Raw genomic sequence first — 46,217 nt, 5'->3', positions numbered from 1 at the left:
GCAGCTGGATGTCAAAAACAGATAGCTAAACAGATTCGCCATCAAGGAGGCCATTACTTACTCGCACTGAAAGGTAATCAAGGGAATCTACATGCAGAAGCCAAAAACTTTTTTGTTCAAGCTATAAAGGTAAAACCTGAAGAAGCTAGCTGTGATTATTATTTGATTGAAGAAAAGAGTAGAGATCGTTTTGAAAAGCGAGAAGTTTGGTGTACCCATGGATTAGATTGGCTGCCTCAAAGAAAAGAATGGGTGGACCTAAATGCTCTGGTCTGCATGAGAAGCACTAGGCGCATTAAAGATAAAACATCGGTAGAGGCTAGATACTATATTGCTAGTGAAAAAGCTAATGCTGAAAAGCATGGGCTAGGCATACGTTCGCACTGGCCTATAGAGAATAAGGTTCATTGGCAATTAGATGTTTCTTATGGGGAAGATAAAAGCAAAGTCCGTAAAGACCATGGTGCCCAAAATCTATCAGTTTTGAAAAGATGTACAATGAATCTACTAAAAGCTGATACAAAAACAAAGGCAGGAATTAAGGGCAAGAGAGCAAAAGCCGGGTGGAATCGAGACTACATGATGGAAATGCTAAATGGTAAATAAAATCTTCATGCAATTTCCCTGATTTTTAACAAAGGCTCTTCTACTACAAGGGGTAAATTTTTGTGGAATCTCGTTAGTAATCATTAATGACCACGAATGCTTAGTTTAGTGGTACATTAAAATTTAAGTAACATAAGCATTTAAAGGAAGAGATCAATTGTTTGGCCCTCGTTTATAGTTTGTATAGGCTTTCCTGGTGAAGCTTTGACTCAAAGCTTTATCACCACTGCCTTTCTAGTCTTTTGAGTAATATGCTTTAGTAAAAATCTTGCTAGCTTACTCCGTCCGCTCTCATTGTCATTATGAAAGTCCATGTGACTTATTTAATGTCCTATAAGCAGCTTGAGCATCGTCTAGCATAAGCAGTAAACGTGCGGCAAAAACATCTGTGACTTTAGATATTCTTCGTTCTAAACCTTTAGTTATTTGTTGATAATGTTCTTCAATTAATTTTAAATCATTAGCACTTTCAAGGGGAATATCTAATATTTTGCATGCATTTTGGCGATCAGTAGGATCTAATCGATGAGGACGATGAGATAAAGCTGAAGGACAAGAGTATTGTTTATTTCTTATGTTTATTTTGCAGACGTCCCACCGATTAATTGAATCTAATCTATTATTCCTATTTCTTACATCATAGGCTCTATAGGCCGTCAAAACAAGGTCAGGAATCAATAATAAAAATCCTAAACTCAATAGCTCTACACATCCGCGACCTATGTGATTATACTTATTTGGCAACTCATCTTTTAGGGTTTTCGCGGCCATTGAAATACGCGACAGACCAATTAGGGTGCCGATTAAAGGAATATACCCTAATGCTTTTATAATGTTGGCAATTTTCCATGCATCTTTAGCTGCATTGTTAATTGATTCATCCTCGACTTTTTGATAATCGGGATCATTAAAGCTAGAGATTTCTTTTAATTCTGCTATCTGTACATTTAGCTGTGACATTTTTCTTTGTTGTAAATCAGATGTTCTCTGCTTAACTTTTTTAATCATTTCTTTATAACAATCTTCGGCATTGCAAGCAAAAGTTTCAAATCCAAAAGCGGGCATGCTTGTAAAGTACATAAATTAACTCCTTTATAAGGGCTAATGGTTTATTCATATAAGTTTCAATTATTATATTTTAAAAGATTAAAATACAGTATTTATTCAACTTAATTATCTTTTCCTTACAGATAAATGAATTAATAAAACTATTCTCAGAAGCTTTTGCTTTTAAAGAGGGAGAAAAAATGAAATTCGATTTTCTTGATATTTATACTGGCTATTTTATCAACCAAAACCAGCAAGCGATAGCTACACGAGTATCCAATCCTTTAGACAGCTAAGATCCTCACCACTTTTCCTAATGACAATCTAAGGGGGGATCGAAAGCACTGGCAATAGGTTAAAAGGCAAGAGGATCATCTATACCAAAACAAGGGAGATGTAGATTATTGATGATACGAGAGAAGAAAAGCCCTGTACGGATAAAAACAGAATCGCCTGCTGGCATTTTTTCATAGCGAAGGAAAGTCAAGTAAAAAAGATTAATCTTTTTCTAAGCATTATTAACAAGGGCGATTATACTTTTCCTAACCGTCTAAAGTGATTAAGAAATCATACACTTTTGCGAGGTGAAAACGCAGATCTTCAAAAACAAGGACGATTCTATAGGGATTCTCCCTATTGCACGGACTAATGACTTAAAATCATGAGCCTGAACGAATCTATGAAAACTCTCACAAACGGCGGAAGACAGAAGAAGATTACCAAGGGATAAAGCAAAATACTAACCTTAAAAAGTCTCCCCTTAAAATTTTTTGCTCTCAAAGAAACCATATTTTAGCCTCTCTTCTCGCTAGTTGCGAATTTGAATTTTTAACTCCCTCTCAATCACTTTGTTTCAAGATACAGTTAATCCTTAAAGCCAACCAGATGGCTTATCAAGAACCGTAAACTTTACAAAGAAACTTTATATCTGCGTACGATGAGTTAAGATAATACCCAATAGAACAAGCTTAAGGAGTAGACTGAATTGAACCTAAGAGTTTGCCCCAATTGGTTTCAATGCAACTGCTTCGAAATGGTATCATGTAGATGGATAACCTTGGAGGGAAAGTCTCCAACCAAACTTCCTTAAGAAAACCTTAGAATTGTTAGCTTTATTTAATGTATCCAAAATTTAAATCAAAAAATTTTATAAGGGGTTTTTGTGCTTTCTCTTGTAAAAAGCAAGAAAGTAGCCTTAACACTTACAAGGAAAAAGTTTTTTTGGAATTTAAGCGATTAGACAACTACCTGCCCATAAGGTTATCGCTTGTGATCCAGAGCTTTTTAACTTAAGCCATCGTAGAATTTCCCTCTTCCTTTTCTAATCCATTGATTTTCAAAAAATCTTCCTTCCAATGATAGTGGTTTAACACTTGAGTAGTATCACGCCCTAGAAGCATATAAGCAACATAAATAGCCTCTATAGAGGCTAATCCACGTGCTGGATCTATGCAATCTTCTTGACGCCGAGGATAGGCGGTGCGAAAATGAGGAGGCAGACTCCTTTTTGGTAGATCGGCATGCCTTTCCACAAATTTTAGCATTTTTTCTGCATAGCGCCAGGTGCTATCTAAAATAAATAGGCCCTGCCCTGCATCTTCTAAAGATAAAACCGGAGCCTCCAACGCCAACATGGTATACCCTACGAGAGAAGGTAAAATGCTTTTAGGATAGGTATAAAAATGGAAATCTTCAACTCCTTCTAGACCCCTTAAGCTGCATTTTTTAAGGTTTTCTTTATGATGCCGTAAAACTACGGTAGGAGGAAAGGATTGCATGATATAAATTAATTAGTTAATATGCATTAAAAAAAAGTATAGTAACATGAGTTTAAATTCATTTTCAAGAGGGAAAAATATATATGAGGCCAGTGTTAACCTATATGTGCAGTATGATGGTGGGAGTTACCTTTTTTATGACTCCTGCTCAAGGTATCTCCACTGATTCCCTCCAGTGGATGACCAATTATGAGGAAGCAGAAAACCTTTCCCGAGCAACATTTAAGCCCATTATTTTATTTTTTACTGGCTCAGACTGGTGTACTTGGTGTTCCAAGCTTGAGCAAGAAAGCTTAGATACGCCCGAATTTGCGCAAGCAGTAGGTGATAAATTTATTTTTATGAGACTAGATTTTCCAGTAAATTCTACCCTTCCCACTCCCTTAGCTGTCCAAAACAAACAACTCCAAAAAAAATATAATATACGTAGTTTTCCTACTTTAATCATTTTAGATGGCCAGCAACAAAAGCAGATCGGCATCACTGGCTATCGCGCAGGAGGCGGAAAGATGTATGCCGCCCACCTTTCAAAAATTGTCGCGGACTATTCTGACTATCAAAAAAAGGTAGAGGCTATAAACAAACACAAGTATTCTAGCGCTGAACTTAAAAAACTTTATGAAGTAGCCCAAAATTTTGGATATGAGAGCGATATTAACCAAATTATTAAAGTAGGGGTTAATTCGGAAGATAGCCATTTTTTCATGATTGAACGCTATCGCAAAATGACTCAAGAGGGCCTGTCTGGGCTCGCTGAAGCTAAGGCATTAAAGAAAGAGCTACAGTTAATGGATCCTAACAATGAGAAGATGACTCATTATCATCTAGCACTTATTGATTTTGAAGGCTATACCGAGGCGGGTGATAAGCGCTCAGCTGATCTAGCCGTAGCTTCTCTTGTCAATTATATCCAGAAGTTTGGCCCTAAGGATAAAGAACATCTTTGGCGTCTTCAGATGATTATTTCGCAAATTTATTTTGATAGAAATAATCTTACAGAGGCCCTAAATTTTGCTGAAAGTTCTTTTACGTCTGCCCCTCCTACGGCGAAAATCGAGATCTCAACTGCTATTAAGAATATTAAATCTCAAATGGCTACTGAAACGGCAATAGTTAAGCATTAATGAGCAATAAAAGTTTAGATTAAGTTAAAATCGAAGAAGCGATTTAGAATATTAAATATCTTTAAATCATTTTTTATATCCCTACCCTCTAATAAACCAGCTCTTTAAATAAAGAGGTAACTTTTAAACAATGGATTAGAGGGACTTAGTTTTTTAAAACTTATTGACACTCATCTCCCAGTAAAATTGTAGGCTAGTCAGTTATCTGCAGCCTTTTTTTAAGAATATTTGTTTACACCCCGGACAGGATAAACCTAAGGACTTGCTATTTTACCCACCCCACTCCGTGACTCTTAAGAGCTCTTTGGGAATCTCATAAAGAAAACGCGAAGGCTTACAAGAGACTTTTTTGCCCATTTTATGTCGAGAGCAAGCCATACTAATCACTAAATTTTGCATCGCACGTGTCATCGCTACATACATTAAACGCCGCTCTTCCTCTACTCCTGTTTCTTTTAAGCTTTTCTCATGAGGAATAATATGATCCTCTATTCCTACTAAGAAACATACAGGAAATTCCAATCCTTTAGCACTATGGAAAGTCATTAAATTGACTTTATCTTCTCCTGTTTGCTGCTGACGAGCCATACGTTCCCAATCATTTTCTAAGCAAACTGTGCTTAAAAAATCATATAACCGTGGTTGCTTATGAAGTTTTTCTTTTACCTTACATGCATAATCTCTTAACGTCTCCACAAACTCCAGGCAATTTTCCCACTTAAATTCCCGCATCTGCGAACTTTTAACCTCTTCCTCAATAGCTTTACGGTAATCAATTTTTTCAATTAGCCATTGAAGAGTTTCTGCTAAAGGCATTTTTTCAAAGCGCTCTTGAGCTTCTTCAATAAGAGCTACAAACTCTCGGATAGCTTTCAAAGTTTTTGCAGGTAAGGAACTCTTAATCTCTTCCTCTTTAAGCTGGTCATCACCTACCATTTTTAAAACTTCCCAAAGAGAAATATTCTGCTGGCGATTATAGGCCGTAAGAGCATCTAAAGAAATTCCACCTATCCCCCGTCGTGGTTGATTAATAATACGTAGTAAAGCTTCCTGATCTCTATGATTGACTATTACACGTAAATAAGCGCATAAATCTTTGACTTCACGCCTTTCATAAAATTCTATGCCCCCGTAAATTTGATAAGGTATCCCCTTCATCCATTGCCCATTCTCTGTCCACGTATATTTTAATAAAGCCGTTTCAAAAGCACGAGAAAGAGCATTGGAACGGTATAAAATGGCAAAATCATTCCAACGTAAGCCTTTTTTTTCCCTCATTTTGACCATTCTATACACCACAGCTTCAGCCTCATCACTCTCTTGAGGCGCATAAAAAATCTCAATGGGCTCACCCTCTCCCTTGGTGCTCCATAAAGCTTTAGGATAACGAGACTGATTTTTGCTGATCACCGCATTAGCGGCTTTAAGAATTGTATTGGTCGAGCGATAATTTTGTTCTAGCTTAATCACCACTGCTTGCTCAAAATCTAAAATGTTGCGTACTTCCGCTCCTCGCCAGCCGTAAATAGACTGATCATCATCACCTACTACACACAAATTATTATACTTTGCGGAAAGCAATTTTGCTAAGCGATACTGAATAGGGTTGGTATCTTGATACTCATCGATCATAATATAACGATACTGTTCTTGATAGCGATTAAGGACGTCGGGATACTTTTCTAAAAGCTGCACCGTAAGCACCAATAAATCATCAAAATCCACAGCATTATAGGCACGCATACTTTCTTGCAAGCGACGATAAAGAGTGCTTGAAAATTGATCATGCCAGGCAGAGCCTGTATTTTGAATCTGCTCTGCGCAAAGCCCTTTATTTTTAGCCTGCGTGATCACTGCTAACGTAGCGGCTAATGAAGGCAGATCTTTTTCTCTTTCTAGCAGATCACGTGCAATAGTAGAAATGAGACGCTGAACATCACTCTCACGATAAATAGTGAACTCTTTGGTATAACCCAAACGTACGATCTCTTCTCTTAGTATCTGGATGCAAAAACTATGAAATGTACATAAGGTAACTAGCTTGGCTATCCTATGGGGGACGAGTGCGGCCATTCGATGATACATCTCGGACGCAGCTTTGTTGGTAAAAGTGAGGCCAAGAATATGGCGAGGATGAACGTCTAGGTTATTGATTAGATGGCACATACGCATTGTAAGAACGCGCGTTTTGCCCGTACCAGCTCCAGCCAAGATTAAGACACGGCCTGCAATGGTATCCACAGCTTGCTTCTGCTGAGTATTAAGTCCCTCGCTCATGATGATTGGTACTTAAGAGCTTCATTAAATCGGTATAAATGTCTAAAGACGTGGCCTGTTTAGCATTAACGCGCGGCTTTACATTAAGGTCTTGCCCTAATGGAAGGCTTGACTGGCAATAGCGGAAAGCCTCTCGCGTAATCCTTTTAAACCGATTACGATCATGAGCTTTACCATAGCGTTTGGTGACTGTAATCCCTAATCGGGTCATTTGTAGAGGATTAGGTACGATTTCTACGATAACCCATCGCCCGATTAAACGTTTACTGCTGTGAGTAAACTTCTGAAATTGATAGCGCTTGCGTAATCTAAAAAGCTTGGAAAAGCTGTATTTCACGCCCTTGTTAAAGCCTTACGACCTCGGCGACGGCGGGAATTGATGATTTTACGTCCATCCGCAGTTTTCATTCTCTTCCGAAAGCCATGCTCAGATTTACGACGACGTTTACTAGGTTGGTATGTGCGCTTCACATTAACTTCCTTGATTAAAATTTTCGACAATTAAATAAACATGAACAGCAGGATACAAAACAGGTAAAATAAATGCAAGAAAAGAAGTAGAGAAAACTGATGATAAAGCAACTAAAAAATGGAAGAGAAAAACAACTATATTTTTAATTTAAAGCTTCCTTATCTACTGTCTATAAAGAGGTCCTAGCCATAAGCCCCTTAGCGCTCAAAGCCTCTTGAGAGCTCTTCTCTTTACCTTTACAAGAAAAGGATTGAAAGGAAATTAAGGTTTAGGATATAAGAATCGCTTAACTTACAAATTATTGTAACACGCAGGAACAGATATGAAAGTAAAAGCATCCGTTAAAGCCGATCCATCGAAGGGTGATATCCTCGTACGTCGCCAAGGACGTCTTTATGTGATTAACAAGAAAGACCCGAATCGTAAACAGCGGCAGAAAGGCCCTGCTCGTAAAAAATAGGAAGATTATAATCATATGGCAAAAAGGTCCTCAATAGAAAAAGCAAAACGTCGTGAAAAAGTTGTTAAGCTGAAATGGGAAAAAAGACAAGCTCTTAAAAAAACAGCCGCTGACATCAATATTTCAGAAGAAGAACGTCATGAAGCTCGTGTAGCGCTTAACAAAATGCCACGTGACTCATCCCCTACTCGTCTACGTAATCGCTGCCTTTTAACAGGACGTGCAAGAGGATTTATTAGACAGTTTAAACTCTCCCGCCTTACCTTTAGAGAAATGGCTTTGCATGGATTAATTCCTGGCGTTACTAAGTCTAGCTGGTAAGAGCAAAAAATTATAAGAGGTAAGTTTAGGGTTGAAAGAACAACACGCATGGTTCTACAAAGCCTTAAGCTTACTATTTTTCTTTTTAGTTTGACCTCAATCGTTAGCCAATCTTTAAAGTGCGTAATCCTTTAGCTCCTAATCCTTTTATAAATTTTAGGAAGCTCATTGATACGCTGCCAATCAGCCATCCCTTCTGACCATACATAAGTTAAGGAGGTTATTTTGTTATCTAGCCACAGTGTGTATAACTCTCTAAAATAAATAGGACCTTGCTGGCGGTGTGCCTGGTCCAGATAAAACCATTCTTTATTCTCCTCCGAAACTTCCCCTCTATCTTCCGCTAAAGTTTCATATTTAGGAATCGCATTCTCTTCTATTTTATTTTTTGGCCCTGTTTGATCATTTTCAAAAGGTTTTAAAACAAAAAGTAAAATAAGAGAGAAAATTCCTAAAAGTATACCTAGCATGAACCATATTAATGGATCCCGTCCCCTTTGTTTAGCCACATAAGCAGAAAAGGCAGCCAGAAAAAAAAGTAAAAAAAAACTAACCATCATACGATTCTCTTCACACCCTGCTATCTTTTAAGTATAAATTTCGATTTAATAGGGCAGCATCAACTATTTCAGTTAGCTTTTTATTATATTCTTATTTATGATGCTGTCAACTATTATAGGGAGAATCTAGCATGGGGGAAAAGAAAATGCCTATTGATGTGAAAAAAGTTGATACCAAAGAATTTGAGCTACCTGAAACGCTGTTTATTCGTGACGTTGACAACAAAGTCTTTCAAGGAATTGTCCTTGAATGCCTGAATCGCATTGAAGGCGTCACTTTGGTAGAGAGCACTTTCATCGACAGTATCTTTGGACGTAATACTACCGAAGGAGCGCGTGGCATCATAGCAGAGCAAGATAACAAGAATCACTCGGTAGGTATAAAAATTGAGGTGAACGTTTTTTACGGAATTTCTATCCCTGAAAAAGCGGAAGAAATACAAACGCTTGTTTCTGAGGAAATTACCCATCTTACCGGTTTACATGTCTCCTATATCCACGTGGTCTTTAAAAATGTGGTAACTGCCGATTCTAAGAAATCTCTTTCTCCCGCCACAACCCCTGTAAACTTGGTTAGCACCCAAGAAGACTATAGCGATGAGTTCTAAATTATGAACCAATTTTTTTATCCCTTGCTTACCTTTGCTATCTCTCTATTTTTTATAGTGCTTGGCTTACTAAGTATTTTGGTGCAAGCCTCCCGACATGTTCGTTCAGAATTTGTAGCCTTTATTGAGAGAGATCAGCTTTTTCTTTCACTATTTGGGATAGGATGTTTGGCGATCGGAGTTGCTATCATTTTTTACTTACGGACTAATTTAAAAAAAAGTTATTTAAAAATTAATTCCAAAGATAATCATGCTTATTTTTTAGACGAGAACATCTTCCAAGAATATATGCATGATTATTGGAAACAGCTCTTTCCTAAAGAAGAGGTTCCGAGCTCCATTCTTATTAAAAAAAATAAAGTAGTCATCACTGCCGATCTTCCTTATATTCCTTCTGCTAAACAAAAAGCATTGATGGCACGCATAAATGATGACGTGAAAGAGATGTTAGTTCGTTTGCTGGGCTATCAGCAGGAATATGTCCTTTCTTTAAGCTTTCAAAAAGAGATCCCCTAGTAATTTTCTAATACCTCTTAAAAATCTATGCGAGCTCAATTTCCTCTTTTTAATTCCCATCTAGAACTTGCCCACCTCTATTGGGAAAAATTAGTTCAAAAAGGCGACCTTGTTATTGATGCTACATGCGGGAATGGCCAAGATACGTTAATATTGGCACAATTGTGCGCGGACCCTAAAGGAGGATTAATCTATGCCTTAGACATTTTGCCAAGAGCAATAGAGCTTACTAGGAAGTATTTGCATGAAAAATTATCCTCCATTCATTTCCAACAAGTGCGCTTTATTTTAGGATGTCATTCTACCTTTCCTGAGGAGATTCTCTCTGAAAGTGTTAAATTGATTACTTATAATCTAGGATATTTACCAGGAGGTGGTGATAAAACGCTAACCACTACCGCAAAAACTACTATAGAAAGTATAAAAAAAGCTATGCTGCTGCTTCAACCGGGTGGAGCTATAAGCATTACACTTTATCCAGGCCATCCTGAAGGGCAATGTGAGGAGCAGAGTGTGCTATCTCTCGTGGAAAAACTAAGCCCCTTAGAGTGGAGCTGCAGTCATCATCAATGGATCAATCGACATAAAAAAAGCCCCCATTTACTCTTTATCCAAAAGCGTCTAGCTATATAGCTTCTCCTTTAACTTAAAACATCGATAAGCCAAAACCTGCTTACTTTTAAAACAGCTATTAACCTAGACGCCATGAGCCATCTATCTGATAAAAAAGCTTTTCCTGGGATTTTAAGATTTTTTAGGTAGGAAATGGTCAGCTGGGCCAAGAACAAGAAGAAAGGCGTTAAGGCTAATAGGCAAGCGTTGAGTAATAGAAAAAAACCATCTAAGATAGTTTAAAGCATACTTTTAACCCTCGAGGAAAATTTATGCCTAGGCTCTTATTTCAACAAGAAAAAGTATTTCTATCTGCATCTTACTTTGTAAATAGCCTAAAATTTTATATTGCGAATTTTTTCTCCGCCTGGTTAAATAAGAGGTCAGTCATTCAGAATGAGCGGAAAGTAGGCAAATATATAGCAACACTTTCCAGGGTTAAAAAAACTTTCTTATTTTCTAGACAAGATGAAAATGTTTAACTTTATCTCTCGTATTATACGACGATTTCGTTATCCCGTCTCCTTACCAGAAGATATTGCCCATGCTTTAGGGGTAGAGTTTTCGTATGGCTTGACTTTCGAGGAGTTTGTGACTCAACTGCAATGCCCTCAGTTAAGATCCACTCGCTTAAAAAAATATATGCCCCGCCAACAAGCTGAGGAGGCATTCAAATCCGCTCTTCGTATCGATCGTTTCTCTCAAAAAAGCTTATTTTCCTATTACTTTAATGAAGGCTGGATGGAGTTTATTTTACAATTTGATGAGCAGGGATGCTTACGCCGAGTTTACCTTCAACACAAGTATATTCCAGAAGAAATGGGGTTAGAAATTCTTCTCAGCACACAAAACTAAATTTTTCATTTTACTCATAAAATTACTTCTTCCTAGAGGGAGGAGCCCAGCCAAAGAAGCTACTGCGCTCCTTAAAAGATATCTAAGGTGATCGCTTAGAAAAGGGTGTGCAACAATTTTTCTGTAGAAGGTGAGCTCTTTTTCTTTTAACTTATTTTTAAGGTGTTTTTGCCCCTTTTTAGATTGTTTGCATCAATTTTAATGAGCCCCCCTTCATTGGAGTGAGGGGGCACGATTAAAATTTTATTCAGTACCTTAAAAGGTTGATTGGCAAAGCTTCCTCTTAAGGCTGGCTATCTATGTGTATATTTTGCATTCTATCAACCATGCCAAACAGCTCTTTATCGCTTTCTACCGAGCTTGTAAATGTGATTATCCCTATGGATAGGGTAATTTCAATTTAATCCTCATTTTGTTTTACGTCTATCCTTCCTAATTCCCTTCTTTTTTTTAATGAAAAAATTCATGTCTTTAGGCGAGGGTAAATTTTGTTAAGACTTGCTAGCTAGCAAGCTTGCTGTCTTGATTTTGTGGAGTAGAAGATTCAACTTGCAGCTGATCGTTAATATCAGTAACCCCTTGGATCGCACGTACTCTCCTCTCGACCTGTTGTCTATCATCTTCTGTTTCTACCGTACCAGACAAAATGGCAATACCTTTATAAAAGCGTATATTCACCAAAGGGTAATTTTTCTTTAAACGGTTATTTTTTAATGTTTCTTCGATCTTGTAATAGATTACGCTATTAGAGGCCTTATTTTGATAGCTATTGATCTGCTTACTTTTTATCTCTCTTTGGTTAGGATTTCCCTCTCGAGTAAAGCCCTGCTGTACACTGCTTTCCCAATCATTCTTCTTTTTATTCTCTCTCCTTGAGCTATTTTGCAAACTAAAATATTGGCTCCCCGGCGAAGTTTGAAGAGGGTAACCCGATGGAGCAGAAGCAGGATCCTCAAAATAAGAATTAGGAACAGGGCAATATTCCCCTCTGCATTGCCCGTAAGCCGAGCTCATTCCTGCAAGGATGACCACAGCACATGTATGAGAAAAAATAGAGAGAGAAATCTTCATAGCATCTCCTTAAAAATAGATAAATTATTGTTTTTGCTGATCCCTCTAGCCAATGTAGTGAGAGAGCTGCGAAGCCGGGCATTAAAAAATGAGGCAGAAAGGCGCCTATGTTAAAAATCTCTTTTTTTCTTGCTTTGCCTAGCTATTTAGGCTGCTAGTTCACCCTTTAATTCGTCCTTATTTTAAAGCAAGGTGGTGGGTAAAATGCACCTACGAATGTGAATCGAATAAACTTAAGCCACAGCGCCCATCTAGGGATAAAAGAGGCGTTATTTTGCAATATACCTAATCTAAAAAAATTGTAAATTATATTTTTTAATAATTCTTCACAAAAGCTTAGACTGATACTCTATTCGTCTCTTATTCAAATACTTATAGGATAGGGATAGGACAATCTAAAGGAAAATTGAAAAAGAGGAAGGAAAAAAGCTAAAGTTAACTTTTATAAGCTTTTTAATAGCATCCATCTTTTGAAATAGTTAAGGAGAGATTGACTTATTTTTTCTTTGAACGGGAAATTCCATTTTTTTAGAAATAATCAAAAGAAAATAAGCTATTGATTAATAATAGCTTATATTTATTGTCGGCGCTTTTTACTTGTGACTACATGCGCATGATTCTTTGGCAAAACTTTTGGTAACTCTATCTTTAAAGCCTCAAACATTTGTCTATTTTGGTGACGTGGTTCTGGAATTTGCTGAAAACCAGCCTAATTAATTTCTTGGCGCCTACAATTTTTAATAAAAAAACCTGAGCTTTTAATAATAAACTAATTATTTAAACTTATAAAAAAATGGAACTTCCGCTAAAAGTTTTTTTATTTCATTTTAGCTCACCCCAATTAAAAAATCACTTACGGCTATTTTACAATAGAAAACGCTGCCTTATTCTTTCTGCAATATCTTTCAAAGGATTTTCCGCTAATTCAAGCTGGATAAGCTGAGACAGCTGCCCGATTTCTGCAGGCAGCCTGGTGAGCTGGTTTTCTTTTAAGTCAAGCTCTTGCAGCTTAGACAGCTGCCCGATTTCTGCAGGAAGACGGGTGAGCTGGTTTTCTCTCAAGTCAAGCTCTTGCAGCTTAGATAACTGGCATATTTCTGGGGGTAAATAAGTCAAGCCCGCTTTAGATAAACCTAGCACAGTTGAGTCTTTCCAATTTTCTTCAATCCAATCTCTAAGTAGCTCTCCTTTTTTCTCTAGAGGCAAGTGCTTAATTTCTTCTCGGCTCAAGTATTCTTCCCCACCAGGAAGTTTTTTCCAAACTAAAAGGCGATTAATATTCAGCAGATAAGAGGAGTAGTTAGCTAAAGTAAAATATTTTTTTTCTTCAATCTTCCATTTAAATTCTAGAGGAGAAAGAGAACTAGCTAAAGTAAAGATTTGCCTAAAAATTGCATTTACTTTTGCTGTTTCCGAGAGGCTACTTTCTAGCTTATATATCCTATCTAAAATAAAAGCCTGCTTGTTAATATCTCCTTGGGAAACATGTACTTTACCTATTTGTTTATAAAGAGAAGACATTACTTCAGAAGCCAGCAGATGATGCCATCTTTTACAGGCGCTAAATAAGGAAGGAACTGCGCAAGCCTCTATGATAGGGAGTAGCAATTCATTGGGCAAGCTTTCAATAGAGGCTGAAGAGATAGAATGCATTTTATTTCCTTGAGTAGGGATAACTTTTCAGCATTATTATTTCTAAAGGCAATATAAAAAAATTAAAAAAGCAAGTCTAATTAGCTCGCCCCAAATTAAAAAGAACTTACGGCCATTCTACAATTGAAAACGCTGCCTTATTTTTTCTGGAATATCTTTCAAAGGATTTCCCGCTAATTCAAGCTGGATAAGCTGAGACAGCTGCCCGATTTCTGCAGGCAAACAGGTGAGCTGGTTCTGGTTTAAGTAAAGCCACCGCAGCTCAGACAGCTGTCCGATTCCTGTAGGCAAAGCGGTGAGCTGGTTTTGATTTAGTTCAAGTGTTTGCAGCCGAGACAGCTGCCCGATTTCTGCAGGAAGGCTGGTGAGCTGGTTTTGGTTTAAGTTAAGCTGTAGCAGCTGAGATAGCTGCCCGATTTCTACAGGCAGGCTGGTGAGCTGGTTCTGGTTTAAGTAAAGCCACCGCAGCTTAGACAGCTGCCCGATTTCTCCAGGCAGGCTGATGAGCTGGTTTTGATTTAAGTAAAGCACTTGCAGCTCAGACAGCTTCCCGATTTCTACAGGCAGAGCGGTGAGCTGGTTTCGATTTAAGTCAAGTCCTTGCAGCTGAGGCAATTGCCCGATTTCTGCAGGAAGGCTGGCAAGCTGGTTTTGATTTAAGTAAAGCCATCGCAGCTGAGACAGCTGCCCGATTTCTGCAGGAAGGGTGGTAAGCTGGTTTTGATTTAAGTAAAGCCAGCGCAGCTGAGATAGCTGCCCTATCTCTGCAGGCAGAGCGGTGAGCTGGTTTTGATTTAAGTAAAGCCTTTGCAGCTGAGACAGCTGTCCGATTTCTGCAGGCAGGCTGGTGAGCTGGTTTTGGCTTAAATCAAGCTCTTGCAGCTTAGACAGCTGTCCGATTTCTGCAGGCAGGGTGGTGAGCTGGTTTTGGCTTAAATCAAGCGTTTGCAGCTGAGACAATTGACCTATTTCTGCAGGCAGACTGGTGAGGTGGTTTTGATTTAAGTAAAGCACTTGCAGCTCAGACAGCTTCCCGATTTCTACAGGCAGACTGGTGAGCTGGTTTTGATTTAATTCAAGCCTTTGCAGCTCAGATAGCTTTTCGATTTCTACAGGCAGACTGGTGAGCTGGTTTTGATTTAATTCAAGCCTTTGCAGCTGAGACAGTTGCCCGATTTCTCCAGGCAGATTGGTGAGCCGGTTTTGATTTAAGCAAAGCCACAGCAGCTGAGAAAGTTGCCCGATTTCTGCAGGAAGGCGGGTGAGCTGGTTTTGTTTTAAGTTAAGCACTTGAAGCTGAGACAACTGGCATATTTCTGGGGGTAAATAAGTCAAGCCTGCGTTAGATAAATTTAGCGAAGTTAAGTCTTTACAATTTCCTTCAATCCAATCTCTAAGAAGATCTCCTTTTTTTTCTAGAGGCAAGAGCTTAATTTCTTCTCGGCTCAAGTATTCTTCTCCACCAGGAAGTTTTTTCCAAACTAAAAGGCGATTAATATTCAGCAGATAAGAAGAGTAATTAGCTAAAGTAAAATATTTTTTTTCTTCAGTCTTCCATTTAAATTCTACAGGAGAAAAAGAACTAGCTAAAGTAAAGATTTGCCTAAAAATTGCATTTACCTTTGCTGTTTCAGAAAGTCTACTTTCTAGCTTATAAATCCTATCTAAAATAAAAGCCTGCTCCTCAACATTTCCTTGGAAAACATGTATTTTACCTATTTGTTTACAAAGAGAAGGCATCACTTCAGAAGCCAGCAGATGATGCCATCTTTTACAGACGCCAAATAAGGAAGGAACTGCGCAAGCCTCTAAGATAGGGAGTAGCAATTCATTGGGCAAGCTTTCAATAGATGTCGATGAGATAGAATGCATCTTATTTCCTTGGTTAGTGATAACTAATCAGCATCTTATTTATTAAAGGCAATATAAAAAAATTAAAAAAGCAAGTCAAACCAATTTGTATCTTTATCAATGAAAAACAATTCGCAGATAATCTACCACGCTTTTATTTCAGATAGATCCAAGAAAAGGGTGGAGACCTTTCAAGCATTTAATAGCAGCCACAGTTTTTGGAGAGTAAGTGAAGCGGCAATCTTGGTTTGGCTAAAAGAATGAGATTGATTCTTTGCCTTATTTGAGAAAATAGCTCTTTTTTGGTGCAATTTTTTAATTCGTTTATCAAATGATGGAATACAATGCGCCTAGCTTCTTCCTGTCAAGAAAGGTTGTTCTCCCCCTAGCAATCTGCAGAAAAAGAGAGAAACTTCTTGTCATTATAAATGTGTAGGTTAGTTTAAGCTTACTTAAGTTGCGGGAAGGAAAGGAGATTACTTGTTTAAAGATAAGATGACTAAAAGTTTTTATTTCATTTTAGCTCACCCCAATTTAAAGATCACTTACGGCTATTCTAAATAGAAAACGCTGCCATATTCTGTCTGCAATATCTTCCAAAGGATTTTCTGCTAGTTCAAGCTTGGTAAGCCGAGACAGTTGCCCGATTTCTCCAGGCAGATTGGTGAGCCGGTTTTGATTTAAGTAAAGCCACCGCAGCTGAGAAAGTTGCCCGATTTCTACAGGCAGGCTGGTGAGCTGATTTTGATTCAAGTAAAGCTCTTCCAGCCGAGACAACCGTCCTATTTTTGCAGGCAGAGCGGTAAGCTGGTTTTGGTTTAATTCAAGCCATTGCAGCTCAGGCAGCTGTCCGATTTCTGCAGGCAGACTGGTGAGCTGATTTTGATTTAATTCAAGCCCTTGCAGCTGAGACAGTTGTCCGATTTCTGTAGGCAGAGCGACGAGCTGGTTTTGGCTTGAATTAAGCCTTTGCAGCTGAGACAGCTGTCCGATTTCTGCAGGCAGACTGGTGAGCTGGTTTTGATATAAGTCAAGGGTTTGCAGCTGAGACAATTGCCCGATTTCTGCAGGCAGACTGGTCAGCTGGTTTTGATTTAATTCAAGCCTTTGCAGCTGAGACAGCTGTCCGATTTCTGCAGGCAGTGCGGTAAGCTGGTTTTGATTTAATTCAAGCCTTTGCAGCTGAGACAGCTGCCCGATTTCAGCAGGCAGTGCGGTAAGCTGGTTTTCTCTTAAGCCAAGCTCTTGCAGTTCAGACAGCTGCCCGATTTCTGCAGGCAGGGCGGTGAGCTGGTTTTGATATAAGTCAAGGGTTTGCAGCTGAGATAACTGGCATATTTCTGGGGGTAAATAAGTCAAACCTACTTCAGATAAATCTAAATCTGTGAAGTTTTTACAATTTTCTTCAATCCAATCTCTAAGAAGCTCCCCTTGTTTTTCTAAAGGTAAATACTTGATTTTTTCTTGGCTTAAGTATTCCGCTCCCCCAGGAAGGTTTTTCCAAAGTAAAAGCCGATTAATATTTAAGAGATAAGAAGAGTAATTAGCCAGAGTAAAACACCTTTTTTCCTGGGTTTTCCATTTAAATTCTAGCTCCGCAGGAGCAAGGGCTTTAGCTAGAGTAAAGGCCTCCTTGAAGATTGCCTTAGCTTTTTCTCCTTCAGAAAGCCTATCATCCAGCTTATAAATCCTATCTAAAATAAAAGCCTGCTTGTTAATGTCCCCTTGGGAAACATGTACTTTACCTATTTGTTTATAAAGAGAAGGCATTACTTCAGAATCTAGCAGATGTTGCCATCTTTTAAAGACGCTAAATAAGGAAGGAGCTGCGCAAGCCTCTAAGATAGGGAGTAGCAATTCATTGGGCAAGCTCTCAATAGAGGCTGAAGAGATAGGATGCATTTTATTTCCTTGGGCAATGATAACTGCTTAGTATTTTTGTTTTTTAAAGACAATATAAAGAATTAAAAAAGCAAGTCAAACGAATTCGTATCCTTATCAATGAGTAACAACTCACAGGCAATCTACCACGCTTTTATTTCAGATAGATTTAAGGAAAGGGGGGGACTTCCAAGCATTCAGGAGCAGCCACAGGTTTTGGAGAGTAAGTGACGCGGCAATTTTGGTTTGGCTAAAAGAATGAGATTGATTCTTTGCCTTATTTGATAAAATGGCTCTTTTTGGGGCAATTTATTAATTGGTCTATCGAATGATGAAATACAATAGGCCTAGCTTCTTCCTGTCAAGAAAGGTTGTTCTCTTAGCCTAGCAATCTGCAGAAAAAGAGAGAAACTTCTTGCCATTATACCGGAAGTTCCATTTTTTTAGATACCACCAGTAGTAAACAATTTATTGATTGTTAACAGTTTATATTTGTTGCCGGCGCTTTTTCCTAGTGACTACATGCGCATGATTTTTTGGCAAAACTTTTGGTAACTCTATCTTTAAAGCCTCAAGCATTTGTCTATTTTGGGGACGTGGTTCTGAAATTTGCTGAAAGCCAGTCTAAGTAATTTTTTGGCGACTACAATTAAAAAAAACCTAAGCTTTTAATAATAAACAAATTACTCACTTTACCCTTATAAAAAAATGAAACTTCCGTTTAAACTTTTATTCATCCAAGCGAATGATCCTCTTGCCCAATGGCAGATGTGCCTAAAGGTTAAAATTCTCCGTAAGCTTTAAAAATAATTTCTTCAAATGACTTTACATATCCTTTAACATCAGCAAATTGCTCATATTGCTTTTTTGCATGATAAGACCACTCCTTATAAGTGGCTGGATTGGTTAACAAATGGCAAGCAAGCTGAATATATTCTTCTTTCTTTCCTGTATGCACAGCGCGATCGATTCCCATGAAAATCCCCCCATAGCGAGCTTGCTGAGGACCATTAACATCAAACATGGTGACGACAGGACAACCCGAAGCCATTGCATCTAAAATAGCCAAACAACTTCCCACCGGAAACTCATTTAAATATAGATGCATAGAGCGTGCATATTGACTGGGATTAGCCAAAGGCCCTAAATAATAGAAACGATTATCTACTCCATACTCCTTGAATATTTTTTTTATCCTTCCTAAATTGCTAATAGCTCCTATAGGGGCATAGACAGCCTGAGGGACTTTTTGAAGAATTTCAGCTATGGCATAACATAGCTCAGCTGTCAATCTTGTATCTAATTTAGTAGATATAGTAGTCATGACCAGGCAGTCTTCAGGTAATCCTAAAGATTTTTTTTCATAGGGCTGAGGGAGCCAGTTTTTTCGGACATCCAAAGCAAAAGGCAAAGCTACAACTTGCGTATGAATTTTCTTGTATAAGTCTTGGTAAATTTCTACAGCTGTATCTGTGCTAACAATAGCTAGGTCAAAGCCGGGATAAGTAGGCTGGCTACCATGCTCTAATAAAACCCTTAAAGGCACATCTACCATCTGTGTCGCCAGCGTATTAACCGTATCAGGACCATGGAAAACTGCTACATCTATTTTAGCCTCTTTGAGCAAAGAGCTTAAATGATGAGCTCTATGCAAATAAGTCGCCGGATTCTCATGGATAAGAGTAGAAACCCCTAAGGTTTGGAATTGACAAATTAGTGCTCGCCCTCTTTGCAAAGAAGAGGAAGAGGTATAAAAATTGTGAGGATATTCTAAAAGATTTTCAGCTAATATTTCTGTGCTTATTACTAGGAGTTCCATCTTTGAAGAATCATGATGAAGTACTAAATTCTGTAGTAAGCGTGTAGGAGCATGGCCTCCATAGGCAATTTGAGGAACAATATGAGCTACTTTTATTTTATCTTTTGCTAGGCGGGCTCTTACCGCTCTTTTTTTAGCTAGATCAGAGAGCAAAATTTGCATTTTATCCTGAACTTCAGGCCCCAGGGATTGGCTAGAAGAAGGCAAGCCCTTGTGAGTATCATGCCACCTGAGCTGTCCCTCTCGCATATGTAAAGCAGGTAGGCGACTAAAGCCCAAGCGGTCTTGTTGAATAGAGAACAATAGGCGCTTGGCAATTTCATACAGCCCATTACCTAGCGGGGTATCCACGTTAAATTCTGAGTAAGGTTGTAAAAAACAAGCTTGTAAAGCCTGCATCAACGCGGGAGCATACACCCGTAAATGAGAGGTAGGAATAAAAAAAATGGGGTAAAATTCTTTGCCCAAGAAATCTTTAAAATTTTGAGAGCTTATTTGCGCATGAGGGTAAAATTCTAAAATATAAATAAGATGATGAGCTTCCCCCGCCGCTTGTACAAAAGCTGGAAACTGCAGCATTTGAAAAAAAATAGCAAGGGAAGTAAAGGCAAAAACCGCGGGGCGTTCCTTAAATTTTTCCAAAAAACCTGTAAAATCTTCCTTTAATGGCTCAAAGAAAATCACAGCAATTCTATCTAAAGGCACATCTTCCAAAGAGGGGGGAAATAAAGAATATTGTAAAGGATACCAAGGATGAGCCTCCCCATATTGGCAATTAAGACTTGAAAGATAAGAAGACTTACGTTGGAGAAGGTTTTGCCATCCAGCGGCCATACGTAAATGAAATTCAAATAGAGTTTTAAAATTGTTGGGGACTAACCCTAAAATCTCTTTGATAGCTTCAGGGGATAAAGGTATCTTTCCTTGTTCAGCTTGAAAAATTTTTTCAAGGAAAGGAGGAGCATTTTTACCCAGGCTAGAATGTTCTTTTTCCTGGCAAGCAAACGAGAGAAGAAACAATAAGAAACTTTCTTCCACTTTTAAATCATTAATTTCTTTCTCATATAGGTGAGGATGGCTTTTCCGCAAATTATCTATAAGCAGTAATTGATATCTAGCTTCTAGGCTTTTACCAAAAACTGCTGCATCTACAAAATTGATTACCTGCTTTACCCATTCGTTGGCAGGTTGAAGGGTATCATAGCTAGGCTCTGGAGAGTAGATAATCTGGCTGACAGCAGCTACTAGGTCTCCCCGGCTATAAAATTCAAAAAATTTTTTTAGATATTCCTGCATTTTATACACACCATCGCTTGTTAGAAAAAATTTTTATATAACATGTAAAGGGCTTTATTAAAAAACTTAAATAGTAAATTAGCTTTTTGAAGAGGAGCTTTACTTGGAAGAACTAATGAAGCGATAATAACGTTCGGGCGAGAGGATACGTAAGGGTGAAAGAGCCATTTGACAAAAAGATTGCCTTGCAACAGAGCGCTTAGGGGTAGCAAATAAGACAAACATTACAGCGCTTAAGATGACTAAAGGATAAAATAAAAGGGCCATCACCCCTATCACAGTATCGCGCTGTTTGTTAATTTTTTTATCAGCATCATACCACATTAATAAAGCTTTTCTAGATAAAAATCGCACTTTTTGTTTGGGCACATTTTTAATGACTTCTCTTGGCTGATTAGAAAAGAAAGTTTCGATAAAAACTTCCTCCATCTTCCCCCATTGAGAAGGAAGCAAATTTTTTAAAGCCTTGAGCAAATCTTTAGGTCGCAAGGTTTTCATACTTAAAAAACTTTGGATTTGAAGAGAGGTAAGCTTCTTAAAAGTCTCTACCGCCATTCCTTGAGCCTCTCCTATTACCAAAGGACTTACGCTTCTTAAAGCCTCAAGGTTTAGATAAGGAAGGAAAAGTAAAAGATGCTGAGGAGCCACCCGCTGTACTTGGCCTCCATCTAATGCATTAATAATTTCTTGATCTAAAGTATATTCAGGCTGTAATAAAGCAATTTGCTTGGCTAAAAGATAGGGATAAAATTTTTTATCTAGGCGCAATAATGTCTGGCGACAAAAAATTTTCTTAACTTGCTCGACTGAAAGTTCTGCCAAACCTTCTTTAGACAGATGGCAAATTTGCTCTCCATCTATTAAAGTTTGGATTAAATGACGATGAGAGATCGATAATTTAGCGATCTGGGATAAATCAAGATAGGAGGCCAGCGAGGCATCAAGTAATTCTAGTTGGTCAATGTTTAAATAGGGCAAGGGACAGGGTTGATTAATTTGTAACACTTGCTCATTAGAAAAATAAGATGCTAACCGAGGATCCACTTCATTCACCCAAGCAGGATTCATCGCTTGAATAAACGCTTTGGCCTCAGGGAAAATTTTTTCTTCCAATAAATATTTTTTATAATCCTCAATTTTTAACAAATGCCAAGCATGAGGAGGCAATAAATGAAACTGCGAGGCATTCAAGAGATAATATTTAGCAGGCGCAACTTGTTGCAACTGTTCTAGCTGAGTTAAATGGGCTAGGCACTCATCAGGGATCAATTTTATACATTCTGGCAGAAGAGCTGGGGCCATACAGGGACGGACGGTTTTAGCAAAACCTTCTAAGCCTAAAAGATCAATTTTTAATATTTGATAAGATCTTTGTCGTTCTTTACTTAAGTTGACTAGCTCCTCGGGATTAATGCGCCCCAAATGCTCCTTAGGCAAGTAATTTAGTGCCTTTCCTTTTAACCAATAAACTTTCTCTGCGGGCACTTGGGCAATTTGCTCAGGCAGACTCAGATGACGCAAACGGTAATTAGGAACTAGCTTTACCTGTTCAGAGGTGACATGCTCAAACTCTTCGGCAGGCAAATAATCAAAAAAGCCAGCACGCTTAAGCATCCCCACTTGCTTACTAGAAAAGAAACGAGCAAAGTGCCAGGGTACTTGATTTAGCGCCTCTTGGTTTAAATGATCAATTTCTTGATTCAACCATTTTGTTTCCTCAGCTTTATTGTTAAAATGAAAAACTGGCACCTCTACAGGTTTTTGAGCTAAAATAGGATCTATAGCAAGTATTTGATTTTGAATGAGATCCCTTGCTGTTTTTAGGCTTAAGAAACGATACTTTAGCTCATAATTTTCCTTTTTTAACTCATTTTCTACTAAGCTGGGATAAGCACGCAAGTAACAAGCATTTCCATTAAAAAAATGGGCCCACCAAAGAGCCCGTTTTGTAATAGCTAGGCATTCTTGGGGAAGTATACTTTCTTCATTTAATAAGTGTCCTTCTAAGTTCAGTAACCAGCAATCCTTAAGCCGGTAATGCTTGATTTGCTGCCGCCAAAAAGCCGCTTCTTCAAGATCAATAAACAGGGGAAGAAAGTGGGTGCCTTTTTGAATTAAAAGAAGATGGGCGGCCTTTTTCTGGGCTTTATGAAAAACTGGAAGGTCTATCTCATGAGAGCGAGCCAAATTTTCTGTCAAAAAAAGATCGGAGGGAAAAATTTGGTAATAAGAAGCTTCATAGGGAATACGTTTAAGCAATTTGCGGAAAGTCGTTAAATGAGGAAACTTGTAATCTAAGCAGCTTTCAGGGTACTCCTTCAATTTTAACCAGGGAAGTGACTCAGCAACGGGTGCATCTACACGGACCGCATACTTTTGCACTTCCCTTAACGATTCTTTTTGAATTTCCACATTAACTTCTAGTTGAATTTCCTTTTGCTTTTGGACAAAAACTTGTGTCTCCCTATTAGATGAAGAACCTTTAAGAACATGCCAGGTTAAAGTATTTTCGGCCCATTTGACAATTTTTTCCGCTTTTTCTTCAATCTGTAGTAATTCTAGGGCCTCAAAATAAGGAAAACCCACTTTTTTGAAACGGCTATGGGTAGTATTAAAATACTCTTGAACAACTTTATAGGCAGGCATCCTTTCTTTTAAATCTAGAAAAAGATTAGCAGGGTCTTCTTTGAAAGAACTGTAGAAAAGCCACTCCATCGCTTGGAAAAGTTCAAGGCTTTCTAGCTCAAGTGTAGAATTCATCAATTCCTGCATGATTTTTTGAATAACAGCTGCGCAATAGATTTCTCGCACTTGCTGAAGAGCTGATTGCAATAATTGGCTTTTTTTTCCCTCACTTTGATTACGCAAGGCACAAGTAAAAAGTCTTTCTATTTCATAAAGAGCATGATGAGGAAAATTTTTAACGTTTTTAGTTAAAACTTCTCCTGCCATTTTATGGAAAATAATGTCTACATTTTGAGCATGAAAGAAATTACGAGCACGTAGAGTTCCTTGCAAAATAGTGCGCAATGTAGTGGATAAGGGATCAAAAGTCATCGCCACAAGAGCATTGGCTTTAAAAGGTATATCAGAGCCTATCGCTCTTAGCTCATCAAAATAGATGAAGACCCTTTCTAAAAGCACGCCTTGCTTTTCAAACTCTTCCCGGCGGGTCATTGCTAGCGCAATAGGTTCCTTAAGTTCTCTTTTTAAGAGAAAAAAATTTTCTTGCGCCCCCCTTTTGCATAAAAATACTACGCCGTCTATCTCCTCTTTTAAAGGTTGGAAATTCAAAATCTCTTCTGCTACTGCTTGGTTAGAATAGCGTTTTAGCATCCCGCTCGCATCAATTAAGGCTCTAAGACGGCTAGCAGCATCAGGCGTCCGTTTTATTAAAATAGCATTTAATATTTCATGAGGGGTTGCTTTGTCAATTTCTGAAAGAAAACTTTTTTGGCTAGCGATATCCTGGGTAAGCTTGACTAAAATACGCCCCTCGATCCCTTGCTCAAGAATACAGCTGTCTGCTATTTCTTTAGGAAAGGAATCTTTATTCCCTAATGTACCTGAGCAACCGATAAACTGCGCTCCCATGTGACTAAGCGCAGCGGGCCCACAACTTAATAAAGAGCTATGATAGCGCAAAAATTGGTCAGAAAACTCGGCATAAAAATCTATACATCGCTGGGGGCTTGCATTTATTTCTTGAAGAGTTGCTTGTAGTTGTTCTGATGACCATTCCTGATGCAATGCTAATCCAATGAGAGCTTTAAAGTGTTGAGCTTCAGCAGATTCTTCGGGTGCACAGTGGTAGATTTCAGAATAATACAGCGAAGCTTCCCGCATTTGATCCCGGTATTTCATTAGGCGCGCTATATCCACGCCCGCATTAATAGCTCCCTGGAAATAACAACAAGCGGTCACATAGATATTAGCAAATTCCGTATGGTTAGGAGCATCTACTCCTAAGTAAGGAATAATTTTGCCCTCCTCTGTAAAGCCATATCTTTGTTTAAACCCTTTAGCAAGAGCGAGCGGTAAAATTTCACTACACAATTCTTTTATTAAAGCAACTGCTCCTAAGGCCCGTTGAATGGAGCGTTGCGGCTGCCTTTTTAAAGCTTCTAAGCTTCGCAAGAATTCAAGATGGCGCTTAGCCTGTTTGCGCTCCTTTTTTTCTCTAATTTCTAACCTGTCTAAAAATTCAAGATCATCGTTAGCATTAATCCCTTTTAGCAGACGCGTATCTATTTTCTCCAAAATGTAATCTTGCAAGGATACTTTGAAAGAAGCGTGGCTCGTGGGAGAAATTAAAGGAAAAAGAGATGGGTATTCACTTATAAGCACTTTTACGAGCCTAGGAAAGACCTGCTCTTGTAGTGTTTGCCTGTCCACGCAGGCTTGATTATCTTCTAAAAGATTCAATAAAGGGGCAATTTTTGAATCGGTTGAAAGAACAACATAGATGGATTTAATGACCTCTAGGCTATCTTTTGAAATAGTAACTTCTAGTCCAGCGGGAAAATTAATCTCTTCCAAGCTGTTTAATATGGAATCTACCTCATCGACTAAAAAAAGACAGTGAGCTTTTATAAAATAAAGGATATGAGCGAGCTCTACAGCCCGTTTTAAAGTTAAAGGATCGCAGTTGCCAGGCTCTTTAAATGCTTTAACTTGATCGATCAATTCCTGTCGAAGAATAAGCAAAAAATTTGCTTTCATTAATATTAAATAATTTTTGTCTTTGGCATGTTGGAGCTGAGCTTTAAGGTAGTAAAGAATTTTAATAGAAGCTAAATCTTCACGATTAAAATCTAGATCTATCACATCTTGATGCAACCGCTTAAATTGAGTATTCATTAGATTGGACTTAAGAGAAGGATATTGGGAAGGGTGGGCTAAAAAAAGAGGCACGCGTGCGTTTTTTGAGGCTAACTTAGCAAGCTTTGCTAAGATCACACTAGTTTTTCCTCCTCCCATCATCATTTGAAAAACTGCGGCAGGACCATACTCTCCTAGATTTTCTGTAAAAATTTTTTCTATCAAGAGATGCAATAGTTGAGCTTGATCTTTACGCATGCGAAAACCTGAAATATGCTCAAAAAGCAAGGTTTCCAAATAGCTTTGATTATCTTGGGAATAGCTTTCAAAAGGATTTAAGAGCTCTCCAATTGCTTGCCATGCCTCCTGAGCAGCAGGTTCATCCTTCCAAGTTAGAGGATGATGGCTTTGAATATGAATGATAGAAAATAGATGATTTTTAACCGTTGCTATAATTTTATTGCTAATTTGCCATTCTAAATATTCCTGTATACATCTTTGTAAAGCTACTAGATCTTCTTCTAAAAAATAAGGATTGCGTTGTTGCAAAAAGGCTAGCTTTTGAGAGGATGTAGGAAAAAAAATGGTTTTAAGCCCATCTTCTAGCTCCATTTGAATTTTATCTTCATTAACCTCTTTTAATTTTGCGAAGATTAAAGCGTTTATTTCAGTAGGCCTTCGATTTAAAATTCGCACAATATTGTTTATCATCCCTACATCATTGCTTTCATGAGCATAAGTCGTAAGGATTTTATCAAGCTGTAAAATTGTTGGGAAATCAGGAAGTAGGTAGTGGTGAGCGTTGTTTTGAAGCTCGATCCCTTCGTACCATTCATGTCGATAAAAATCTAAATCATTTTTAAAAAAATCTTCTTCATTACCCTCTATTTTAAAAGGACAGGATTCTTTAGCAGGCAAAGAGGAATAAATAGTATAGTTATCAAAATCCTCTTTGATTGCTTGAATGATTTGAAAAGGAGAAATGCTTTTATACTTTGCAATTATCTGGCACACCTTGTAGGTAAAATCTAGGTCTTGAAAGATTGTTCCCCTCTTTATTTCCTCTTTTTTTTCTCCCTGACTAGATTGTTTTTGGATAAGAGTGGCTTCTAGTTGAAACGTGGGTAGAGTAGCTAGCAATTGCTCAAACCAGCTCTGCAGGTGCAAAGAATTTTCCGCATATTTCTTTGAGTTTAAAGAGGGCAAAAGAGGGGCTCGATCTTCTTTTTGTAAGGCTACTTTAAGAGAAATTTTGATAAAGTGAGGAATTTTTAAAGTCTCTAGCGTATAGACTAATTCCCACTTTTCTAATGGAGCAGTATAAAGGGAGGAAAGCTTAAGATAATGATAGGCAAAAGCTTTTACAGGATAAGGTTGGCCCGGTAATAAGACCATTTCTACAGGTCTTTCTATTCCTTCTATGAGCTCTAAGGTGATATCCATCGGAGCTTCCCCACCGCTTAAGACAGGATTTCTCCAACGAGCCAACAGGGACTTTTCCAAAATTTCGGCTGGCTTTTCAGTCATCACTATTTTGTGCCCTGTTCTTAGCTCCTGTTTACGATTTTCTAATAAAGCTTTGTTCTCTTGGCATGAATAAATCTTTAAATGCTCTTTGTCCTCAGCTATCCAAAGCTCTATTTCTAAACTTAACCTAAAGGCTGGGGGGACAGAAGAGAGATGGCTTAAATAATGCTCGTATACTTCACCCAGCGAGGTTAAAGGATTATTAAGAGGATCCCCTCTACCTTTTAGATCGATTCCTTGATCAATTAAAATCTTATAAGCGATTAATTTTACTGCCGCTGCGGTAGCTGAGTGATCACACGCATCTACTTGACTATCAATAAGCCATTTTAAGATCAATCTTTCCTGCTGGTCTAAGCGATGGTGAGGTCTAATAGAATGCAAAAATTTAAAAGCTTGATAATAATCTTTACCGAGAAGGGATAGATAGGCGGCAAATAAATTTTCTTTGGGGGTCTCAGGACAAAAGCCATATAAGTTCACTTTAATTTCTATTCCTTCCACGGCAAGCAATTGAGAAGGAGCCTCTATGCCCCCTTTTTCTACCATAGGATAGACAATAGAGGAATGCCTATCGGCAACATGGCGTTGGAAGGGTAAGATTAGAGAAGTTTCTTCGTCTGCACGCAGCAGGTCCCCATTCTTTCTCTTTATTTCGATCCCGTAAATCTTAAGAGAAGTGGATGTAAGTTTTATCCCATTTTCTCTATGAAAAACTGAAGGTGCATAAAAACAAGCCCCTAATTTACGATCAAGGCCTCCTTTTTCATAAAAGTCGGTGTCCTGGCGTTCAAAGACAAGGGGTCTTCCGTGCGGCATAAGTATATGGGGGAAAATCAAGCGGTCTCGATAGTCGAAGAGGATCCCATGAATATAACGAGCAGCGTAAGTATAATAATGCATGCCAAACGCTCCCGTGCACTTCTCTAGATTAGATAAAGATTCTTCCTCATTCTCTACTAGTTCAAGCCTCATGCCTTTTTCCGCGCCCTCTTGAAAGACAACAGCCCCTTGGTCATTTCTTAATAACCAAAGCTTATCTGGTTGAGCCTGATAATATCCTCTAGCGACTAAGTTTTCACAATTGATCCACCAAATGCTGTCTTGGCAAAGGGATATAGGTAAATGCAAGCACTTAGCCACTTGAGGAGGTGGCAGATAAAGATGCCATTGCCCTTCGAGCAAACGTTGTAAAGAAAGAGGGAAGCTTTCCTTGCTGCTTAGCCGATAAGTTCCGGTCAAAGGATCTGAAAGAATAATATAGGGATGGGATTTATCTACTTGCCAGACCCGCACACGATCAGAAAATAGACGTCTAAAATCTACAGATTTAAGAATAGCGGCAGGAATAGGTAGGTATTGACCTTTACGCGAAGATAAGCTGAGAAAATCAACATTCTTATTTTTTTGGATTTCTTGGATGAAGGCCGGCTGAGTCTTACTTAGTTCATTATAGTGGCGCCACATATGGTAACGCATATTATACCACCAAGCCCGTGTCATGGCATCCATGGCAATTCGTTCCTGCTCTAATTGCTTGTGTAGTTGGGGGCCTTGATCTAAATACTCCTTCCAAGCTTGCAAGGACAAGTTTTCTTTTTTCTCTAATTCTATCAGCTTTAGTAAAAGCATTCTTATATCTGCAGATTGCTGCTCAGGCATTTTGGTTTTCTGCAGACATGCTTTTAATCCTATTATCCATTGATCATGGAACGTTTTTAAGGTATAATTTATGCTTTCGCAACCAAGAGATAAAGATAGATCAGCTAAACGGATGGTAAGATTTAAAAGACATTTGCTCTCTTCGCTAAGGATACCCTTATTTAAATTCTTGGCAAAAATGGCGGTACAGCCTAAAAAATCTTTAAGAACAGTATTTAAAACTTGAGGGTAAAGCTTAAATTCCTCTAGTAAAGGAAATTTTTCTACTCCCTCTTTATCTATCACAATTTTAAAAAGATACCTTTCTAAAAAAAATCTAAAGCGATCAATTTTAAAATTTGAAATTTGGTACTTTAATTTGCTTAATAATTCCACAATCGTCAAGGTAGGTTCAGCAGCAGCTTCTTCAAATGTAAGGCTAAGATTGCTCATCTCTTCCTCTATAGCTACAAAACGCTTTAAAGTTTTATTTTGGTTTTCTCTCCACTTTTCTTTGGAAAATAAGTTTCTTTGATTAGCATCTAGTCTTATTCTTTTCTCCCTACCCTCCAAGTAAAAATCAAAGCGCTTTTGATGATTTTTAGCATAGGTGAGGTTAAAGCCTAAGCCTTGATGGAAAGTAACTATATTTTCGTGGCCTACATGATATCTAGATCTTTGATCGCTTAGAAGGTGAACATGCATAGCTATATTTACAAGTTTAGACAAAGCGTTAATCCAAGAATCGGCAAGATCTAGCTTATAGGGCAAATGGTTTTGAATCTTTACATTTACTAATTCGGCTAATAAGAGTTGCCTTGGAGTAACGGCTTGCAGGATATCTAAGTGGGCTCTTCTTTTTAGATGGTAATAATGCTGGTTAATCTCATTTTTGATCGCAGGATAAGCCTGTAAAATTTCTTCAGCAAAACAACCGTCAGCTGTATCGTCAAAGCTTTCCTTGCCTTTTTCAGGAAATAAAAAAACAGGCTTTATACCTTGGACATGCCACCCTTTGATAAAACTCAGTGTATCTAATCTATCCCTCCAGCAAGAATAGGACTCGCACTGAAAATAAGGGCTGGTAGTTAAAGCTAGATATCCCTTAAAAGCCGGTTTAAATTGATTCAGTACCTTTTGATCATCCAGCTTTTCACAAAGAACATAAGCAATGGCTAATAAGCGCACCCCACTATTTTGCAGAGAAGATAAAAAACGCCCCTGTTGGTGAAAGGCATGCTTAGCAAGTATTTCTGCAAAAAAAGATAATAGAGGTAAAGCCTTCCTACATTCCTGAATGGATAATCTCATCCACTCACTTTCAAGATGGGGTAAGGATAAATTCATCACTGCTGAAGTTACATAAGGGATAACCCACTCATAATCATAAGACTCAAAAAATTTTATTTTACCCTCAATATCTACCAGTCTATCAATGGCTCCTTTAGCTACATGCCCATCTATATTTATAGATAACTCCTTTGCCGAAGGTGGGTCTAGAGGAGAATGCAAGGTAGATTCCATAGAACTAAGATACTGTAGGCATTGTTGTGTACTTTTTTTGATAAGAAAAGGTTGATTGACTGCCAGCTTGCAGGACTTAAATCTATCCTCAGCGGGGATAAACTCGCGCAGCAATTGTTCGGATTCTTCCTTTAATTTTTCCACAGTGCCCACAGCAGCTTCATACAATCCATATAGATAGCGTAAAGAAAAACTATCTTTAAACTTTAATAGGTGGCGAGCCGAGGTAATTAAAGCCTTACTAAGGAGCCCTAATCTAGCATTTAAATTTTCGCTCCTACAAGCAAAGATAGATTTTCTAATCGCTAATACCAACACTAAACGGGAGATCACCATAAAGGCTTTATAGAGCTCTAAGGAGAACAGCGGTGACGGGCTTTGAGCTTCTATCCATCGATGAATGAATGCTGTCATTGCTTTTAGCTTATGCGCATGTGCTGAGTTGATTAGACGACTCTTAAACTGAGGATCAATCAAATAGGCATGCAAAGGCTCAAAAGCTACTAGGCAAGCATGCTCGTCAACATTGAGAGCTTGTGAAGTTTTCCATAAGATATCTGCATGAATAGCCACAGGCTGTTGAAAGTTAGGTCCTAACAAATCATCGCTAGGAACAGCGGCGTAATATCTTAAGGGATAAGCTTTTTCATAGCCGAAAGCATATTCTCCGAAGAACTTTCTACTATTTTTCTCTACGGTAAAAAGCTCTATATCGAATGTATCGTCTGCATTTTTGCGATAAAGAACTACATTTTCTAAACTTTGCCCCCAGGTGGTTTGATAAGTTAAAGGAAGTATAAAAATTTCATTTTCTTTTAAATGAAAAAGACGAGAAGTAATTTCCGAAGGGGTAAGGGTTAAATTGTCTAGCAACTTTTGAAAAGCATATAATAAATGTTCACAAATTTCTGGATCTAAAGCAGGCGCCAATTGGGGTAAAGCAGTTGCCAGAGCTATCCATATTTTTAATAGACTGTGAGGATCAATTTTGTTGGGGTTTTCTTCTGTTAATAAGGCTTCGGCTACTTCTTCAAAATTAGCTATTTTACTAATTTGCTCTGCCAGTTGATCATAAGCCTCATCTAAAAGCGGAGCTCTAGGATGAGTTTGAAGAGAAAGGCTAGAAATTTCGTTATCAAAAATTTTCTGTTCTTTTAAAAAGCTTTTAAGCACATGCGTAGCATTCATTCGTCAGTAAATACTCTCCCTCATTTTGCATTAAGCATAAAAGTTAAAATAGTTTATAAAAAATTATTAACTCTAACTTGATGTTTGTTAGGCCTCGCTATATACGATCTTATGAATAGCACTAATATAAACTTCTAATTGGTCAAAATAGGGACTAAAATCTAAATAAAAATCAATATCACAAACGCTAAGGTGGCGATTTTTAAAAAATTCGCTTCTCTTCAGCTGTCTCACAAAGTTAAAAAATTTTAGATCGTAAAATTTTGCATTTATCAAAGGTTCGATATCTACAAGCTTGTATATAAAATCTCTAAAAATTGCTTGCTCACTATAAAATGATAGTCGCTTAAATGCATGGAGAGTAGGAGCTGCCTTTAATAGCTTTTTAGCTTGATGATTTTTGGCTTTTTGCTTATCAATTTCATGTAGGCAAGCATTCTTAGCAGCTCTCATTATATTCTTATCCTCTAACAGCTTTTTTAAGGCCTCCAAGGTTTCTTTAGTTTTAGCAAAGAAAAACAACCTAATGAAAGTATATCCTACCTCGTTGGAATGAATGGCTGCCTCTAGCTCTTCTGTATACCCTTTTTCTACCAAGATATCTTTTAGAAATATACCGAGAGTATAGTAAACCTCGTAGGTGGGCCCTTGTAGATCTGCAGCTAGGTTCCTCTCTAACTGATCTTGGATAAAGACAAAGTCTTGAAACATCTGCCAAATGCTGCTTTTCAGTTCTCTATCAACCTCTATTTTTTCGTGCATAGAGGCTAAACATTCGCTATAAATTTTTGCTTTAGCCTTATATAAATCTTGGAACTGCGGGGAATAATACTCCCCTAAAGCCAGCATTTCCTGAGCAAAATTAAATAAATCAACTTTTCCATGAATCGAAATTAGCCATTCCACGGGAGAAAAAAGCTCCGTGTAAGATTGTTGGAATTCTTCAAATTTTTTATGGTAAATTGTTCTTTGCTCAGATGAAGTGTTTTTAACATGCTCAATAGCTCTTTGAAAAGCAGCCATTAAATGAGCATCTTCTAAGAAAGGGGAAAGAAGCCGAATAAATTGGCAACAATCCTGCTGCTCTGCATATAAATTTAAAAACTTTTCTAGAGCAATAGCTATCTCTTTGCTCTCTTCATACAGATGATCTAAAAAACAGGCTCGCTTACGTTTAATTAATTCCTCAACCCCTTGCTGAAGATGTTTATACTCCTTCGCCTGGTCTATTAAACTTTTATAAATTTTTTCCAAAGGAATAACTTGATTATTCGCTATATCACTAGCAGAAGATTTACTTTCTAAAGGAACTGCTCTAAATTCGAGGGCTGGAGCAAGGTCAAATAAAGGCTGTTGGACTAAAGAAGGATTGTCATTAACTTCTAAGCTACTTTTTTTACAATAATGAATAAATTTTCTTTTTTTTAGATTAGCAAAATCAACCTGCGCTTCTTGGTTACATTTATAGCAAAAAAGATACCCGCCTAGGGTACAGATAATTTTTATAGCTATTTGGGCAGCAATTTTTATAAACTGCCAGCGGGTCATGTCACTTTCATACTTAAAATAGCGGTCATCTTCCGATGCTATTAAAGTCCCCTCATCATTGCCTAGAGCTGAATCAGGATGATAGTACACCGTTAAAGACATCTCTCACCTAAACTTAAGCAGATCGGGGAAAGGAGCTTAACAGCGCATTTGTTTATCATTATAAAGCCCCCTCAAGCACTGAAATTAATTTAGCAAATTGTATGTTCTTTCCTTGAGTACTCAATAGATTGACCTTTACAGGATTAGCCTTATAGATAGCAAGAAGAAAACTACACGCTTTAAGATGTAAAAGCTTGCCACTCCTTAAGATCGAGGGCTAATCATCATGCCCCTTACCAATAGCTTTTTTAAGCAAACGTTTTTTTAAAAGGCAAACTGCCCGTCGCTTTATTCTCTTTTTTCCCATTAACTTATAAAAATTGCAGGTAGCAAAGCGAGCAAAGTCTAACAAAAAAAGTATAGGGTTTTAGAGGGCATATTTCTTTCCTCATAAGCTTTAAGCCTGGCATGTTCTATGCTTACGCTAGTAAGTATTTCCTACTAGTTGTAAGGGATTTTCCGCACTAAAATTTATTATCCTATAAGTAAAAGCTGCAGCCTTTCTTTACCTTTAATAAAAAGCCAAAAACAAAGTAAAAATGCTTTTTCTTTAGCTTAACAAGTTGATCTTTTTCATCAATCAGGGGCATTTCCGGTAGCTGTTTTCTTTAAATAAATTTGAGGTGTATAACATTGAGGCGAATAGAGGCACCAATCATCTTCCTCTAAGCTATCATTAATGGGGTTGGATTTTAAAGCGTCTAACTTCCTCAGAATTTCAGGGATTTTCTCCCTGGCAGCACGCCTTCCCGCTTCATAAATCTGGTCTCTTAAATGATCACTAAAAGTACCAATATCGCAAGTTTTAGGACGGATAATTACATCCGCATGATGGCAGCAGGTCTCATTTTGCCACATAAAGGCTATCTCTGCGCTACGGGTGGCTACTTCAAAAAGATTGGTGGGAAAAGTACGGGGCAAAAGTTCACAAAGATCTACCGCGATGATAAGCTCAGCTCCTATATCAAACGCCACCTCTACCGGAACTGGATTGACCACACCCCCGTCCACTAGTATACGTCCTAGGTGTTCCTGGGGTATAAATATAAAAGGAATCGAGCAAGAGGCTTGGACGGCTTTTTCAACATCTCCCGAACCTATGGGAATCAATTCTCCAGAATTTAAGTCACTAGCCACTATTACTAAAGGGATTTTCAGCTCTTCAAAGGTTTCTGATTTTAAATATTTATTTAAAACTTTACTTAACGACCGACCCTGACAAAGACCATAACGGCATTGCCATAGGTCGAAATCTAACAAAGAAGCTGCCTTTAAGTTCCAAACGGCTTCTTTAATATATTTAGCACAAGGATTATCCGCATATAAAGCACCTACGATACTGCCTGCACTACATCCGACTATTAGATCCACCGATATTCCTGCAGCTTCAAGTTCTTCAATAACCCCTACATGGGCCATACCACGTACGCCCCCACTTCCTAGAACTAATGCAACACGAATTTTTTTAGGGACATAAAATGAAGGGAGAGAAGGAGGATTTACAGTCGGAACGAGACGATGAGAGTAACGGCACCCGCTCAAAGAAAAGAGTAAGAAAAAGAATATCAAAGCAGTAAAGAATCTAAAAAAATTCAGACTCCAGCATTTTTTTTCAAGCGGAACAAGTGTTTTAATAGGAAATTTCATTATTTCTCATCTGCAGGGTTTACATGGCTCTTTTTTGCCTTAGCACTGCGTATAAATAGTAAAAGAAAAATTTTATAGTCAACAAAAAAAATCTTTTATCAAAAAAAGATTTTTTACTCATTCATCCTTCCTGGAAAAGCAGTGAAATGTTTAGTCGGCCACTCAAGCTTGCCTAGATGTACCAAAGGTGTTATTACATTTAAGAGCTTAAGTGGGTGGATCATTCCCGAAATTTAAGAATTTAAAAAAACAAGGCTTTTAGCTTAAGCGAGCAGTTAATTCCTTGCTAGATCTTTTTAATACTCATTGGATAAAAAGAAATTTATATGAAAGATAGCCTTTTACTATTCAATAAGCTTAAAGATATAGGGAAGAAGAAATAAAAAAATCCAAGTTAAATAAATTTTCTTTGCGTTCTAAGGCGTAAAGAATTTAGCTTTTACCTATTTTCTAAAGGCAAAAACATAGGCTACCTGGCTCTTATTGAAAACATTCAGAAACAATGTGAAAGCCGTACAACGGATCATTAAGTACCAGGAGCGGCGATAGAATTTATCAACCGATGCTGGAGACTATGTTGAAGAGTAAAAATAGCAAAGATGCAAACATTTATGATCTACACAGCTGCTTTAAAGGGTAAATTTATTATCAGATTCTTTCATCTTTTCTAACAATATAAAGTAAAATATCTCCTTGCTGTAAAATAGTAGGAGAAAGAGGATTTAAAATATGCTTCCCATTTCTTTCTAAACCTACAATAAGTCCTTTTATATGCTGCTTAACTGTAGAACTTGAGATAGGCAAATGAAGAAGACTGGGGTTTGCATCGACATACATCTTTTGAATTTCCATAGCTGGCGACTCCTCCAACTCCGCAAACTCTTCGATATGTTGCATCGATAAATTGAATCGGTTAATTTCCTCATTTTCTCCCAAAATGACTAATTCATCCTCTGGTAAAATTCGCTCTTGAGCATTAGGTAACCAAATCGTCTTTAGGCGCCTTTGGATGGCCACCACATTAATTCCAAACGATGGACGCAAGCGACATTCCTCTAAACTTTGGCCAATAAAAGGAAAATGCTCTTTAGCTTTGATTTTTACCAAGGTACTATCCCACGGAGCTAAGCCTTGTAAGAGAGTCTCATCTAGCTCATGTTTGCAAGTCAAATTATTAATCAGGCTATTTTCCAACCATGTGTAACACCTCTTAAGAGGTTGAAAAAACAGGGTAAAGTAAATAGAGAGCACAATGCCTAGCGGAACAGTTATCCAGGGAAAGGAAAGGTATAGACAAGACAACATACCCAATTCAACGCCAGTAATGCCCCAGAGCAATATCTGTAACAAGCAGGCTTTTTTGTTGGCTTTTGAAGAGGGATAGGTAAATAACATTGCCCAAATAAAAGGAGAGGCTAGTATGTAGAGCATCAACCAAAAGATAAACTGAAAAGGCCATTGTTGATCTACTACAGGAAGAAAGCGAGGAATAATCACTTGGGCACTTATTGTCGCTAAGATAGCCACAATAATAGCATTGACAGTGAAGCGTACGATCTTTTTTTCCTCCATCCCCTTGGGCCCTAAGTGGCCCCTTACAATAGGAATAATCCAAGCATGATATTTTTTCAATAGCATGGCCCCCTTCTGAGGCACAGAGTTTTCAACACGATAGCTAATCTGCAGGCCAAGCTTTATCAAATAAGGGGTAGCAAAAGTGGTAATCGCTGAAATAGCGACCACGATAGGATACAAAGATCCATCGGTAGCTACCAATGAACTTCCTAATCCAACAATGATAAATGAAAACTCTCCTATTTGAGCCATACTAAAGCCGATTCTTATTGAATCCGAAATCCTTTGCCCTGCTAATAGCGCTCCTAAGCCGCTAGTTAAAAGCTTGCCAGCGATAGTTATTAAAGAGAGGATGAGAATAGAAGGCCAATATTTCATAATCAATAGCGGATCAATTAACATTCCTACCGATACAAAAAATACTGCAGCAAATATATCACGGATGGGTAAGGTCAATTTTTCAATTTTATTGGCTAAAGGTGTTTCGGCTAAAATAGAGCCCATAATAAAGGCCCCTAATGCGGCCGAATAGTTAAAGTAAACGGCTGCAGAGCTAAGGAAAAGACATAATCCTACAGAGATAATGGTCAAAGTCTCGGCAGTAATATAATTTTGTATTTTCCGCATAATATAGGGCAAAGCAAGATAGCCTACAAGAAACCAACTGGTAATTACCTGCAAAAGCTTTAAGGAGGTTGATACTATCTGAGTGGATAGAACTTCAACAGGAGCCCCTAAGGTTGAAACATATACTAGCAATAAGATAGCTAGCAAATCCTCCATTAGAAGCACCCCAACCATTAGCTCAGCAAATGAAAACCTTTTTAGATTAAATTCTTCTAGAGCTTTGACAATGATTGTAGTGGAAGAAATCGATAAAGCAGCGCCTAACAAAAGGCATTCATAGGGAGACCAACCAAGCATTTTGCCTGCAAAAAAACCGAGGATAAACATTAAGACTACTTCAAATAAGCCTATAATAACCGCCGATAGCCCGAGTCGTCTTAATTTACCGAAAGTAAATTCTAATCCTAGTGAAAACATCAAAAAGATGATGCCAAGTTCAGCGAGTAATTTAATTTCAAACTCATCGTCGATTAAGGAAAAGGGAGGAGTGTAAGGACCGATAATAATACCTGCTATCAGATAACCTAGGACAGTAGGCTGCTTAATCTTTTGAAAAAGTACAGTCATTATGCCCGCTATGCATAATACTACTGCTAGATCTTCTATAAGAGGTGTTTGATGCATAGTCACCTAATTTGATAATCTATTGGCCATTCTACCTATTTCATAAGAGTAATCAAATGAAAAATATTATTTCTTTTTCATGCATCGATAAATCTTTTCTATTCACCCATTGTATATTTTGCTTTCCTAGATAAGTGAGGTTAGAGTTGGTTGTTGCTAAGCTTTTCAATCTTTTAATTCTTAAAAAATTAGAGAAGATAAAATCAAAAAAATGGAGCAAAGTATTAGCTTAAAGCTTAATAAAGCTTAAAGAAAAGGATAAAAAAATTTAAAAAGGCTGACATACAAAGATCTTATAAAAAAGCCAAAGGAGAAAGATATTAAGACTTCTTGAACTATTTCTACGTAAGATTAACTTATTCCTATATGAAAGATAACTCTCTTTTCTATGACGATTAAATAAGCCATGAGGAGGGTGAAATCTGTTAACGGTATATTTAAAGGGTCATGGCAACTTATAAGAAATTAATTAAACAAGCAACACGGGCCGGAAAAATTTCACCTTCTCGTGATGAAATTTATCCATAAAAACACTCTCTTTTTAAAACGAGCTTAAAAAACTTTATCCTAACCGTTAACTTTATTTTTTTACTTTCTTACCCCTGTTCTGTGTGCTTTTAAGCAGCTAACATTTTTATTTATGAATGATCTTAAAAATTGTGCTTATAAAACAATTACCTTAGCGAAGAGAAAAAAAGCATACTAAGCGATTAGCTTATTAAGAGCTAATTCACTGTAAATTGAGGTTCTTAAAGCTTGCTCTTCATCAGTAGGCGGCTATATAAGATTCCCGCTAGAAGTCCACCTATTATAGGCCCTATCCAGTAGACATATTGATAAGCCCATTCGCCTGATATCAGAGCTGGGCCAAAAGCTCTAGCAGGATTCATGGCAGCACCTGTTATTCCTCCTCCCATCAATATGCCACATAAGATAAAACCCCCGATCGCAAGCCCACTCATGCCTTTAGAATCCCCTCGTGTGTCTACAACCGTTCCATACACCACTAGCACAAGTAGAAAAGTCAATATAGCTTCAGTAAAAATTCCTACGAAACTAGATAAGCTAGTCTCTATAACAGGAGTTCCTAACTTAGCCATAGAAATAGTAGTGGCAGGAAATACCCACTGTAAAGCAAAAGCTCCTACAATAGCGCCTAAAAGTTGAGCGACTATTTCAGCAAAGGTAAGAATTGTACTTTGCTGGCCACTAGCCCACACTGCCACACTCACTGCGGGATTGAACTTTCCTCCCGAAATGTGTGCCAATGCTGATATCATGACTGCAATAGCAAGGCCATGAGCAACAGCGATTCCTAACAACCCCACTCCCCCATGGGTCATCTCATTTAAGCAAATGGATCCAGCACCAATAAAGATGAGAGTAAACGTGCCGATAAACTCTGCTAACAACCAAGCTATATTCATATCCCCCTCCGCTTTCAACTATTAGTAAGAAAAAAACCGCTACATTTTGCTAATCAACAAGTAAAATTTATAAGCTTTTTATCCACGAGCACTTATATACATAATAAAATCAGCAAATAATCTCAAGGCTTTTGGAAAAGAAAATATTTGAGGAATGTTTTTTATAAAAAATTATTCACAAAATAAGTGAGAGAAAAAAGGATCTGCCGCCCTTACCAGCAGGAAAAAGAGATTTCTTTAGCCTTTTTCTTGCAGCCTCTCTCGTTTATCTCCTTAAGAAAGATCATAGCTTTATTGTTGAATGATGAGGTGGGATAAGCTACGTTAATTGAATATCTAGCTTATCTATCTCAAAAGTTTCCCCTATCAGCCCTAGGTCAAAAACCATTTCTTGCAAGGCTTCATGGTTTTCATAAACTTTTTGAGGGCAAGAAAAATGGAGATGAATTTCAGAGAAAAAAATCTCAAACTCGGTATGCATAAGTTGATGCGGATAAGGGAATTTAAAAGAATAAAGCTGAGTCAGTATAGCCTCATTCTCAACAATCCCATCCCTTCTTAGATATTTAAATTCGCATGCTTGCTGGTTAAAAACCACATAAATTTGATTTTTTTCTTCCTTGGTGGAGAGCCGAGGAGTTTTAAGAGATAGTTTTTGCTGACGGAATTTGCTTCGCCTCGTGTTTAACATAACATTGCTAATCAAATAAACAAGATTCTGTTGAAGAAAGTTATAACTAATTTTTAAATAAATTAAAGCTTTATCAAGTGAGACCTTTTTGCCAAAGTTTTCTTCTACTTCCTTATTTAGCTCTTCCCTATCTAGAAGGTGTAAATTTATAAGCACCTCATAAGCTTTTTGTAGATCAGAAAGTAGGCTTTTTTCTTCTGAATAGAGGTTTTTTAGCCTCTCGATAAGAAATTTAAATAAGTGAGGATTACCAAAGAAACGAGTACTGAATATTTCTAATAAAGAGTAGAAGCGTTCGGCAGCTGTCTTTCCTGCTATAGCAAGGGTTTGGCCTTCCTCATATAAATGGATAATGTTATCCTCTTCTACCAAAATACGTTCAATATCACTAAAATTTTTTAAAGGGTTTGTTACTAAATTATCGATCACCCTCTCTTTTAAATCTTGCTTGGAAGAGACCTCGCTTTCTCTTAATTTTAAGTTTTCAAGTAATTTTAAATGAATAAATTCTAATTGGGGATTTAGCTGCTTCTCTAGGTGCTCTTCAATCAAGCTAAGAGTTCTAACTAATATTTTTCCTATCAACTTTAAAGGCGTAGTATTGATGGTGGATAAAAGTGAAGTTGCATTTTCCTTTATTAAATAGACAATTTTTTCGGCAAACGTTCCCTTCAAGCACTCTTCCATTCCCAACATGGGATCAAAAGTCTTAATATGTTGGCTAATTTTTAGTAAAGTGGCTTTATGTGCTTCTAAAGCAAATTTCAATTGCTTTAGGTAAAGATAATCGTTGGAAATTTTTGCATATTCTAGGGTTTCCCTGGATTCTATGCTTATCTCCTCTTTCTTCCTCAAGGTAATATTTAAAGAGGAAAGGGAAGAGAAAGATGTACTTGGCTTCACCTCGGGTGAAAAGGAGATACTTCGGGGAGGAGACGAAGAATGATTTATTTTAGCAGTTCCCTCTGCCCTAAAAGATTGTATTCTTTCTTGTATGAGATAACTTTTTTTTTCAAGTCGGGTGATATTATTAAATAACTCTGCTGTATGAGGGGCATATTTTTTAATAATTTTTTTATTACGTTCAGTCATCAGCTCTGAATCCAAAAAGATTTTATCCTTTAAAAATTTTTGGACCAAATTTAAAAGCCTCGTTTCATGCTGGGAATCCCATAGGGGGAAAGCCTTGTCTGCTGCAAAGGCGGAAAACTTCTCAGATTCCCCACAAAATTTTTCTAAAGCCAACTTTAAAGTTTTTTCCGCTTCTTTTAAGCCTTCCGAATAATATATCTTTTCTTCAGAGGCTTTTATAGCCTCGTAGCCTAGTAAACGTAAAGATAGCAAAACAGCATGCAAAGGGAGATTCCTAGCTTCTTTTAAAGAAATTATACTTTCCTCGCTTTTAAAAAAATCATAAATGTTTATGCCCTCAGGATTAGGTAAAAAATTTTTTATACAATCACTCGAGCCGGATGAATTACTTGGAGAATAGGTACTTAGCTCAAAGCTAGTAGAAGAGTTTAACCTAGGCGCTAAAGAGGCTGGATCCCAACACACGTTATTCAGGAGCGGGCGAGAAGGCAGTGGATTTTTTAAAGAAGATTTTTCTTCCTTCTCTTTCTCTTTAGAAGTTAAACGTTCTTTTTCTAAGTTACGCTTCCGTACACTAGCTGTTATTTTTTTCTTAGTCTCCCCTTTTTCTTGTTCTTTAGGCGGCGTAAAAAGAGTGATAAGATCTTGTACCGACCGATGTTTTCCTTTGGTAGAACCAAGAGCATCAAAATCTTTGCTGGTAAGATTATTTTCTTGGCTTTTATGTGTAGAATGAGGAATAGTATTCATCTAGCGCTCTCTTTTTAAATTCATTTTATATATGCTTAATTTTCATGTTATATACAAGTAATTTATCTTTATAACAAAATGAATACCTAAGAATAAAACATTTAAAGAATTTTTTATCCCCTGAATTTGAATGAAAAAAGATTTAACTAACCCACAAGAACGCTCAAGATGTGCTTGGGTGCCCAAAGATCATCAACTTTATGAAGAATATCACGATAATGAATGGGGTGTCGCCGTCCATGACGATCTTAAGCATTTCGAGTTTTTAGTTTTAGAGAGTGCCCAAGCCGGTCTCAGTTGGGAGACGATCCTTAAGCGCCGTCTAAATTATGCCAAAGCCTTTGCTAATTTTAACTGGCTAGAAGTAGCTAAGTTCACTCAGGAGCAAGTAGAAGATCTAATGAAAAATCCAGGGATTATCAAAAATCGTTTAAAAATTCATGCGACCATCCACAACGCTCAAAGATTCATGGAGGTACGTGAAGAATTTGGGACCTTTGATGCTTACGTTTGGCAATTTGTAGGAGGGAAAACTAAGAATAATTACCGGAAAAGTATCAAAGAAGTTCCTGCTGAGACAGAAGAGTCACGAGCCCTGAGTAAGGATTTACGCCGCCGGAATTTCAAATTTGTAGGCCCTACTATCATGTATGCTTATATGCAAGCAGTGGGTATGGTTAACGATCATACACAAGACTGCTTTTGCTATGTCCATGAAACTTAATCGTTGCGTATTAATAGACGAGGAATAAAAAGTTTTATCTGCTATGCCTTGTTTCTTAGCTTTTTCTTTGCTTTGGTAGTTTCTTATGTCAATCTTTATGAAGCTTTCCATTTAGTTAACAATAGATCAGGATTGTATGCAATTTTAGCTTGTCTAAGAGTAGGAATCCCTAAATCTTGCTCCAAGTTGATCCACTGCACACTCTCAGGTAGGTTTAATGCAAAATCTCGATAAAGATAGGGTGTCGCCCCTTTAGTTGTGGTTAAAGCTTTGGTGAAATGCAATAAAGCTGTCTTTGGAGTCAGAAGTTCACCCAGCGTAAATCCAAAAGCTTGGCCATCAGCATATGCTATTCTTCCAAAAAGATGGAGCTTTGAGATTAACGTTAATGCTTCTAAACAAGAGTCGTAGTCGGTTGTTTCTTTAGAATCTTTCCTTTGCGATTGCCATTTCTCCAGTAGCTCCAAAGCCTCTTGTATGTTTTCCTCTTTAATTTCTTTAGATTCAAGAAAACATTTATTTTCTAGCTGATTTAATAAATTTCTTCGGCTGCTTAATTTTCTACCCTGTAAGGTTTGCAGTTTGGATTTGCGAAAAAGATAGTCTGTATCGGCTCGGCAGGAGGCCAAAGACATATTCATCTTTTGACACTCTTCTGCCCAAGCATCCGGCAGAGGAAAAAAACTGCAGATGCAGCCTGGCACAAGCTGGGAAAGTTTAAATTTTACTTGCTTAGGAGGCACACTAGGAATGACAAAACACTCATTATTCTGCCATCTTCCTTGAAGGCAGGGAGTTGAGCATTCCACAAACTGATAAGCATATTTTTTTCGGAATAAAAAAGCATTGGCAAAGCTATACTCGGCAAAACGCAAGTCATAGGTTACACATAGATCTCGCCAAGCCGGCGAGAGAAGAGGCTGATGCTCTAATGCAAGGGGTCTTATAATCATTCGACAGACTGAGGCTGAAATTGATACATTCTAAGGCTTAAAATTTTCCATTGCTCTTTATTCTTTATTAAAATATACACGGCATGCTGCAAAATCGAGTTAAGAGGATCATTTTTATCCCCTTTATTCAATCTGACTGTGCTATCGACTATTACAAGCTCAAGATTTAATAAACGAGCCGCATCTAGCGATTGACTAATCGTACTTTTTCCGTAAAAACCAAGCTTTCCAGATTCAAAGTGCTTCTCAAGTTGGGTAGGATTCATGATCCAGCGTCCCTGGGGAGTCATAAAATCTCCTTGGGTACTCCATAAAGACATTAAAGCTTTTGTGTTATGCGTATTCCAAGCAACATCAAAAGAATGTAAAAAATTGTTAATCTCCGTAGAAGCAAGAGGCAATTCATTCTGAGCAAATAAAGAGGTACTCGCCCATAGGAATAAGCTAAATAAAAAGCGTGCCATCAGTTCCTCCCTTTTTGTTTACCTTATATTTTAAAATTTATATTCGCAATCAGAAAGGTGTGGATAATAAATTTTTTATTACTTTAGCTATTTTAGTCTCCTTCCTTGCAGGGGATAATTAAGCCTAAGTCACATGCAACTTTAATAGTCACCCACTTTTATATTTGCGAGTTAAAGGTCATTTTTCCAACTATTTCCTTATCCCATACCTCATGTTAACCAAAAAAGTAGGATAGGTGGCGCCTGGTGCCAAAAGTCATATCCACAAAATATTGCCAGTAAGCATTTTCTACCCATCGCTACACTACATTTTCATCAGAAATTTTTTACATGGGTTACAAGGCAAGAAGCCCTACAACAAGGATAGTGAAAAAGAAGCCAAAGCCTTTATTAAGCTCCTACAGCAAGAGTTTTCATGTCCAAGCGATGCTAAACGCCAATTAGATAAGTTTGTAAAAAAACTTAAATATATGCTAAGCAACAACCTTCTATATCTAGCTATCGCCTACAAAGCACAGTAGCTTGCTCTTTGCTTAACAGCCCCCCCCCCGGGTGATAAGGATTCGAATTGATTTGACTTGCTTTTTAATTTTTTTATATTGTCTTTAAAAAATAAAAATACTGAAAAAGTTATTACTACCCCAGGAAATAAAATGCATCATATCTCTTCAGCCTCTATTGAAAGCTTACCCAATGAATTGCTACTCCCTATCTTAGAGGCTTGCGCAGTTCCTTCCTTATTTAGTGTCTGTAAGAGATGGCATCATCTGCTAGCTACTGAATTCATGCCTTCTCTTTATAAAAAAATAGCACAGCTTCATTTCCCAAGGGGAGATGCTACTACCCAGCAAACTCTTATGTTAGCTAAAGTTTATCAACTCAATCATGTACCTACCTCTACTGAAAAAGTCTATCTATCTTTTAAACAAGTTTTTACCTTATCTAAATCTATTTCTCCTTTAGAATCTAAAGAGAAAACAGAAGAAAAAAAAGGCTTAACGCTGGCTAATTACTCTTACTATCTTGTAAATATTAATCGCCTTTTACTTTGGAAAAAACTTCCTGGTGGGAGAGAATACTTGAGCCGAGCAGAAATTAAGCACTTGCCTCTAGAGAAAAAAGGAGAGCTACTTAGAGATTGGATTGAGGAAAATTGTAAAAATACCACGACTTTATATTTATCTAGCGCAGGCTTATCTAGCGTAGGCTTGACTTTTTTACCTCCAGAAATATTCCAGTTATCTCAGCTGCAAATCCTTTACTTAAGCCGAAACCATCTTACCGCTCTGCCTGCAGAAATCGGGCAGCTATCTCAGCTGCAAACGCTTTACTTAGATCAAAACCAGCTCACCGCCCTGCCTGCAGAAATCGGGCAACTGACTCAGCTGCAAAAGCTTTACTTAAATCAAAACCAGCTCACCCCCCTGCCTACTGAAATCGGGCAACTGACTCAGCTGCAAAAGCTTTGCTTAAATCAAAACCAGCTTACCAGCCTTCCTGCAGAAATCGGGCAGCTATCCAAGCTGAAAGGGCTTTACTTAGATCAAAACCAGCTCACCGCTCTGCCTACAGAAATCGGGCAACTATCTCAGCTGGAAGAGTTTTACTTAAATCAAAATCAGCTCACCAGCCTTCCTGCAGAAATCGGGCAACTGTCTCAGCTGCAAAAGCTTTGCTTAAATCATAACCAGCTCACCAGTCTGCCTGCAGAAATCGGGCAGCTATCCAAGCTGTAAAAGCTCCACTTAAGTGGCAACCTGCTTACCACCCTTCCTATAGAGATAGGTCAGTTATCTCAGGTTAAACATCTTCATTTAAACAGCAGCTAGCTTACCATTATTCCTATAGAGATGAGACAGCTATCGCGACTGCAATTGCTCTTCTAGAACAATCAGCTTACCTCCCTTCCTCCAGAGATTGGACAGCTATCGAAGCTGCAATGCCTTAACTCAGATAATAACCATCTTACCAATATTTCCTGGAGATAGGGCAAATTTTTCAGCTTAATAGATTTTCCTTAGGATACAACCAACATAGAAGAATTTCTTCTAAGAGGAGATTTAACCTTTCAGGAAATTGCCTCATTTCTGAAGGAAGGGAAGTAAGCTAGTTGTTTTTTAAACTAGACACTTGTAATTGAGGAAGCTGCTTTATCTTAAAGTAAAAGTAAGATATAAAAACTCTTACGAAGGTAATCTCGGCAATAAAGCTCCTAAACTAGCATAGAAAAAGCTCTAACACCGGCATTGTTGCGTAAATGCTAAGAAGTGTAGGCGATAAGATTGCCCTTTAACACATAAGAGCTATAAAATTTAGTTTGCTTAAACAAAAATATAGGCAGGCTATGGAAAAAAAGCTTAACTATCGCATACGTAATTGGTCCGAATATAACAAAGCTTTAGAACAAAGAGGAAGCATAACTTTATGGTTTTCGGATGAAACCATTAAAGGATGGAGGGAAAATAAAAGCACGGGGAAGAAGGGC

General features: G+C 37.8%; 30 protein-coding genes. 11 read left to right on the top strand and 19 right to left on the bottom strand.

What is annotated here, in order from left to right; all coding sequences use genetic code 11:
* Window positions 1-606 (top strand): ISAs1 family transposase (locus NEOC84_RS07805; RefSeq protein WP_166157673.1); only part of this gene is annotated, 606 nt, incomplete at its 5' end.
* Window positions 607-906: 300 nt separating this feature from the next.
* Here NEOC84_RS07805 and NEOC84_RS07800 read toward each other — a convergent pair.
* Window positions 907-1,686, bottom strand: coding sequence for a hypothetical protein (locus NEOC84_RS07800; RefSeq protein ID WP_166157670.1), 780 nt, complete (start codon window positions 1,684-1,686; stop codon window positions 907-909).
* Window positions 1,687-2,942: 1,256 nt separating this feature from the next.
* A complete protein-coding gene (locus tag NEOC84_RS07795; RefSeq protein WP_166157667.1) occupies window positions 2,943-3,431 on the bottom strand; it encodes a DTW domain-containing protein in 489 nt (162 codons plus the stop codon).
* Window positions 3,432-3,514: 83 nt separating this feature from the next.
* Here NEOC84_RS07795 and NEOC84_RS07790 point away from each other — a divergent pair, with 83 nt between their 5' ends.
* The gene (locus NEOC84_RS07790; RefSeq protein ID WP_207391833.1) at window positions 3,515-4,555 is read left to right on the top strand and encodes a thioredoxin family protein; all 1,041 of its coding nucleotides are present in this window, start codon (window positions 3,515-3,517) and stop codon (window positions 4,553-4,555) included.
* 270 nt (window positions 4,556-4,825) lie between these two features.
* Here the strand turns inward: NEOC84_RS07790 and NEOC84_RS07785 are convergent, their stop codons facing one another.
* Genes NEOC84_RS07785 through rpmH form a run of 3 tightly spaced genes read right to left on the bottom strand, consistent with a single transcriptional unit; the run spans window position 4,826 to window position 7,303 of the window.
* Window positions 4,826-6,832 (bottom strand): UvrD-helicase domain-containing protein, encoded by a 2,007-nt coding sequence (locus NEOC84_RS07785; protein ID WP_166157661.1) that lies wholly within the window; start codon window positions 6,830-6,832, stop codon window positions 4,826-4,828.
* Entirely contained in the window at window positions 6,816-7,169 is a 354-nt protein-coding gene (rnpA, locus tag NEOC84_RS09790; RefSeq protein WP_166157658.1) for a ribonuclease P protein component, read from the bottom strand. The genes NEOC84_RS07785 and rnpA overlap by 17 nt, the downstream gene beginning before the upstream one ends.
* Complete coding sequence (rpmH, locus tag NEOC84_RS07775) at window positions 7,166-7,303, bottom strand: 50S ribosomal protein L34 (RefSeq protein WP_042242994.1); 138 nt, start codon at window positions 7,301-7,303, stop codon at window positions 7,166-7,168. The genes rnpA and rpmH overlap by 4 nt, the downstream gene beginning before the upstream one ends.
* Before the next feature lie 323 nt (window positions 7,304-7,626).
* On the opposite strand from rpmH, the gene rpmJ reads away from it, so the two are divergent.
* Window positions 7,627-7,764 carry a 50S ribosomal protein L36 gene (rpmJ, locus tag NEOC84_RS07770; RefSeq protein WP_039385792.1) on the top strand — a complete coding sequence of 46 codons (138 nt, stop codon included), beginning with the start codon at window positions 7,627-7,629 and terminating at the stop codon, window positions 7,762-7,764.
* Window positions 7,765-7,779: 15 nt separating this feature from the next.
* Window positions 7,780-8,085, top strand: coding sequence for a 30S ribosomal protein S14 (gene rpsN / locus NEOC84_RS07765; RefSeq protein WP_039385795.1), 306 nt, complete (start codon window positions 7,780-7,782; stop codon window positions 8,083-8,085).
* 131 nt (window positions 8,086-8,216) lie between these two features.
* Here the strand turns inward: rpsN and NEOC84_RS07760 are convergent, their stop codons facing one another.
* A complete protein-coding gene (locus NEOC84_RS07760; RefSeq protein ID WP_166157655.1) occupies window positions 8,217-8,645 on the bottom strand; it encodes a DUF4339 domain-containing protein in 429 nt (142 codons plus the stop codon).
* 131 nt (window positions 8,646-8,776) lie between these two features.
* Here NEOC84_RS07760 and NEOC84_RS07755 point away from each other — a divergent pair, with 131 nt between their 5' ends.
* The 4 genes from NEOC84_RS07755 (at window position 8,777) to NEOC84_RS07740 (ending at window position 11,236) form a co-directional block, all read left to right on the top strand.
* Window positions 8,777-9,253 carry an Asp23/Gls24 family envelope stress response protein gene (locus NEOC84_RS07755; RefSeq protein WP_166157651.1) on the top strand — a complete coding sequence of 159 codons (477 nt, stop codon included), beginning with the start codon at window positions 8,777-8,779 and terminating at the stop codon, window positions 9,251-9,253.
* Between the two features lie 3 nt (window positions 9,254-9,256).
* Window positions 9,257-9,769, top strand: coding sequence for a hypothetical protein (locus NEOC84_RS07750; RefSeq protein WP_166157648.1), 513 nt, complete (start codon window positions 9,257-9,259; stop codon window positions 9,767-9,769).
* Window positions 9,770-9,796: 27 nt separating this feature from the next.
* Entirely contained in the window at window positions 9,797-10,402 is a 606-nt protein-coding gene (locus tag NEOC84_RS07745) for a class I SAM-dependent methyltransferase (RefSeq protein ID WP_166157645.1), read from the top strand.
* A 453-nt stretch (window positions 10,403-10,855) separates the two neighbouring features.
* Window positions 10,856-11,236: a hypothetical protein gene (locus NEOC84_RS07740; RefSeq protein WP_242678233.1), complete on the top strand. Its 381-nt coding sequence runs from the start codon at window positions 10,856-10,858 to the stop codon at window positions 11,234-11,236.
* 501 nt (window positions 11,237-11,737) lie between these two features.
* Here the strand turns inward: NEOC84_RS07740 and NEOC84_RS07735 are convergent.
* The 11 genes from NEOC84_RS07735 to NEOC84_RS07685 all read right to left on the bottom strand — a co-directional run bounded on the left by NEOC84_RS07735 (window position 11,738) and on the right by NEOC84_RS07685 (window position 41,591).
* Window positions 11,738-12,307, bottom strand: coding sequence for a BON domain-containing protein (locus tag NEOC84_RS07735; RefSeq protein WP_166157639.1), 570 nt, complete (start codon window positions 12,305-12,307; stop codon window positions 11,738-11,740).
* A gap of 864 nt (window positions 12,308-13,171) precedes the next feature.
* Entirely contained in the window at window positions 13,172-13,960 is a 789-nt protein-coding gene (locus NEOC84_RS07730; RefSeq protein ID WP_166157635.1) for a leucine-rich repeat domain-containing protein, read from the bottom strand.
* Between the two features lie 117 nt (window positions 13,961-14,077).
* Window positions 14,078-15,832: a leucine-rich repeat domain-containing protein gene (locus NEOC84_RS07725; RefSeq protein WP_166157632.1), complete on the bottom strand. Its 1,755-nt coding sequence runs from the start codon at window positions 15,830-15,832 to the stop codon at window positions 14,078-14,080.
* 513 nt (window positions 15,833-16,345) lie between these two features.
* Window positions 16,346-17,713, bottom strand: a complete 1,368-nt coding sequence (locus tag NEOC84_RS07720) for a leucine-rich repeat domain-containing protein (protein ID WP_166157629.1) — start codon at window positions 17,711-17,713, stop codon at window positions 16,346-16,348.
* Window positions 17,714-18,473: 760 nt separating this feature from the next.
* Window positions 18,474-20,807 carry a hypothetical protein gene (locus tag NEOC84_RS07715; RefSeq protein WP_166157626.1) on the bottom strand — a complete coding sequence of 778 codons (2,334 nt, stop codon included), beginning with the start codon at window positions 20,805-20,807 and terminating at the stop codon, window positions 18,474-18,476.
* A gap of 99 nt (window positions 20,808-20,906) precedes the next feature.
* Window positions 20,907-31,508, bottom strand: coding sequence for a DUF3638 domain-containing protein (locus tag NEOC84_RS07710; RefSeq protein ID WP_166157623.1), 10,602 nt, complete (start codon window positions 31,506-31,508; stop codon window positions 20,907-20,909).
* An 87-nt stretch (window positions 31,509-31,595) separates the two neighbouring features.
* Window positions 31,596-33,158 (bottom strand): hypothetical protein, encoded by a 1,563-nt coding sequence (locus NEOC84_RS07705; protein WP_166157620.1) that lies wholly within the window; start codon window positions 33,156-33,158, stop codon window positions 31,596-31,598.
* Between the two features lie 576 nt (window positions 33,159-33,734).
* Window positions 33,735-34,805 (bottom strand): patatin-like phospholipase family protein, encoded by a 1,071-nt coding sequence (locus tag NEOC84_RS07700; protein WP_166157617.1) that lies wholly within the window; start codon window positions 34,803-34,805, stop codon window positions 33,735-33,737.
* Window positions 34,806-35,453: 648 nt separating this feature from the next.
* Window positions 35,454-37,631, bottom strand: coding sequence for a cation:proton antiporter (locus NEOC84_RS07695; protein WP_166157614.1), 2,178 nt, complete (start codon window positions 37,629-37,631; stop codon window positions 35,454-35,456).
* Window positions 37,632-38,380: 749 nt separating this feature from the next.
* Window positions 38,381-39,058 (bottom strand): aquaporin, encoded by a 678-nt coding sequence (locus tag NEOC84_RS07690; RefSeq protein WP_166157611.1) that lies wholly within the window; start codon window positions 39,056-39,058, stop codon window positions 38,381-38,383.
* 319 nt (window positions 39,059-39,377) lie between these two features.
* A complete protein-coding gene (locus NEOC84_RS07685) occupies window positions 39,378-41,591 on the bottom strand; it encodes a hypothetical protein (RefSeq protein ID WP_166157608.1) in 2,214 nt (737 codons plus the stop codon).
* 130 nt (window positions 41,592-41,721) lie between these two features.
* On the opposite strand from NEOC84_RS07685, the gene NEOC84_RS07680 reads away from it, so the two are divergent.
* Window positions 41,722-42,315, top strand: coding sequence for a DNA-3-methyladenine glycosylase I (locus NEOC84_RS07680; protein WP_166157605.1), 594 nt, complete (start codon window positions 41,722-41,724; stop codon window positions 42,313-42,315).
* Between the two features lie 95 nt (window positions 42,316-42,410).
* Here the strand turns inward: NEOC84_RS07680 and NEOC84_RS07675 are convergent, their stop codons facing one another.
* The gene (locus tag NEOC84_RS07675) at window positions 42,411-43,268 is read right to left on the bottom strand and encodes a phosphatidylglycerol lysyltransferase domain-containing protein (protein WP_166157602.1); all 858 of its coding nucleotides are present in this window, start codon (window positions 43,266-43,268) and stop codon (window positions 42,411-42,413) included.
* Window positions 43,265-43,732: a hypothetical protein gene (locus tag NEOC84_RS07670; protein WP_166157599.1), complete on the bottom strand. Its 468-nt coding sequence runs from the start codon at window positions 43,730-43,732 to the stop codon at window positions 43,265-43,267. Before NEOC84_RS07670 ends, NEOC84_RS07675 begins: the two co-directional genes overlap by 4 nt.
* A gap of 236 nt (window positions 43,733-43,968) precedes the next feature.
* Here NEOC84_RS07670 and NEOC84_RS07665 point away from each other — a divergent pair, with 236 nt between their 5' ends.
* Both NEOC84_RS07665 and NEOC84_RS07660 read left to right on the top strand, forming a co-directional pair.
* Window positions 43,969-44,253, top strand: coding sequence for a hypothetical protein (locus tag NEOC84_RS07665; RefSeq protein ID WP_166157596.1), 285 nt, complete (start codon window positions 43,969-43,971; stop codon window positions 44,251-44,253).
* A 132-nt stretch (window positions 44,254-44,385) separates the two neighbouring features.
* Complete coding sequence (locus NEOC84_RS07660; RefSeq protein WP_207391831.1) at window positions 44,386-45,468, top strand: leucine-rich repeat domain-containing protein; 1,083 nt, start codon at window positions 44,386-44,388, stop codon at window positions 45,466-45,468.
* Window positions 45,469-46,217 lie beyond the last annotated feature (749 nt).

The organism is Neochlamydia sp. AcF84 (genome assembly GCF_011087585.1).
Classification (GTDB): Bacteria; Chlamydiota; Chlamydiia; order Chlamydiales; family Parachlamydiaceae; genus Neochlamydia.
This window is presented reverse-complemented; position numbering and strand designations above follow the sequence as displayed.

Coding starts and splice junctions, on each gene's coding strand:
- NEOC84_RS07800 (WP_166157670.1), bottom strand. CDS start 1,686: ATGTACTTTACAAGCATGCCCGCTTTTGGATTTGAAACTTTTGCTTGC.
- NEOC84_RS07795 (WP_166157667.1), bottom strand. CDS start 3,431: ATGCAATCCTTTCCTCCTACCGTAGTTTTACGGCATCATAAAGAAAAC.
- NEOC84_RS07790 (WP_207391833.1), top strand. CDS start 3,515: ATGAGGCCAGTGTTAACCTATATGTGCAGTATGATGGTGGGAGTTACC.
- NEOC84_RS07785 (WP_166157661.1), bottom strand. CDS start 6,832: ATGAGCGAGGGACTTAATACTCAGCAGAAGCAAGCTGTGGATACCATT.
- rpmJ (WP_039385792.1), top strand. CDS start 7,627: ATGAAAGTAAAAGCATCCGTTAAAGCCGATCCATCGAAGGGTGATATC.
- rpsN (WP_039385795.1), top strand. CDS start 7,780: ATGGCAAAAAGGTCCTCAATAGAAAAAGCAAAACGTCGTGAAAAAGTT.
- NEOC84_RS07760 (WP_166157655.1), bottom strand. CDS start 8,645: ATGATGGTTAGTTTTTTTTTACTTTTTTTTCTGGCTGCCTTTTCTGCT.
- NEOC84_RS07755 (WP_166157651.1), top strand. CDS start 8,777: ATGGGGGAAAAGAAAATGCCTATTGATGTGAAAAAAGTTGATACCAAA.
- NEOC84_RS07750 (WP_166157648.1), top strand. CDS start 9,257: ATGAACCAATTTTTTTATCCCTTGCTTACCTTTGCTATCTCTCTATTT.
- NEOC84_RS07745 (WP_166157645.1), top strand. CDS start 9,797: ATGCGAGCTCAATTTCCTCTTTTTAATTCCCATCTAGAACTTGCCCAC.
- NEOC84_RS07740 (WP_242678233.1), top strand. CDS start 10,856: ATGTTTAACTTTATCTCTCGTATTATACGACGATTTCGTTATCCCGTC.
- NEOC84_RS07735 (WP_166157639.1), bottom strand. CDS start 12,307: ATGAAGATTTCTCTCTCTATTTTTTCTCATACATGTGCTGTGGTCATC.
- NEOC84_RS07730 (WP_166157635.1), bottom strand. CDS start 13,960: ATGCATTCTATCTCTTCAGCCTCTATTGAAAGCTTGCCCAATGAATTG.
- NEOC84_RS07725 (WP_166157632.1), bottom strand. CDS start 15,832: ATGCATTCTATCTCATCGACATCTATTGAAAGCTTGCCCAATGAATTG.
- NEOC84_RS07720 (WP_166157629.1), bottom strand. CDS start 17,713: ATGCATCCTATCTCTTCAGCCTCTATTGAGAGCTTGCCCAATGAATTG.
- NEOC84_RS07715 (WP_166157626.1), bottom strand. CDS start 20,807: ATGCAGGAATATCTAAAAAAATTTTTTGAATTTTATAGCCGGGGAGAC.
- NEOC84_RS07710 (WP_166157623.1), bottom strand. CDS start 31,508: ATGAATGCTACGCATGTGCTTAAAAGCTTTTTAAAAGAACAGAAAATT.
- NEOC84_RS07705 (WP_166157620.1), bottom strand. CDS start 33,158: ATGTCTTTAACGGTGTACTATCATCCTGATTCAGCTCTAGGCAATGAT.
- NEOC84_RS07700 (WP_166157617.1), bottom strand. CDS start 34,805: ATGAAATTTCCTATTAAAACACTTGTTCCGCTTGAAAAAAAATGCTGG.
- NEOC84_RS07695 (WP_166157614.1), bottom strand. CDS start 37,631: ATGCATCAAACACCTCTTATAGAAGATCTAGCAGTAGTATTATGCATA.
- NEOC84_RS07690 (WP_166157611.1), bottom strand. CDS start 39,058: ATGAATATAGCTTGGTTGTTAGCAGAGTTTATCGGCACGTTTACTCTC.
- NEOC84_RS07685 (WP_166157608.1), bottom strand. CDS start 41,591: ATGAATACTATTCCTCATTCTACACATAAAAGCCAAGAAAATAATCTT.
- NEOC84_RS07680 (WP_166157605.1), top strand. CDS start 41,722: ATGAAAAAAGATTTAACTAACCCACAAGAACGCTCAAGATGTGCTTGG.
- NEOC84_RS07675 (WP_166157602.1), bottom strand. CDS start 43,268: ATGATTATAAGACCCCTTGCATTAGAGCATCAGCCTCTTCTCTCGCCG.
- NEOC84_RS07670 (WP_166157599.1), bottom strand. CDS start 43,732: ATGGCACGCTTTTTATTTAGCTTATTCCTATGGGCGAGTACCTCTTTA.
- NEOC84_RS07660 (WP_207391831.1), top strand. CDS start 44,386: ATGCATCATATCTCTTCAGCCTCTATTGAAAGCTTACCCAATGAATTG.